The 41,187-nt window shown below is 35.8% G+C and carries 41 protein-coding genes; 5 read left to right on the forward strand and 36 right to left on the reverse strand.

Going from position 1 to position 41,187, the window contains the following annotated elements; translation table 11 throughout:
- The 6 genes from KJ849_04975 to mfd all read right to left on the reverse strand — a co-directional run.
- Positions 1 to 483 (reverse strand): hypothetical protein (locus KJ849_04975; GenBank protein MBU2599905.1); only part of this gene is annotated, 483 nt, incomplete at its 3' end.
- Positions 484 to 576: 93 nt separating this feature from the next.
- Complete coding sequence (locus tag KJ849_04980) at positions 577 to 894, reverse strand: hypothetical protein (GenBank protein ID MBU2599906.1); 318 nt, start codon at positions 892 to 894, stop codon at positions 577 to 579.
- Positions 895 to 946: 52 nt separating this feature from the next.
- Positions 947 to 2,617 (reverse strand): FapA family protein, encoded by a 1,671-nt coding sequence (locus KJ849_04985; protein ID MBU2599907.1) that lies wholly within the window; start codon positions 2,615 to 2,617, stop codon positions 947 to 949.
- 237 nt (positions 2,618 to 2,854) lie between these two features.
- The gene (gene whiG / locus KJ849_04990; GenBank protein MBU2599908.1) at positions 2,855 to 3,655 is read right to left on the reverse strand and encodes an RNA polymerase sigma factor WhiG; all 801 of its coding nucleotides are present in this window, start codon (positions 3,653 to 3,655) and stop codon (positions 2,855 to 2,857) included.
- A gap of 88 nt (positions 3,656 to 3,743) precedes the next feature.
- The gene (locus KJ849_04995; protein ID MBU2599909.1) at positions 3,744 to 4,841 is read right to left on the reverse strand and encodes a hypothetical protein; all 1,098 of its coding nucleotides are present in this window, start codon (positions 4,839 to 4,841) and stop codon (positions 3,744 to 3,746) included.
- A 66-nt stretch (positions 4,842 to 4,907) separates the two neighbouring features.
- Positions 4,908 to 8,084 carry a transcription-repair coupling factor gene (gene mfd, locus KJ849_05000; GenBank protein ID MBU2599910.1) on the reverse strand — a complete coding sequence of 1,059 codons (3,177 nt, stop codon included), beginning with the start codon at positions 8,082 to 8,084 and terminating at the stop codon, positions 4,908 to 4,910.
- A gap of 473 nt (positions 8,085 to 8,557) precedes the next feature.
- On the opposite strand from mfd, the gene mobB reads away from it, so the two are divergent.
- From mobB to greA, 5 genes are all read left to right on the forward strand, one after another.
- A complete protein-coding gene (gene mobB / locus KJ849_05005) occupies positions 8,558 to 9,250 on the forward strand; it encodes a molybdopterin-guanine dinucleotide biosynthesis protein B (protein MBU2599911.1) in 693 nt (230 codons plus the stop codon).
- 4 nt (positions 9,251 to 9,254) lie between these two features.
- Positions 9,255 to 10,484, forward strand: coding sequence for a molybdopterin molybdotransferase MoeA (locus KJ849_05010; protein MBU2599912.1), 1,230 nt, complete (start codon positions 9,255 to 9,257; stop codon positions 10,482 to 10,484).
- Between the two features lie 43 nt (positions 10,485 to 10,527).
- Positions 10,528 to 11,370, forward strand: coding sequence for an NAD(+) synthase (nadE, locus tag KJ849_05015; GenBank protein MBU2599913.1), 843 nt, complete (start codon positions 10,528 to 10,530; stop codon positions 11,368 to 11,370).
- A gap of 7 nt (positions 11,371 to 11,377) precedes the next feature.
- Positions 11,378 to 11,935, forward strand: coding sequence for a 16S rRNA (guanine(966)-N(2))-methyltransferase RsmD (gene rsmD / locus KJ849_05020; GenBank protein MBU2599914.1), 558 nt, complete (start codon positions 11,378 to 11,380; stop codon positions 11,933 to 11,935).
- A 242-nt stretch (positions 11,936 to 12,177) separates the two neighbouring features.
- Positions 12,178 to 12,648 carry a transcription elongation factor GreA gene (gene greA / locus KJ849_05025; protein ID MBU2599915.1) on the forward strand — a complete coding sequence of 157 codons (471 nt, stop codon included), beginning with the start codon at positions 12,178 to 12,180 and terminating at the stop codon, positions 12,646 to 12,648.
- Here greA and KJ849_05030 read toward each other — a convergent pair.
- The 30 genes from KJ849_05030 to rplI form a co-directional block, all read right to left on the reverse strand.
- Positions 12,631 to 13,887 (reverse strand): HD-GYP domain-containing protein, encoded by a 1,257-nt coding sequence (locus KJ849_05030; GenBank protein ID MBU2599916.1) that lies wholly within the window; start codon positions 13,885 to 13,887, stop codon positions 12,631 to 12,633. The two genes, greA and KJ849_05030, sit on opposite strands and share 18 nt — an antisense overlap.
- Before the next feature lie 52 nt (positions 13,888 to 13,939).
- Complete coding sequence (locus KJ849_05035) at positions 13,940 to 14,875, reverse strand: alpha/beta hydrolase (protein ID MBU2599917.1); 936 nt, start codon at positions 14,873 to 14,875, stop codon at positions 13,940 to 13,942.
- A gap of 75 nt (positions 14,876 to 14,950) precedes the next feature.
- Positions 14,951 to 15,667, reverse strand: coding sequence for an ABC transporter permease (locus KJ849_05040; protein MBU2599918.1), 717 nt, complete (start codon positions 15,665 to 15,667; stop codon positions 14,951 to 14,953).
- A gap of 29 nt (positions 15,668 to 15,696) precedes the next feature.
- Positions 15,697 to 16,689: an ATP-binding cassette domain-containing protein gene (locus tag KJ849_05045; GenBank protein ID MBU2599919.1), complete on the reverse strand. Its 993-nt coding sequence runs from the start codon at positions 16,687 to 16,689 to the stop codon at positions 15,697 to 15,699.
- An 89-nt stretch (positions 16,690 to 16,778) separates the two neighbouring features.
- Complete coding sequence (locus KJ849_05050) at positions 16,779 to 17,570, reverse strand: glucose-1-phosphate thymidylyltransferase (protein ID MBU2599920.1); 792 nt, start codon at positions 17,568 to 17,570, stop codon at positions 16,779 to 16,781.
- A 304-nt stretch (positions 17,571 to 17,874) separates the two neighbouring features.
- Complete coding sequence (locus KJ849_05055) at positions 17,875 to 18,372, reverse strand: YajQ family cyclic di-GMP-binding protein (GenBank protein MBU2599921.1); 498 nt, start codon at positions 18,370 to 18,372, stop codon at positions 17,875 to 17,877.
- A 398-nt stretch (positions 18,373 to 18,770) separates the two neighbouring features.
- Positions 18,771 to 20,216: a Ni/Fe hydrogenase subunit alpha gene (locus KJ849_05060; protein MBU2599922.1), complete on the reverse strand. Its 1,446-nt coding sequence runs from the start codon at positions 20,214 to 20,216 to the stop codon at positions 18,771 to 18,773.
- Between the two features lie 5 nt (positions 20,217 to 20,221).
- Positions 20,222 to 21,151 carry a methyl viologen-reducing hydrogenase gene (locus tag KJ849_05065; GenBank protein ID MBU2599923.1) on the reverse strand — a complete coding sequence of 310 codons (930 nt, stop codon included), beginning with the start codon at positions 21,149 to 21,151 and terminating at the stop codon, positions 20,222 to 20,224.
- A gap of 102 nt (positions 21,152 to 21,253) precedes the next feature.
- The gene (locus KJ849_05070) at positions 21,254 to 21,445 is read right to left on the reverse strand and encodes a hypothetical protein (GenBank protein MBU2599924.1); all 192 of its coding nucleotides are present in this window, start codon (positions 21,443 to 21,445) and stop codon (positions 21,254 to 21,256) included.
- Between the two features lie 14 nt (positions 21,446 to 21,459).
- A complete protein-coding gene (locus KJ849_05075; GenBank protein ID MBU2599925.1) occupies positions 21,460 to 21,876 on the reverse strand; it encodes a hydrogenase iron-sulfur subunit in 417 nt (138 codons plus the stop codon).
- An 18-nt stretch (positions 21,877 to 21,894) separates the two neighbouring features.
- On the reverse strand, positions 21,895 to 25,167 hold the full coding sequence (locus KJ849_05080) for an FAD-dependent oxidoreductase (GenBank protein MBU2599926.1): 3,273 nt from the start codon (positions 25,165 to 25,167) through the stop codon (positions 21,895 to 21,897).
- 132 nt (positions 25,168 to 25,299) lie between these two features.
- Positions 25,300 to 25,854 (reverse strand): ORF6N domain-containing protein, encoded by a 555-nt coding sequence (locus KJ849_05085; protein MBU2599927.1) that lies wholly within the window; start codon positions 25,852 to 25,854, stop codon positions 25,300 to 25,302.
- 35 nt (positions 25,855 to 25,889) lie between these two features.
- On the reverse strand, positions 25,890 to 27,683 hold the full coding sequence (gene nuoF, locus KJ849_05090) for an NADH-quinone oxidoreductase subunit NuoF (GenBank protein MBU2599928.1): 1,794 nt from the start codon (positions 27,681 to 27,683) through the stop codon (positions 25,890 to 25,892).
- The gene (locus KJ849_05095) at positions 27,684 to 28,067 is read right to left on the reverse strand and encodes a (2Fe-2S) ferredoxin domain-containing protein (protein MBU2599929.1); all 384 of its coding nucleotides are present in this window, start codon (positions 28,065 to 28,067) and stop codon (positions 27,684 to 27,686) included.
- Positions 28,068 to 28,078: 11 nt separating this feature from the next.
- Complete coding sequence (gene nuoE / locus KJ849_05100) at positions 28,079 to 28,945, reverse strand: NADH-quinone oxidoreductase subunit NuoE (protein MBU2599930.1); 867 nt, start codon at positions 28,943 to 28,945, stop codon at positions 28,079 to 28,081.
- Positions 28,938 to 29,369 (reverse strand): HEPN domain-containing protein, encoded by a 432-nt coding sequence (locus KJ849_05105; GenBank protein ID MBU2599931.1) that lies wholly within the window; start codon positions 29,367 to 29,369, stop codon positions 28,938 to 28,940. Before KJ849_05105 ends, nuoE begins: the two co-directional genes overlap by 8 nt.
- Positions 29,350 to 29,694 (reverse strand): nucleotidyltransferase domain-containing protein, encoded by a 345-nt coding sequence (locus KJ849_05110; protein MBU2599932.1) that lies wholly within the window; start codon positions 29,692 to 29,694, stop codon positions 29,350 to 29,352. Before KJ849_05110 ends, KJ849_05105 begins: the two co-directional genes overlap by 20 nt.
- A 110-nt stretch (positions 29,695 to 29,804) precedes the next feature.
- Entirely contained in the window at positions 29,805 to 30,704 is a 900-nt protein-coding gene (locus tag KJ849_05115; protein ID MBU2599933.1) for a CoB--CoM heterodisulfide reductase iron-sulfur subunit B family protein, read from the reverse strand.
- Entirely contained in the window at positions 30,701 to 31,279 is a 579-nt protein-coding gene (locus KJ849_05120) for a 4Fe-4S dicluster domain-containing protein (protein MBU2599934.1), read from the reverse strand. The genes KJ849_05115 and KJ849_05120 overlap by 4 nt, the downstream gene beginning before the upstream one ends.
- A 243-nt stretch (positions 31,280 to 31,522) precedes the next feature.
- Positions 31,523 to 31,708: a hypothetical protein gene (locus KJ849_05125; GenBank protein ID MBU2599935.1), complete on the reverse strand. Its 186-nt coding sequence runs from the start codon at positions 31,706 to 31,708 to the stop codon at positions 31,523 to 31,525.
- Between the two features lie 61 nt (positions 31,709 to 31,769).
- Entirely contained in the window at positions 31,770 to 32,336 is a 567-nt protein-coding gene (locus tag KJ849_05130) for a LemA family protein (protein MBU2599936.1), read from the reverse strand.
- Between the two features lie 42 nt (positions 32,337 to 32,378).
- Positions 32,379 to 33,170: a TPM domain-containing protein gene (locus tag KJ849_05135; protein ID MBU2599937.1), complete on the reverse strand. Its 792-nt coding sequence runs from the start codon at positions 33,168 to 33,170 to the stop codon at positions 32,379 to 32,381.
- A 15-nt stretch (positions 33,171 to 33,185) separates the two neighbouring features.
- Positions 33,186 to 33,932, reverse strand: coding sequence for a hypothetical protein (locus KJ849_05140; protein ID MBU2599938.1), 747 nt, complete (start codon positions 33,930 to 33,932; stop codon positions 33,186 to 33,188).
- A 96-nt stretch (positions 33,933 to 34,028) separates the two neighbouring features.
- Complete coding sequence (locus tag KJ849_05145; protein MBU2599939.1) at positions 34,029 to 34,754, reverse strand: UPF0280 family protein; 726 nt, start codon at positions 34,752 to 34,754, stop codon at positions 34,029 to 34,031.
- Between the two features lie 92 nt (positions 34,755 to 34,846).
- The gene (radA, locus tag KJ849_05150; protein MBU2599940.1) at positions 34,847 to 36,202 is read right to left on the reverse strand and encodes a DNA repair protein RadA; all 1,356 of its coding nucleotides are present in this window, start codon (positions 36,200 to 36,202) and stop codon (positions 34,847 to 34,849) included.
- A 9-nt stretch (positions 36,203 to 36,211) separates the two neighbouring features.
- Positions 36,212 to 37,417 carry an MCE family protein gene (locus tag KJ849_05155; protein MBU2599941.1) on the reverse strand — a complete coding sequence of 402 codons (1,206 nt, stop codon included), beginning with the start codon at positions 37,415 to 37,417 and terminating at the stop codon, positions 36,212 to 36,214.
- A 172-nt stretch (positions 37,418 to 37,589) separates the two neighbouring features.
- Positions 37,590 to 38,336 (reverse strand): ABC transporter ATP-binding protein, encoded by a 747-nt coding sequence (locus KJ849_05160; protein ID MBU2599942.1) that lies wholly within the window; start codon positions 38,334 to 38,336, stop codon positions 37,590 to 37,592.
- 110 nt (positions 38,337 to 38,446) lie between these two features.
- A complete protein-coding gene (locus KJ849_05165) occupies positions 38,447 to 39,202 on the reverse strand; it encodes an ABC transporter permease (protein MBU2599943.1) in 756 nt (251 codons plus the stop codon).
- Between the two features lie 20 nt (positions 39,203 to 39,222).
- Entirely contained in the window at positions 39,223 to 40,560 is a 1,338-nt protein-coding gene (gene dnaB, locus KJ849_05170) for a replicative DNA helicase (protein ID MBU2599944.1), read from the reverse strand.
- 17 nt (positions 40,561 to 40,577) lie between these two features.
- On the reverse strand, positions 40,578 to 41,021 hold the full coding sequence (rplI, locus tag KJ849_05175) for a 50S ribosomal protein L9 (GenBank protein MBU2599945.1): 444 nt from the start codon (positions 41,019 to 41,021) through the stop codon (positions 40,578 to 40,580).
- Between the last annotated feature and the right edge of the window lie 166 nt (positions 41,022 to 41,187).

Genomic DNA, 41,187 nt, shown 5'->3' on the forward strand with positions numbered 1-41,187 from the left:
AGTTAAGCCTTTATCAATTAGATTATTAATTAACTGATAACGATCGCTACCTGGTTCCGACAAACTTACTTTCTCTTTATTTTCAATAGTTAAGCCTTTATCAATTAGATTATTAATTAACTGATAACGATCGCTACCTGGCTCTGGCGAACTTACTTTCCCTTGGTCTTCTTTTTTTGTTTCTACCAATAAAGTTTTTACCAACAAAGATTTCTTCTTTTCTTTATTTATCACTTTAAGCTGGTTAATTTTTTCCGTGGCTACTTTTACCTCTTCTTTTAATTCTTTTACTTTATCTTCCAAGATATTAATATTAAGATTAGAGATTCGGTTAAATTCTCTCACTAATTCTAACATCTTCTCGTAAGAAGAATCTTTTTCATTATCTTGGTTGGTTTTTTTTGAATATAATTTAATTAAGCGCCAGTATAGTCCCACCACTATTATTAAGTTGATCATTAAAAGCAAAAGTAATAACTTCAAGAAAACATCCTAATTTTATTTGTAGCATACAGGTATCAGCCATCAACTTTCAGTTATTATCCTGACTACTGACACCTGACAACTAAACGTTGACTATTTTAAGACATCAATTAATCTGCCCTTGGTAGGATCTTTTGGCAAATCCTCTTTCTTTCCCTCTTCCTCTTCCTCTTTCTTTTTTCTTTCTCCTGGGGAATAACCACTACCTCTTTTTCCTTCAGGTTCTACTTTTTCACTTTCGGGTTGGTTAGCAGCTTCAACTTTTGTTTGCTGGATTCTGGCTTTCTCTACGGCTTTTTTATCAGCGTGATGCTGGCTATCAATAGGTGCTTGTTGGGCTGCTTGTTGTAAATTACTAACATTTGTTTGCTGAGCAATATTTACTTGAAAATCAAGAGGTTGAATAGCCATTTTTACTTTCCTTGATCTGTAAACGTTTAGCCTCTCCTTGGCCTTTACCTTCTTAATTGTCCTCTTCTTTTCCTTTAGTTATTTTAGGTTCTTCATAAGATAATACTTTAATCTGACCTACTTTTACTACAAAGGTAGAATATTTATATTCTTTTTTAAGAAATAAAGGCACAGTCCGAATGCACATCTTTACTCCTGGATAAATTATATTAAAAACACTAACCTTTCCCCCCGTTTCGGCAGAAAGTTCTTTTTGTAAAGAAATTAATCTTTCTGTAGTATCTCTTAATTTAGTCATTAATAAATTTTGAGCTCTTAAATGCTGAGCTAAAAGTTCTTCTTTTTCAGGAGAAAGTCGACTTCCAGAAAATTCTTTCTGTTTCACCAAGGTTTTTATTCCTAATTTTAATTCGTTAAAACTTTTCTTGTCAGTTTCAATCTCTTTTTCTAAATTAACAATACTTTCTCGACTATTAGGGGAAAGTCCTACTTCAACGCTAGTTTCTACTTCAGCCCAAGAACCAATAGTCCGAGCGTTTATTTCATCTTTAGCCCTTATCCTGCCTCCTAAAATTACTCCTTTTTTCCCGCCGTAAACAATAACTCGATTTTCAGCATCTACATTACTATGTATAATAGCTTCGCTTACTATCACATCTTTGCCTGCTACAACCACGGCATTCTCAATAAACTTAGCCACAACATTTCTCCCAGCTTTAATAAAACCTTCTCCTTTTCCAATTATTCCACTTTGGACTCTTATATCTCCTGCGGCCTCTATAGTAGCTTTTTCTACACACCCTTTTACTTCTACATCTCCTCCCGATTTAACATAAAAACCATCTCTAACGTTACCACCCACGATAACTGACCCTGCAAATTCAACATTTCCTACATCATAACCAACATCGCCCTTTATTTCATATGCCTGTTCTACATCAATTCTTGATTCACTCCAAATGATTCTGCCTGTCTTTCCAGCAAAAAGCGTTAGATTGTCATCCGAAGCATAGGTATTCCTTCCCATGGGAAGAGAAATATCTTTTCCTTCTTCTGCGGGAATCTCTTTTCCAGTAATAGTTTTACCATGCTTACCAGCGGTAGCTGGCATCTTTACTGCTATAATTTGACCTTCTTGAATATTTTCAATTAGATTTAGTTGTCGATAATCTATGCGACCGTTATCTTTTTCTGTAAAGTGAACCTTATCTCTAGTCGCATCAAATCTATAATCAATTATGGCATCATTTCCTTTAACAGGAGAAGTTCCTTTAGCTACTAAGATAGCTCGATGAAGTTCTCTTTTAGGATCTCTACAAATATCTTCAATTACTTCTTCCTCGTACCCATGTGTTACCCCTTGCTCTTTTAATAAGTTTTTAATCTCTTCAGGGATAACTTTAAATAATACTCCTTGAGGTGGAGGGGCAATGGTTAAGTAAGCACTCATTTCATCTTCCATGATTTCCACAATTAAGCATCCTTGCTTCTTTTCTTCTTGGATTTCTCCAACTTTAACAGGAAGACCAGCACTTTCTTCTACCGCCTGTTCGACTATATCTAGATCAATGTCTGTTAGTCCTCGTTCTTTGATGTGGAGCAAGATACTTTCTACGTTTACTTTCTCTCCTTCTCCTACCGGTGAATAGACTGTTAAAAATGCACCTTGAGAAGAAGTAGTGATTTTAAAATAACCATCTAAGTTCCAACTCTTCTTAGTCAATTTATTCCCTCTTTCTTGATACTAACTTTTAATTTTTAAGTTAACTTAGAATATTTCATGCAACCTTTACTCGAGCAGGGACAAGCCTCATCGCCTATATTTAGTTCCATGTATTCTATATATCATAAAATGTATCGTAAGCTAATATTTTTCAAATGTCTCATTATAACTAAGTTATAATTAAGCTATTTTCAAACACCGCTAAATTTTCGCCAACCAATTTTCATTGGGTATATCTTAACTAATTACCTCTTTAAATACCATTCTATGTTTACTAAGGTAACCACGTAATCTTAAAATTATCTTGGTATGCAATTGAGATACTCGAGATTCAGTAATTCCAAGCACTTCTCCAATTTCTTTTAAGGTAAGTTCTTCATAATAATAAAGGGCAATTACTTCTCTTTCTCGCTGAGGAAGTCTTTCCATAGCTTCTATTAATAACTTTTTTGCTTCTTCCTTTTCGGTAATAACTTCTGGGGTTTGACTTACGGGTCCTTCAATGGTCTCTATTACCGACACTTCGTTATCGTCGCTAATAGGGCAGATATCATCTAAAGACAAGAGGGTAGTTCCGCTAACTTCTGAGATCATTTTATTTAACTCTCCTATCGTAATACCTAATTCTTTAACTACCTCTTCATCAGTAGCCGGTCTTCCTAATTTATGTTCTAAATTAGCATAAATTATTTCTAATTCCTTACTTTTTTGACGAACAGAACGAGGAACCCAGTCAATTATTCGAAGTTCATCAAGAATAGCCCCTCTAATTCTTTGAATAGCATAGGTTTTAAACTTAATATTTTGATTAAGATCAAACTTTTCAATAGCATCAATTAAACCTATAATACCATAATGAACTAAGTCATTAAATTCTACGATAGGAGGGGTATTCATTGCAATTCTACCAGCAATATACTTTACCAAGGAAGCATACCTAAGAATAATTTCCTCTCTTAGTTCTTCTTTTAAGATTTCATCCTCAGTTTCTTTATAAACTCTCCATAATTCTTCTTCTTTTAGCTTTGTTTTCAACATGAACTTAGTCCTTGTCCAGATTATATTATAATTTGAAGATATATCCGCAGATTACGCAGATATAAACTTAGTCCTTGTCCAGATTATATTATAATTTGACCATAATAGCTACGATTAGTAAGACAATCATAATTAAAATAGCTAAGTCTACCGGTCTTAAGGGTAGAGGTGTAATTATCTTTTCTTTAATGGCTGTAGGAGTAAGCTTACTTAATAAGTTCTTTTTTTTATCTGGAAATCCTCCAAGAGAAGATTTAATCTTTACATTCTTAGAAACTACTGTGGTGCCTATAATCCCAGGACCAAACCTAACTTGCACTTTAATTTTATCAAATCCTACAGGAGTAAGGTCTTCTATATTGGCCACCGTAGAAATAATCTTATCTTTATCCCTTGCCCCCATTAACCCGGCTAAATATTGACCGATGGTAGTAGTATCGATTATTCTTACCGTTAAGCAATCACCAGGCTTTAATTCTGTAACTAATATACCACTGACTGGAGAGAGAATTAAGGCTATTTGTAAGGAAATTTCAGGAGCTAAGGAAGCTACTTCTGTTTTATTTAAAGTTTCTTCTTCTGAAGGTATTTTTTCTTTAGTCGCCTTTTTTTCAAGATAATCCCTCTCGAGCACCGTAAGTTGGTTAACATCCAAAACTAAATCTATGTTAGGGTCATCTAATAATCTTCCAATTTGAATACTTAAAATCCCTTTTAGTTCACTTATTTCAGAAGAGGCTAATGATTTAAAGATATTCTTTTTTTCCTCACTATTAACGTTATTGAATAAATCAATAAGATCATGATGAAGTTTAGCCATCTTTTTATTAGAGAGTTCACTCTTTCTAAGGCTAGCACTGTGAATATATTTTTCTAATTCGTCCCAATTACAGCCTATATCCCACTGGCAAAGTAAGGCATTTCTAGAGACTATTAAATCTAATTTTTTAATCTCTTGACCAATGTTATCAGCTTGAATTAAAAACAATCCGTATAACTTTTCAGTTTTACAAGCAAATCTTCCTTTAATAATAAAAGTATTTTTACTTGAAAGAGAAGTAATAATGGAAATAGCTTGCTCTAAATCTCTATTGTTAGATCTTAATATTGATTCAGCTTGTTCTTGGTTACAACCAGTTTTTTCTATTAATAAGGAAACCTGATCATTAAAATTATCTTTTTCCATATCTCAAAATTTATTTTTCATATATTTTATATAAAGATACAATACCTTATTATAAATAATACCATATCATCTTAATTCCTGCAATATTTTTTTCACTAAATCTAAATTGTTCTTAACATTTAACACTCTTAGAATATTCTTACCTTGAGGATCTAATCTTAAATTATTATTATTTTCCACTAATTTTACTAATTTAGAAACTAATTTATTATCTACTTCCATAAACCTTAGGCAAGCTTCATCTTCTATAATGGTTACAGATTCTACCTTTACCTTCTTGCTAATTATTTTCATTTCAATGATTTTAAATAAATTATCAATAACCTTAGGAATCTTACCAAATCTATCCTTTAATTCTTCTTTATATTCCCCTAACTCTTCTATCTTCTTGATAGAAGCCATTCTTTTATACATAGCTTGTTTAATCTTTGGAGCGGAGATAAAACTTTCTGGAATGTAAGCATCTATATTTAAGTCAATCTTTGGATTTATTTCTTGAGAAATGTTTTCGCCTTTAATTTTAGCTATTTCTTGGGATAAAAGGTTACAGTATAAACCAAAACCAACCGCCACTATATTCCCATGTTGACGATGTCCTAAAATATTTCCTGTCCCTCGAATTTCTAAGTCTCTCATAGCAATCTTAAACCCACAGCCTAATTCTGTACATTCCATAATAGTTTTTAACCTTTCCTGAGATGGCTTAGATAAACTTTTTTGGGATGGATATAATAAATAAGCATAGGCAAGATGATTTGTCCTTCCTACTCGTCCTCTTAATTGGTAAAGTTGAGATAGTCCAAATTCATGAGCATCATTAATAATTATAGTGTTTACAGAAGGAATATCTAATCCTGACTCAATAATAGAAGTAGAAAGCAAAAGATCATATTCTTTTTTAATAAATTTCATCATTATATTTTCTAAGTCTTTTCCAGGCATTTGTCCATGAGCTATAACTATTTTTACTTCTGGGATTAGAGAAGACAAATAATTATATATCTCTTTTATGGTTACTACTTTATTATGAACAAAGTAAATTTGCCCACCACGATCTATTTCTCTTAAAATTGCTTTTTTTATAATATCTTGGTCAAATTTTGTAACTAATGTTCTTATCGGAAAACGTTCTGGGGGTGGAGTATTAATTACGCTTATATCTCTAATTCCTACAAAAGACATATAAAGAGTTCGGGGAATGGGAGTCGCAGTTAAGGTTAATATGTCTACCTCTTTATGTAATCTTTTCATCTTTTCTTTATGAGTAACGCCAAATCTTTGTTCTTCATCAATAATTAGAAGTCCTAAATTTTTAAATACCACGTCTTTTTGTAATAACCTATGGGTTCCAATAATGATATCTATCTTTCCATCTTTAAGTTCTTCGACAATCTTCTTTTGTTCATTTTGGGTTTTAAATCGACTTAATATTTCTACACAAATAGGAAAATTTTTAAATCTTTCTCTAAGTGTTAAATAATGTTGTTGAGCTAAGATAGTGGTAGGAACTAAAATTCCCACTTGTTTATTATTCATTACTGCTTTAAACGCTGCTCTGATGGCTACTTCTGTCTTTCCATAGCCAACATCTCCACAAACCAATCTATCCATCGGAAAAGGACTTTCCATATCCTTTTTTACTTCAGCCAAACTTTTTAACTGATCTTCTGTTTCTTGGTATATAAAACTTTCTTCAAGCTCGCATTGCCATTTTGAATCTTTAGAAAATGAAAATCCTGACAAAACTTTGCGATAAGCATATAATTCTAAAAGTTCTTTAGCTACCTTTTGAACAGATTCTTTAACTCTTTTTTTTACTTGATTCCAAAGATTTCCACCTAAAGGATAGAGAGGAGGGTTTTCTCCTCCAGTATACTTCTCTACCAAGTGCATCTGATCTAAAGGGAGATATAGCTTATCATTATTGTCATATTCTAAAACTAAATAATCTCTTTTTATCCCTTGAGTCTCTATATTTTTAATGCCTAGATATCGACCAATGCCATAATTTACGTGGACCACATAATCGTGAATATCTAATTCTCTGTAATCTTTAACTACCCATTTTTCTGTAGATTTATATCTCCTTTTAGAGATCTTGATTTTTTCCCATATTTCTTGCTCGCTAATTACTACTAATTTAATCTCTTCTTCTAAAAAGCCATGAAGATAAACATTTTCTTCAAAGATAAAGATCTTAATTTTCTCCTTCAGGGCAACCTCTTCTTCTATTGAACTTAAAATTCTTTCTTCTTGGAGTTTTGATCTTACTAATACAACTACCTCATAATTTTTTGCTTGCCAATTTAACAAGTCTTCTACTAATAAACTAATTTTTCCATTATAACTTACCAGAAAAGGGATGTTAAAGAAGATTTCAGAAGATTTTATCTCGGTATTATTGATTAAAGAAGTATGAATTAGATAATATCTTGATAAAATATTTTTAATATCTTCTATCTTGATAAAGATTTCAGCAGGAGAGGGGATTTTTTTACTAATCAGTAATCTTTCTTGATAAAAATCATCTATCTCTTTTTGTAGATTCTTATATTCAAAGTAAAATCTTGACCACTCATCGATAACTAATAAAACTTCTTCGGGAACATATTCAAAGAAAGAAACTTTTTGTCCTTGGCAATCGCATAAAATGGATTCATTTCTAGCTAAGATTAGCACTTCTTCAAGATGTCGTAATGATCCTTGAGTAGAAATATTAAATTCTCTGATGGACTCTATGACATCTCCAAAAAATTCCACTCTAAGAGGTACCTCACTTGGTGGGTAAAGATCAACTATACCTCCCTGTGCTCTAAAATATCCTTCTTCCTCTACTTGCTCGCAGATTTCATATCCAAAACTAACTAAGATCTTAATCAATTCATCTCTATTGGTCTCTTCTCCTTTCTTGATAAGGATCTTTTTAGTCTGTAATTCCTTTGGAGGTATAAGTTTATAAGAGATTGATCTAGAAAAGGCTACAACTATCATTTGTTCTTTAGCCAGAAACTTAAATAATATTTTTATTCGTTCTCCCATTAATCCTTCAGCAGGCCTTTGTTCTTCATAAGGCAAAATTTCCCAAGAAGGAAATAAAAAGGTGTTTTTTGTGAAAAGAAGTAAATTTTGATGAAGTTCTTCGGCTTCATTCTGAGTAGGGGTGATAATCAAGATGGTCTTTTTTTCTTTTTCAAATAAAGCTGATAACAAGTAAGCTTTAGTTAAGATACTTAAACCTATCACCTTTTGCTCTTTTTGTTTTTTTGATAAGTTTTTTAATATTTCTTTGAAATTTTTATGAATATATAATTTTGAGAGTAAATAATTTAAAAACATAATTATAAGTCGTAGAAAAAAGGAATTTTAGAAAATTATAAACAATTTAACATTAAGGTGTCAATAAGATATCTATCAATTCCAGAGCACTTATTAATGAAAATTTGACCTAGAGCAAGTTAATTTGAGGGCAAACAAGCTTATCTTTTGTTACTCGGTATTATTTCCTATGTCCGGTTTTCGTTGATAACTACTATAATGATAGACTTGATGGAGTTAAATGCAAGGATATGACTTGTCCTGTCCGGAACAGCATCTTTTCATGACAGTTTTTTCATAATTAGAATTGCTGATTCTGCATTTGACAGATAAAGAATGTTATGGTAAAATTTTATTAAGTAAATAATCTCATTTGTGGCTAAAAACAAGGAAAGACAATTATGACCCCAGTAGTTTCTATAGTAGGCCAAAAAAATAGTGGCAAGACTACCTTAATAGAAAAAGTGATTCCTGAATTAAAAAAGCGTGGCTATCGGATTGGAACAATTAAGCATACAATCCATGAAATTAAAGCCAAAGATATTGATCGTCAAGACAAGGATACTTATCGACATCAGATGGTTGGTGCAGAAATCGTAATTTTATCGGGACCAAATAAATTAATGCTTCTCAATGAAGTAAAAACTCCTCTTTGTCTTGACAAGATTAGAAAAAAATACTTAGATGAAATGGATCTTATTTTAACCGAAGGTTATAAATCTGAAGATAAACCAAAGATCGAAGTCTTTCGTCAGGAAGCAGCCGAAAAAGAAGAACTATTGTCCTCAGTAGAGAAAGATAATTTGGTAGCAGTGGTAAGTAATCTTAAATTTGAGCTTAACATCCCCTTTTTTGGATTAGATGATTACTTAAAAGTAGCTGACTTTCTCGAAAAAAGATTCATTAAAAAGGAAAGGTCATTAGAGATAAAGCTAACTGTTAATCAGAAAGAAATTTTTCTTAAAAGTTTTATAAGTAAGTTTCTTAAAAATTCTATTGTCGGTATGATTAGTTCCTTGCATAGCATTCCTGAAAACCTCCAAGAGATAGAAGTAAAGATAAAATTACTAAAAGATATCCCCAAGGAGAAATGAAAAGATGATTTCGCCAGATGAAGCTTTGAAAATTATCCTTCAATCAGTCAAGGCAAGTGAAGAAACAGAAGAAGTCTCTATCATAGAAGCTTTTGGCCGAACATTGGGAAAAGAGATTTATGCCAAGATAGATCTACCCTTATTTGATAATTCAGCTATGGATGGATATGCTTTAAAGGCCATTGATACTCAAGGAGCATCACCAGAGGTATCAGTAATTTTAGAAGTAATTGAAGAGGTGCCCGCTGGATATTTCCCGACTCAAAAGATTAGTCCAGGCCAAGCCACTAAGATTATGACTGGCGCCCCTATTCCAGAAGGAGCAGATACGGTCTTAATGAAAGAGTTCACCGAGATTAAAGGCAATCAGATCAAGGTATTCAAAGAGGCAAAAGTTGGGGAAAATATTCGCCATCGAGGCGAAGATGTCCGGATTGGTCAGTTAGTTCTTGAAAAAGGTAAGTTAATTAACCCATCGGTGGTGGGGATGTTAGCTACATTAGGTAAAGACAAAGTCAGAGTAGTAAAAAGACCCACCATTGCTGTATTAGCTACCGGTGATGAGTTAACAAAAATTGACGAAATACTCCTCCCGGGCAAGATTCACGATAGCAATTCTTATGCCTTGTTATCTTTGATCCAAAAACATGGTGGAGTAGCTAAACTTCTTGGCATTGCAAAAGATAACTTAGATCAAATTAAGGAAAAGATAAAAGAAGGCTTTAATTACGATTTCCTGGTAATCTCTGGTGGGGTCTCCGTAGGTGATTATGATTTAGTTCATCAAGCTCTGGAGGACTTAGGGGTAGAGATAAAGTTTTCTCAAGTAGCGATAAAGCCCGGCAAGCCTTTGACCTTTGGCTTATTAAAAGATAAATTAGTCTTTGGTTTGCCTGGTAATGTGGTTTCGGTAATCGTTTGTTTTGAAAAGTTTATTCGGCCAGTAATTTTAAAGATGCTAAACCAGAAAGATTTAAAATTGCCAATGGTCACTGCTGAATTAAAGACAGCTATTGAAAAAAAAGGTAATCGACGTTATTTTTTTATGGCCAAAGTAACCTGGGAAAACGGAAAGTACTGGGCATTACCAACCAGATCTCAAAGTTCAGGTTCTCTAAGGTCAATGATTATGGCTAATGGACTTATTATTGTTCCAGAATCGGTAAAAAAGATTCCCGCCCAAGATATGGTTCTGGTAGAAATGTTGGAATTTCCATCCTTCTTGCCAGCCTGAGTTAGGATATTTCTCTATTATAAAAAAAATATAAGAGGAACAAATGTCTCTGGCAGATGAAATAAGCCAATGGATTAAGACTAAAGTAGAAGAAGCCAAGGCAAAAGGTGTTGTCGTTGGACTTAGTGGTGGCCTCGATTCTTCCGTAGTAGCTGCTTTAGTCAAAAAAGCGCTGGGAGATAATGTCTTAGGGCTAATCATGCCTTGTCAAAGCAACCCCATAGATGAAGAAGATGCTTTACTGGTAGTCTCAAGATTAAATCTTAAGATAGAAAAAGTATCATTAGATGTTACCTACAGTAAGTTATTAGAAACGCTCCCTTTTGGTAATAAGTTAGCCTTGGCTAATTTAAAACCCAAGTTATTAGAAACGCTCCCTTTTGGTAATAAGTTAGCCTTGGCTAATTTAAAGCCCAAGTTATTAGAAACGCTCCCTTTTGGTAATAAGTTAGCCTTGGCTAATTTAAAACCAAGATTAAGAATGCTCATTTTATACTATTTTGCCAATAGTTTAAACTACTTAGTAGCCGGCACCGGCAATAAATCAGAGATTATGGCTGGTTATTTTACTAAGTATGGAGATGGAGGGGTGGACATCTTACCTATTGGAGGATTATTGAAGACAGAGGTAAGAGCCTTAGCCAAGGAATTCAATCTTCCAAAAAAAGTCTTAGAAAAAGCACCTACCGCTGGATTATGGCCAGAACAAACAGATGAAGATGAGTTAGGCCTCACTTATCATGACTTGGATGAAATCTTAAAGAGATTAGAGTCTAATGAAATCACCAATTTACCTCAAAAATTGGTGATTAAAGTTAAAAAATTAGTAGAAATTTCGCAGCATAAGAGAATGTTACCCTTGGTATTTAAACAAGATCTAAGTTAAGGTAAATATGTTACGAGTAATTTCTGGAATTGCCAGAGGAAGTAAGCTTAAGAACGTAAATCTTTCTTCTACTCGACCTATTCAGGATCGAGTAAAAGAGTCGTTATTTAATATCTTAAAAGATAACCTTGAAGATTCTCTCTTTTTAGATTTATTTGCTGGCACTGGAAGTGTAGGAGTTGAAGCTTTAAGTCAAGGTTGCCAAAAAGCCATCTTTGTAGAAAATAATTACCAAGCGATAGAAGTAATAAAATTTAACCTAAAAAAAACAAATTTTATCCTTAAGTCTCAAGTCATAGACCAAGATGTTTTTAAGGCGATAAAGATGCTTCACCAGCAAAAACAAGTATTTGACTTTATCTTTGTAGGACCTCCTCAATTTAAGGATCTTTTAAGTAAAACCTTACTAAGTTTAAAAGAATATCCTTTGTATATTCCCTCTACGACCATAATTATTGGCCAAGCTCACCCTAAAGAAGAGCTTAAAGAGATTCCTTCCTTTAGATTACAAGAAAAAAGAAGATATGGAAATACAGTCCTCTTATTTTATAAAGTTGATCCTTAAAGAGAAAGATTGAGGCTGGTTGAATTAGCCAGTAATTTGCTATAATCTAAAATAAGACCAAAGGCGAGGTGAAGAAATGGACGAATTATATTTAACTACCGATAGATTATAAGAAAAAAGAAGATATGGAAATACAGTCCTCTTGTTTTATAAAGTTGATCCTTAAAGAGAAAGATTGAGGCTGGTTGAATTAGCCAGTAATTTGCTATAATTTAAAATAAGACCAAAGGCGAGGTGAAAAAATGGACGAATTATATTTAACTACCGAAGGACTAAATAAACTAAAAGAAGAATTAAATTATTTAAAGAATGTCAGAAGAGGAGAGCTTTCTAAAGCCATCGGTGAAGCCCGAGACTTAGGGGACCTTCGTGAAAATGCAGAATATCAATCAGCCAAGGAAGAACAAGGACGAACAGAAGCCAAAATTAGATTCCTTGAAGAAAAGATAAGCCGGGCAAAACTTGTAGAAAATGAAAAGTTTCCCACTGATACCATTTGTATTGGTTCTAAAGTAAAATTAGAAGACTTAGATAAAAATTTAGAGCAAATTTATACTTTGGTTAGTCCCTTAGAAACAGATTTTAATTCTGGAAAAATATCAATTAAATCTCCTGTCGCTAAAGGACTATTAGGAAAAAAAGTAAGTGAGGTAGTAGAAATTAATATTCCCGCTGGTCAATTACACTACAAAATATTAGATATCTCTAGATGAGAAAAAAGAGTTATGCAAGTCCTCTACTTCCAAAGCAAAATTAGTAAAGACCTTAGCGATTGTAGGATCAAACTGTTTTCCGGAGCAAACCTCTACCTGAGAGAAGGCCTCTTTTAGACTCATCTTTTTCCGATAAGGACGATCACTGACCATCGCATCAAAAGCATCAGCCAGGCAAAGGACTCTCGCCATTAAAGGAATATCTTCACCACTTAAACCTTGAGGATAACCTCCTCCGCTAAAACGTTCATGATGAAACATAATGGCTGGAATAATATTAGCTAATTTTTTTATTGATCTTAGTATATTAGCGCTCTTGACCGGATGTTCTTTTACTTTGTCAAATTCTTCAGCAGTTAAGTTTCCTGGCTTGTGAAGAATTTCCAAGGATATACCTATCTTGCCAATATCATGAAAAAGTCCAGCTAAATATATTTTGTCTCTTTTTTCCTTAGAAAAATTTAGTTTCTCAGCTATAAAGACAGCATATTGAGCAACCCGAGATGAATGACCGAAAGTATATTGGTCTGCAGTGTCTATGGCTGAAGATAAAGCACTAGTAACTTCTAGAAATAGCTCTTGGAGTTCTTGATAATGAGCAACTTTATCAATAGAGATTGAACATAAACAAGAAACAGTAGATACACTCTTTAGATCATAAGCACTAAATACTTGGTCAATCTTGTCAAATAAACAAAGGACGTTTATTTCTCTATCGTTTATTCTAAAAGGAACAATAAGGACACTTTCTTCTGCTAATCCGAAATATCTATCTTTATGTCTATAAACCTGATTATCTAAAACCGTTCTTTTCTCTAATATTTTAGGTAGGATAAAGTCATTAAAATATGAGTTGTTCTTGATATTAATAGCTGTCCCTAATTGGTCATTATTAAGACCTTCACTGCTCTTTATGTCAATAGTTTTACTTCCTTCCTTGATCGTCCCAATTAAGCCTTTTTTAACATTAATTTGGTTAACTAAGTATAAAATTACTATCTTATACATCTTACTTAAATCATATAAGTGAGTCAGATGCTTGCTTACATTAAAAAGTAATGATAATTCTTCTTCTATCCTTGCCTTCTCTTCTCTTTTTTTAAGCAGTTCTAAAATATAAAGATGATCTTTTTCTTCAAGAAAATGGTGCTCTAATTTATTCTTTAAGTCTTCCTTTAAAGTCAAATCCAGATCTTGACGGGTTTTTTCATCTTTATCTGCTAACAAGAATCTGTTCATTTTGCACCTATTGATTTAATTAAAGGAAAAAACTTGTGGAAAAATTTGCCCCTTAATCTTTGATAAACTCTAAAATAGCTTTACTTACTTCTCCTGGTTTTTCTATTTGAGAGACATGACCACAATTTTCAATCATTAAAAGCTTAGAGCCTTTAATATCTTCATTTAATTGATAAGCAAAAGAAGGAGGAATAATGCTATCTTGATCTCCCCAAATAATTAAAGTAGGGACACGGATCTTTTTAATTATCTTTTCTTTAAAAAATTGGTCATCAGTCTTTAGTTTTAAGATTTGTCGAGCTGTCCAAATTAGAGCATCTGTAGCTTTTGGAATCTTTATATATTGAGCATAAATTTTAATATCTTCATCGGTAATAAGTTTTTTATTATACACCATTTGCCTGACTGTATATTTTACTAAAAAATACTTAGGCAAGATGGCAAAAGCTATCTTAGGAATAACTGAAAAAGCAGCAAATCTAAGATAAAAAGGTGGTTTTTGGTTATAACATAAAGAATTAATTAAAATTAGTTTTTCCACCATTTGGGAATGCTCTTTGGCAAAGATCATGGCTAATCCACCACCATATGAGTTTCCAACAATAGTAGCTTTATCTAAATTAATACTCTTCATAAATCCGTGAAATAGATCAGCTATCTTATAAATGGAATAATCTTCTTCCTTTTCCGGCTTATCTGACTGGCCCACTCCCCTCATATTCCAAAAAATAACTCTATATCCCTGAGAAGCTAACTTATTTACTAAATGTCTCCAATCATAATCATTGCCTCCTAATCCATGAAGCAAGACGATAGTTTCTTTCCCCGTCCCTTCAACAAAGTATTGTATTCTTTCCTTACCTACATAAGCAAATTTCTCTTCACCTAATTTAAAAATTTCTTTAGCTAGTAAAGAATCTCTAATCAGTAAAAAAAAAGTTATTAAAGCTACTGACAAGAAAAATAAAGTGGTCTTTAATTTACTCATATCTTTTTATCCTATATGGCCTCTCAAAATATTGCAAAATTCACGAAAGTCCAATTAGCTATCCTCTTTCTTCTTTTAATAAGAATTTTTTCTAAATAAATAACTAGCTATTAAAAATATCACTGCGGAAAATATTATCAAGACCGTTAAATCTTTGATCACCGAAAATTGAGTAACTTCAATTAAAGCAGCCCTAAGCCCATCCACTCCATAAGAAAGAGGGTTTAAGTAAAAAGCATATTTTAACCAATTAGGAAGCTTATCTAAAGGAAAGAAAGCTCCGGACAATAAAAACATAGGCATAATTAAGAAATTTACCATTAACTGATAACCATGGGGATCGTTCATTTTAGAAGCAAAGGCAATACCTAATGTAACTAAAGGAAAAGAGGTTAAAAACATAAAAATTAAAGAAAGTAAAATTCCTGAAAAAGAAGGTAACTTTATTCCAATTACCAAAGAAAGAAGTAACATTAAGATAGCTTGAATTAAGGCCGTGGTACTTCCTCCTAAGGCTTTACCTAAAACAACGCCACTACTTGATACCGGAGCAACCATAATCTCTTTTAAAAACCCAAACTGCTTATCCCAAATTACAGAAAATCCTGTAAACATTGAAGAAAAAAGAAGAATCATTCCTATTACTCCAGGCATCATAAAATCTATATATCTATTTCTCCCCATAGAGATATTAAAGGCAGAACTAAAACCTGTTCCTAAGATCACTAAAAAGAAAAAAGGCATGCCTAAAGAACCAATAATTCTACTTTTTGCTCTAAAAAAACGTATCATTTCCCTTAACCAAATAGTATAAATAGTATTCAAATTTTTCTCCGCCTTAATTTGAGACGTTCTCTCAGGTGTATTTTGTTATCTGGATAATCTTCTTTAATCTCTTTTCCCGTGTAATAAAGATAAACATCATCTAAAGTTGGTCTATTTATCCTTAAAGAATTTACCTTAATCTGATGTTGATACATCTTTTCTAAAATTTGAGAAACCTTACTTTCGCCTTCATTTAAAAATATTCTTACTGTTTTATTATCTTCTATCTTAATCTCGTGAATATAAGGAAGATTAAGGACTAATCTTAGATCTTCTTTTGTCTCTGACACTTCTAAGATAATCATATCTTTATTAATATTATTTTTTAAGTTAAAAGGAGTATCTAAGGCAATAATTTCCCCTTTATTCATGATGGCAATTTGATCGCATAAATTGTCTGCTTCATCCATGCAATGCGTAGTTAAAATAATAGTCATCCCTTCTTCTTTTAATCTTTTAATATAGTCCCAAATATGCTTCTTGGTCTGAGGATCAAGCCCTAAAGTAGGCTCATCTAAAAATAATACCTTAGGAAAGTGCAATAAACCTCGGGCAATTTCTAATCTTCTTCGCATTCCCCCTGAAAATGTCTTGACTACTTTATCTCTCTTATCATCTAAGCCCACTAATCTTAACAATTCTTCTATCTTTTTCTTTCTTAAATTAAGAGGAATTTTATACAACCTGCCGTGAAAATCAATATTTTCAAAAGCAGTCAATTCTTCATCTAAACTAGAATCTTGAAAAACAATGCCAATAGAACTACGGACTTTATCTTGTTGCTTAACAACATCATAATTCCAAACATAAGCAGTTCCAGAAGAAGGTTTAATTAAAGTACAAAGTATGGAAATTATCGTCGTCTTACCTGCTCCGTTAGGTCCTAATAAACCCAAGAGTTCGCCTTCTTTAACCTGCAAATTTATCTTATTGACAGCTATATTCCCATTAAATACTTTAGTTAAATCTGTTGTCTCTACCGCTAACATCTTAACCTTAAACTAAATTAGCCGAGGATAACTCCCGGCTAATTATTTAAATCTAATAGGACTCAACTTATAGTAGTTATTAGCCGGGACTATTTTATCACCGTTTGAGGAGGATAATATCCTTTCCTAACCGTAGTATTTGGATAAACTATACATCCCTTGCTTAACATTGTCCCGGGGTTAGTGACTGAATTACAACCTGTTTCTACGCGATCACCTAAGATGGCTCCAAATTTCTTTAAATCAGTAGTAATCTTTTTTCCCTCTATCTTTAATTGAATAGGCATGCTTCCTATATTAAGATTAGCTAACTTTGTTCCTGCTCCTAAATTCACCTGGTTTCCTAAAATACTATCACCCACATAAGCAAAGTGCCCGGCTTTAGCTTGATTTAAAAAACAAGCATTCTTTACTTCAGTCGTATGACCGATGACACACCTATTTCCAATAATAACATTTCCTCGAATATAAGCACCTTGTCTTATTTCACAATTATCTCCAATAATAGTTGGACCTTTAATATAAGCACCTGGTTCAATGACTGTCCCTTTTCCAATGGAGATATTCTCATCAGCTAAAGTTACTCCAGAATAAATTACCGAAGCTCCTTCTGATTTTTCATTTTCTATATAAACTTCAAAATTACCCTTAACTACATCTCCTATGACCAATCTAAAACCTTTCTCAATAAGAACACCTTTATAAATAACATAGGTTTTAAGTAAAAAATCTCCTCCATTTCTGAGATTGGTGATGTTAGGATTAAGATGTTCTTTAAGGTAACTTTTTATATTTCCTAAAGCTTGCCAAACATAATCAATATCTTTAAATATACCTTGATGAGCAAAGTCAGAAATATCAAAAAAATTTTCTAAATCCATTTATGACCACCTTAATGAACATTTTAATAAAAATTTCTTTACTTGTCAATTATTTAACTCTTTTTTCTATCTAAATGGCACAGCATTGACATTACCCCCACTCCCTGCGAGCATTAATCTTATCCATATCTACTTTTTTCTATCTAAATGGGTGCAGCATTCATATTACCTGAATTATCATCATTATTAATCCTAATTCTCTTTATTTTTCTCACTACCTCACCTGTAATTTATAAACTGAAATTAGTGAAGTCAGGGGAAGTGGATTACAAAACTTTATTTTCTTTTTATTTTTCTCACTACCTCACCTGTAATTTATAAACTCCACGTGGATGTCAAAGTCTTTCTCCTTGAGCATGGAGATAACTATCTGCAAGTCATCAATTTTCTTAGCCCTCACACGTACCTGATCTTTCTGAATCTCTGCCTGAACCTTCATCTTTAAGTTTTTGATGCTCTTCACAATCTCCCTTGCCTTATCCTGCGCAATTCCCTGTTGTAAAGTAACTACCTGCCTTACAGTGTTCCCTGATGCCCGTTCTATCGCCCCATATTGAAGTGATTTTAAAGATACTCCTCGCTTGACTAATTTAGACTGAAGGATATCTATAACATTTTTCATCTTTTGCTCATCGTCAGAGATAAGCGTTATCTCAGCCTTATCCTTATTGAACTCAATGCTGCTTTTACTTCCTTTGAAGTCAAATCTCTGACTTGTTTCCTTTGTTGCCTGCTGGACAGCATTTGTCACCTCTTGAAGGTCAACTAGACTCACTAAATCAAAAGAATGTTCATCTGCCATTTTTAACCTCCGAAAATTTTATAATATTTTATAATAATAATGTTGGCAGTACATGGAAGGAACTGACCGAGAACGTGAATTACATGGCTGGTAACTAAGGTGGTCGGGTTTGTCAAGACCAATTTTAAGAGGTTTGCCTCGTTATTGCAAATTTAGCATTTTAAATTTAAAATTTACAATTCGTAATGAATAATCCTTTTTTATACCTTTTTCAGATGCCTCGCTATAACTAAACTATAACAGGATACCACCTAATGGAGAGGGAGGATAGACCTTACCCTCTCCATAATTCGCCATCCCTTGTTTAATACTTTAGCCATCTGAAATAGAACTTTGGTAATCGGTAAGGGAAACAATTACCTGATCACCGATCACCCGATAACTGATAACCTTCCCTATTAAGTATTCTTAAGTGTCTCTATCAACTCGCCCTTGGCATTATAAATATCTGCCTTGACCGGGATTGTTCCGTTCAGATTGTGCGTGGCACATGAAAAACACGGATCATAGGCTCGAATAGCCATCTCTATCTTATTCATAATCCCCTGGTCATACTTACCATCCTTAATAAGGTTCATCGCTGCCCACTTGACCGACATATTGATGGGTGCATTGTTATGGGTAGTGCCAACGATGATATTTACGGCCGTAACCATCCCATTTTCATCAGTGGTGTAATCATGGATGAGTGTTCCCCGTGGTGCTTCAACTACACCCACACCTCTACCGGCTACCGGTTTTAAGGCAAGTCGTATATCAGGTGAGGTAATATCCGGATCATTCAAAAGCTCAACGGCATGTTCTGCGGCATACAACATCTCTATCAACCTTGCCCAGTGGTGTAACAGGGTAAGTTGAGCCGGTCGGCCAAAGTTTGCTCTCCATTCCTCAAACTCTACCTGAGCTAAAGGTGTTGCCAGTTTATCCGCAACATTCATTCTGGCTAAGGCATTTACCCGATATATCCCTACAGGGTTATCCATGTCCATAGAGAATCCGCCGGCCTTTTTGTCATAAGGGAACTTGAGGTATGTCCATGGCTCCACATGCTCGGCGATATAATCTAAGTAATCTTTTGGTTCAAAGTCTTCATAACTGCCATCCTTTTTCATCATCCGCAGTTTCCCATTATACAGGTTCATGGCTCCGTCATCATCAACCGTACCCAGAAAGCCGGTTTCAATAGGTGCATACGACTTTACCAAATCCAGGTATGGTGGAAAGATATTCTTTTTAGCAAAGTCCATGGCAAACTTAGCAAACTCAAGGCACTCATTTGCCATTTCCTTAAGTTTAACCACCTCATCCTTAGTAATTGGTTTGCTCCAACCACCAGGGCAAGCAGCATCTGGATGGATAGCCTTACCGGCCATTATTTGAGTCATCATCTGGGCTGTCCATCTTATTTTCACCACTGCTTTAGCAATATCCGGAACCTTGCCCACAATACCGATAACATTCCTTACGGTATAATCTGCCTCCGGTCCCATAACAAAATCCGGTCCGGAGAGGATAAAGAAGTGAAGCACATGAGAGTGGATGAAATGAGCCATATAGGCAAGTTCACGAATCTTTTTAGCAGCTGACGGTATATCAACCCCAAAGACAGCATCTGTTGCCTTAGCACTGGCTAAGTGATGTGCCCACGGGCAAACGCCGCATATTCTCGGTACAATTCTTGGTATTTCCTCTATTGGCCTGCCGGTACAGAACTTCTCAAAACCACGCAATTCGACTACATTTACATGAGTATTAGCCACATTGCCGGCATCATCGAGTTGAATAGTAATCTTAGCGTGGCCTTCAATCCTTGTTACTGGTGCTATAGTTATTGTTTTTGCCATTTTAATTACCTCCCACCCATTCCGGGTCTAAGTCTTCCTTGTGCCCCAATAAACCTATTGAATGTTGGTGCTCTATCCACAATCTCCCTTGGATTTAACCCGATAGATGATAATGCCCCCATCATATCGACCATAGGATTTGCCCCTTCACGAATTGGACCATAGCAACCACGACAGGACATATATGCCTTAATACATCTTGGCATTTTTTCACTACCACCGCAACCGGACATTGTTGCCGGCCCCTGACATAGAAAGCCTTGCTCCATAAAGCAACGCACTTCACTTAAAGGTTGGCCAGGGGTGAACTCAACCGATTCCAGTGGCCTCTTGATAGCAGTAACTGCCTTTTTCTCTCGCTTTGTCGGGCATTCATCACAGACCGAGCGTTCTGTTAGCTTAAATTCTTTCCCCTCTAACAGGCAGGTCAATGCCTCGGCTAATAACTCTGGTGTGGTTGGACATCCAGGAAGTTTTATGTCCACATTGACTACCTCGCTGACCGCATAAACCCGCTCTTCCATAGCAGGAATCTCTTGTGTTGGTGTTTGCCCTGCATCTGTACTTGGGGTATCCTGATACACAAGTTTAGTAATATCAGCTACGGTACAAAGATTGTTCAGCGCAGGAATTCCACCGTAGGTGGCGCATGCCCCAACCGTAATCAAGGTTTTGCATTTTCTACGCATCTCTTCCGCTATATGCCTGTTTTCTTTATTCCGAACACTACCGGAAATAAGCCCTACATCTGCCTCTGGAATCTCTAACTTTTCCCGCTCACCCATCTGTCCATAATACTTATGGTCCATAATAACCGGCATATGGACAAACTCTAATTTTGGTAACAAATCGAGCAACGGCTCTCCAATATCAAGTAATGTTACCTCACATCCGCCACAAGTAGCTAACCATTCTTCAGCAACCTTAACAGCCATTAGTTCCACCTCCTTAAAATTTGTAATAACCCGCTCTACCAGAGCAAGTCTGTTCAGCGGGGATATGTTTAACCGTCAGACTTGTCGGACTGGTCAGACTTGTCAGACTTGGTCAGACATTATTTCTCTCCGCGTATAGACTAAATACTTACCGTCCTCTTCAATCATTCTGGCTTCAAAATCTTGTGCCTTGTAACCAGGCAGTATTTTCTTTGCTTCAATATCAGTTTCGTAAATCTTGCCATCCCACATAAATTTCCGGTCATCAAATTTTCTTGCAATCTCTGGATTCATCATCTCACCTCAGATTAAAATGTCCTGAATGGACTTGGGCCCAACTGTTTTACCGTTTCGGTCATTTCCTGCATTACCTGAGCAAACTTTGGTCCTTCAGAGGCAGAGATCCACTCAAGTCTAAATCGCTCCGGTTCTATACCAAAGTCTTCAAGCATCAGACCAATAGCGTCTGCCCTGGATTCTGCTTTTTTGTTTCCTTCAAGATAGTGGCAATCCCCAATATGACAGCCACAGATCAGGACACCATCTGCGCCTTTAGTTAAGGCATCTACGACTAAATTTGGATGGACCATACCGGAACACATTACCCGGATAATCCGAATATTGGTGGGGTATTGCAACCTGGACACACCGGCAAGATCAGCGCCTGTATAACTACACCAATTACAGCAAAAGGCGATTATTAATGGTTCAAACTCATTTGACATGCTGGTAGCTTCCTCCTCTTAAGATACTGGTTGCAATGCCGCCTCAACCATAGCCGAAAGCATTTCCGGCTTAAAGTGCTGCACATAAATTCCCTTCTTCGGACATGTTGCCATGCACACACCACAACCCTTACATTTAGCCTCATTTACCTCTACTGTCTTTTTGATGGCCCCCTCCTTCATATATTCTATCAGGGTTATGGCTTTATAAGGACAGGGGTCAATACAATAGGCACAACCATCGCAGTTGGCATCAACGACAAAGGATAAAGCCGCCTCAAGTTCAAGTTCATTTTTGGAAAGTATGGTAGCGGCACGACCGGCAGCACCACTTGCCTGTGAGATTGATTCCGACACATCCTTTGGGCAATGGGCAAGTCCTGCCATATAGATACCATCCGTAGCAAAATCAATCGGCCTTAGCTTTATATGTGCCTCTAAGAAAAATCCATTTTGATTAAGTGGCACCTTAAGCATTTGAGCCAGCTCTTTATTTCCGGGCTCGGCAACTATTGCCGAAGATAATACAACCTGGTTAGTATCGATTAAAAGCCATTGGTCAAGCAACAAATCCCGGACCTTGACCCTTAACCCATCTCCTTCTGAATAAACCTCTGGCTTCTCATCATCATTATAGCGGATAAAGATTACCCCTGCTTCCCGTGCCTGGGAATAATAGTCCTCGCGTAAACCATAAGTTCGTATATCCCGATACAGGATGTAGACCTCTGTTTGGGGGTCTTTCTCCTTTAACTTCAGTGCATTCTTTATGGCCTGACTACAGCAGACACGACTGCAATATGATCTGTCCTTCTCCCGCGAGCCAACACACTGAATCATAACTATGGATTTCGAATTTCGAATTTCGAATTTCGAATTTGACAAATTTTCTTCCAATTCCCGCTGAGTAATTACCCGTTTATCCTGTCCATGCAGGTATTCTGTTGGTTTATATTCTGTTGCACCGGTAGCCACAATTATTATTCCATGCTCAATTTCAATCTCCTTACCATTAGAATTAAGCGTAGATTTAAAGTTGCCCAGGAAACCATCTACTTTTGAGACAGAGGTATTCAGATAAAGCTTAATCTTATCTGATTGAGTAACACAAGCAATCATACCTTCGAGTAATTGTTTTGGATTACTGTCATCAAGCAGATATTGAATCCTTCTCAGATTGCCGCCCAGCTCTTTTTCTTTTTCCACCAAATGGACTAAAAATCCTTGAGCGGCTAAGTCAATAGCTGATTGCATTCCCGCCAGTCCACCACCTATAACCAATGCCGCCTGATTTACCTTTATTGTATTTCCATAAAGTGGTTCTAAAAGCCGTGCCTTGGCAATGGCCATGCGGACAAGGTCTTTTGCCTTTCTTGTGGCTTTCTCAGGTTCATTTGCATGGACCCAACTGCATTGGTCACGGACATTTGCCATTTCAAATAGATATGGGTTAAGCCCTGCCTGACGAATGGTATTACGAAATAGCGGCTCATGGGTTCTTGGGGTGCAAGCGGCTACCACTACCCGATTGAGATTATGTTCCTTTATCTTCTCTATAATCGCTTGCTGGGTATCGGAAGAGCAGGTATAAAGTTTATTCTCGGCATGGATAACATCAGGTAATGTTCTGGCATATTCAATTACCCGTGGGACATCAACTACACCGGCTATATTTATCCCGCAGTGGCAGATAAAGACACCAATCCTCGGAGATTGTCCCGATATATCAACCTCAGGTGGATATTCTTTATCCGTAATTAAACTACCCCTTGATTCGGCTAATAGCCCGCCTGCCTTTCCCGCTGAGGCTGAGGCTTGCATGACTGTTTCCGGTATATCCTTGGGAGACTCAAACACACCTGCCGTATAAACCCCGGGTATGTTTGTTTCCATGGGGGAAAAGCTATGTGTCCGGCAGAAACCATATTCATCTAAATTAATTCCAAGTCGGCTTGCCAGTTCCTTTGTTCCTTTCTTTGGTACCATTCCTACAGAAAGGACAACCATATCAAACTCCTCTTCGGCAACCTTATTTCCATTCTCATCCTCATATCGCAGAATCAGATTTTTTGTTTCTTCAATTTCTTTTATCTCTGCTACCCTTGAGCGAACAAACCGAACACCGTATTCATCCTTTGCCCGATTATAATATTCCTCAAACCCTTTACCAAAGGTGCGCATATCCATATAAAATATAGTTGCATCCAGCCCTTCATGAGAATGTTCTTTAGCAATAATAGCCTCTTTGACCGCATAAGTACAACAGACAGATGAGCAATAGGGGTTACCTTTATTTATATCCCGGGAGCCAACGCATTGTATCCAGGCAACCTTTTTAGGTGCATTGTCGTCTGATAGTCGGTGCAAGTGTCCGCCAAATGGTCCTGAGGCGGATAATATCCGCTCGAATTGGAGTGAGGTAACCACATTTTGGTATTTGCCATAGCCATATTCACCCCTTATTTTCGGCTCAAATTTATCATATCCAGGGGTTAAAATAACCGCACCAACATCAATATCGAGCTTTTCTTCTTTCTGTTCGTAATCAATGGCACCGGCCTGACAAACGACTTCGCATATCCCACATTTATCTTTGAGCATGTGGACACAGGAATCATGGTCAATTACCGGCCAATTAGGAACACCTTGAGGATAGAAGATGTGAATAGGAGAACGGCTACTTAGTTCTTCATCAAATTTAGAGAGGATGGGAACGGGTTTTCTCTTTGCCCCTGAAACATCCTCGATGGTAATCCTTTTGGTGGGACAGATAGAAACACATGCCCCACAGAGATGGCATATATCGGATTGCTTACCAAACGGTGAACTTACTCTTCGCTTTGACCCACGATTAATAAAGCCCATCGCTCCTATGCCCATTCGTTCATTACACATCCGCACGCATAACCCACATAAGATACAACTCATATCTTTTTTTGGTTTAAGTCTCAGTTTAGTTACCCCAATTTCTTTAGCTAATTTCTGAATTTCTGTCGAATCAGGGCATCGGGTCAACAGGAGTTCTGCCATTATCCGCCGGGTCTTTATGACCCGCTCAGAGTGGGTCTGGATAACCAGTCCTTCCTGAACCGGATACAAACAAGAGGCAACAATATCACTGTAATTGCCATCTTTAATCTCCACAATACAAAGCCGGCAAGCACCATAAGATGAAAGTGCTTTATGATGGCAGAGAGTAGGAATCTTTATACCTGACCTCTGAGCGGCTTCAAGTATCTTCGTTCCTTCCTCTATCTGTATCTTTTGGTCGTTAATAGTTAAAGTAATCATTTTTCTACCTCTATTTTTTAGGTGTCACTCATCAGGTCTGCACCGCAGGCTATCCTTACCTCTGCTTGAGAATTTTCACTTTTCTCAATAACCTTAGCCTCTAAAATCTCTATGATTTTTTTAATATTCATCCTACTTTTTTCCATTTTTTGTTGTTTTTTTTATGCTGTGCTTGAATTTCAACACAGCAAAATTCAGCTCAATAGTTGTTTCGCTCTCATTTGATACCAGATTGTCATCAAGAATTTCAGCAATGATTTCACCGCTCTTTTGAAGCAAGTTTTGTTTTTGGCTATCGTCCTGTACATTTGACAGTGCTTTAATATTTCGTGAAAGGTTTCTAATTTTTGCAAAAGTTTCAATAATGGCTATTGTTGTTTGGGTTGCTTGCGGGCTTTTGAGAATCGTCGCTAACATATACAAGCCTTTTTCGGTAAAGGCACTTGGAATCTTAACTTTCCCTCCTTTGATTGAAGTCGAAAATTTCGACTTCAATGCAGCCCATTCATTTTTATCAAGTTCCAATGTATAACCACCCGGAAACTTATCTGGATTGTTCTTGGTAGCTTCATTAATTCTTTTTGTCTCAACTGCATATAATTCTGCTACATCACTATCAAGAATAACTTTTTGACCCCTTAAATTTATGATTTTGTTTTCAATTTCTTCAAGTTTTACGATATCCATGTTTTTCCTCTCTTCAATACAAAAGTTTGAACTCCCTATGTTATAATTACCGCCTCAAATTTACATATCTCACGACATGCCCCGCATTTAATACATTTATCTCTGTCTATAATCTGAGGCTGTTTCTTCTCGCCGGAAATAGCCGAAGACGGGCATACCTTGACACATAGCAAACAAGCCTTGCACCGCTCAGAGTCGATTGAATATTTAATCAATGTCTTACAGACACCTGCAGGACACCTCTTTTCTTTGATGTGGGCAATATATTCATTACGAAAATATCGCAGGGTAGAAAGCACGGAATTTGGAGCTGACTGTCCCAATCCACACAGAGAGGCATCTTTGACCATAGAGCCTAACTCTTCTAAAAACTCAATATCTTCCTCTATTGCCTTACCTTCACATATCTTGGTTACAACCTCAAGCATGGCGTTTATTCCCTCCCGGCAGGAGGTACATTTTCCACAGGACTCCCCATTAAGGAAGGTAAGGAAGTATTTAGTTATATCCACCATACAGGTGTTTTCATCCATAACAATCATGCCTCCAGAGCCCATTATCGCCCCAACTTTGGTTAGCTCCTCATAGTCTATCGGCATATCAAGGAGGCTTTCCGGAATACATCCACCAGAGGGACCACCAATCTGAACGGCTTTAAACTTCTTATTATTCTGAATGCCGCCACCAATTTCATAGACCATCTTGCGGAGGGTAATGCCCATAGGCACCTCAACCAATCCGGCATTGTTTATCTTCCCGGCTAAGGAAAAGACCTTTGTCCCTTTACTCCCTTGCGTACCAATCTCCGCAAACCATTTTGCCCCTCGATTGATAATAGCCGGGACATTTGCCCATGTTTCTACATTATTGATATTAGTAGGTTTGCCCCATAAACCTGATTGGGCCGGAAATGGTGGACGTTGTTTTGGAGCAACATCTCCTCCCTCAATAGAGGCAATCAGGGATGTCTCCTCACCAGAGACAAAAGCCCCTGCTCCCCTGAATATTTTCACCTCGAAATTAAAGCCAGCCCCTAAAATATCTTCACCCAACAGCCCATAATCCCTGGCTTGTTCAATAGCTCGCTCCATCCTCTTTATGGCCAGGGGATACTCAATTCTTATGTAGATATAGCCATGGGAGGCACCCATGGCATAAGCACCAATGACCATTCCTTCAAGAATCGAGTGTGGGTCTGCCTCCATAATTGACCTATCCATATAAGCCCCTGGGTCTCCCTCATCTGCGTTACAAATAATATACTTTGGTTCACCTTCAGCATTTCGACAAAACTCCCATTTTCTCCCGGTTGGAAATCCTGCACCTCCTCTGCCACGAAGTCCGGATGCCTTTATCTCTTCTATCACCTGCTCAGGAGTCATTGAAGTTAGAACTTTCGCCAATGCCTTATATCCATCCCGAGCAATATACTCCTCAATCTTTTCCGGGTCTATGAGCCCTCGATTACGAAGGGTAATCAACCTCTGGTCACGGAAAAAGACAATATCCTTCATCCGGGCAATGGGTTGTTCCTCTTTTTTGGGAACATACATCAATGACTTTACCGGTCTTCCCTTCAGGAAATGCTCCTCAACAAGATGAGGAATATGTTCAACCTTGACCTGCTGATAGAATATGCCATCCGGCTGAACAATCATAATTGGACCGGCATTACAGAAACCATCACAGCCGGTAGGAATAACCGCTACTTTGTCTTCTAAACCCCTTTTTTTGACCTCTTCCTCTAATGCTTTCATTATTTCTAATGAGCCTTTGGCCACACACTCTGTTCCTGTGCAAAGCATAATATTAGTTCTATATTCTTTCATTTAACCTACCCTTTCACTGCCGACTGATAGGGCGTATTCACTCACTATCTTACCACCCAGGACATGTTCCTCAAATACCCTTTTAATCTTTTCCGGAGTTATATCCACATACTTAACAGGAGGTTCATCTTTTAATTCTACGGTTATCATAGGTTCCCGACTACAAAGCCCTGCACAACTTGAGGTCATAAGCAGGACATCCTTAATCCCTTTCTGGTCTATCTCTTCCATTAATGCTTTCATGATTCTCCTTGCCCCGGCGGCTATACCGCAGGTACTCATATGAACAATGACTCTGGCTCGACCAGCCCCTTCACGAAGAAGGATAGTTCTTTTTGTCTCTTCACGAATTTTATCTAAATCCGCAGGTTTTATTTTTGGCATCTTGCAACTCCTTAGTGATATTCCTTAAGTATTTCTTCCACCTTGGCCTGGGTAACATGTCCATATACTTCTTCATTGACCATCAACGCCGGTGCCTTACTACAACAGCCAAGACAAGCAATCGTTTCCAGACTGTATTTCAAATCTTTGGTTGTCTCACCTGCTTTAATGCCTAACTCCCTTTCAAAGGCAGACAGGATAGACGGTCCCCCCTTAATGTAGCAGGCTGTTCCCATGCAAACACTGATGGTATAAAGTCCCCGTGGAGTAAACTTAAAGGCATTATAAAATGTAGCAATTTGATAGACCATACTCAACGGAAGGTCTAACTCCTCAGAGACATACCTTAAGATATGTTCGGGCAGATACCGATACTCAATATTGACATCATGAAGAACAGGCAACAGGTTTCCTTTTTCGTCTTTATAGGCATCTATTATCTTCTTCATCCTTTCAAGATCTTCCGGTGAAAGCTCTACCTGAACCTTTTCCTCATGTTCCATGTAAATTTTATACTTGACCGGGCAATTTTCGACACATACGCCACAACCGGTACACTTTGACGAATCTATATATCTTGGCTTCTTACTTATGGAGACGGTGAATTTGCCCGCTTCTCCCTTAAGTCCTTCTACTTCACCATAAGTTATTAATTCGATATTGGGATGTCCGGCGACATCAACCAATCTTGGTGCCAGGGTACACATAGCACAGTCATTAGTAGGGAAGGTTTTATCAAGTTGAGCCATTCTGCCGCCAATGGCAGGTTCTTTCTCAAGTAGATAGACCTTAAATCCCGTTTCTGCCAGGTCAAGTGATGCCGCAATACCGGCAATACCACCACCAACGACTAATACCGCACCGGTTTTCTTAGCCATCTATATTCTCCTTTGAAAATAAATATGCCTCTAATTTATCCACAATCCCTTTAGTATCTTCTAATGCTTCTTCCATATCCTCTTTGGTATAAGAATCTAAAGACCACGATGAATCTATTCCTAAATATAAAGCCTTATCCCTTTCTGGTGAAAGTGACTCTACAACTGTATTCAATTCATCTGAAAATGGGAAGGATGGATAAAGGCTCTTAAACCTGGGAATCTTTAAATAATGTTTTTTGGGTATTTTCTCACCTTTTAAGATAATTCCAGCTACACAAGAAGATTCAAGTGCATGATATATATGAAAGATAGCTCCCTCAAAATATTCCTTTTCTAAAAGAAAATTTGCCATTTCAAGATGACGATTTGCTGTCTTAAAACAACTTTTTGCTTGTTCTTCTTTACAAAAAATTCTTTCCATAAATCAACCTTCCTTCTCGGCGAATATTCTCAAACAGTAATGAGTTATCTTTTAAATTCTTAAAGGTTTCATAATCATAGATGATTGGAGAAAAAAGAATATTATATTTGCCAAATAGATTACCGAATACCTGTTTGGCAAATAATTTAGTCACCTTATAAGAAGAGCCTAACCTTCTTTTGGTTATTATTAAAAGGTCAATATCCCCTATCTTTTTTGCACCTCTTGCCAAGGAGCCAAATAAGACAATGGAGAGTATCTCACCCTTAAAATCTTCCTCCAATTTGTTTTTAGCCTCTTCTAAAATATCATTAATCTCCTTCATTTAAAATATCACCGCCTTTGTAGGGACAGGGTTTATCCCTGTCCGAAGCGTAATTGGTTACTCAAGCGATGGACAACCACAAGGGTTGTCCCTACAGAATGGTTACTCTTTCAATTCACCTGTGACAGAGCATTAGATTCACCTCGTTGAACGGCTGAAACCAATTTATCAGCACAGACTAAGTTTTTATGCAGTCCCAACTTTTTGGGTTCAAATCCAAATGCCAGCCCCAGCAATTGGGTAAAATAGACCACTGGTATATCAAGCTTCACATTGGACACAGATTCCACCTTGGCATACAATGTTTCTAACGCCATCTGGCACATAGAACAAGCGGTGACTATGCACTGGGCTCCTATATCCTTGGCTGAAATCAGGATATTTTTAGTCATCTGGATGGTTAAGTCTTCGTTAGTCATCAGCAGGGAGCCGCCACAGCATTTTGTTTTGTAAGGAAAATTAAGGTTTTCTGCCCCTAAAGCCGTAACTATCTCACCCAAAGATTTTGGGTCTTCCGGATTATCAAACTGTGTCCTTCGTGAAGGTCGCACTAACAAACACCCATAATAAGCCGCTACCTTCAAACCAGCTAAGGGCTTTTTTATCCGTTCCTTTATTTTGTCCAGTCCAATGTCATTTATGATGATGTCCAATGGATGCTTTATTTTCAACTTATTTTCCGGAATCTCCTGTCCAATAATATCCTCTAATTTTGGTTTAATCTCCGGGTGAGCCATTAGCTCATCCTCTACCTTCAACAAATTTGATAAACAAGCAGGGCAGGGGACAACTATCTTTGTCCAATCTTTTGCCGCAATAGCCACATTTCGTGCAGATAAGGAAAGAGCCAGAAGGGGATTTACCGAAGATGCCTCTACCGCCCCACAGCAATTCCAGTCCTTTAATTCTTCCAACTCAGCATCAAGGTTTGCAAATACTGCCTTTGTAGATAATTCATATTCCTTAGCGGTTGAATGAAGAGTGCAACCCGGATAATATCCTATGGTCATTTTTCTACCTTCCTAAAGATTTCTCGGATCTTTTTTATCCCTTTAATTCGATGAGGCAAAAATGGCAACTTACCATGTTTTATCATTTCTATGCCTAATGGCATATAGCCTATCATTCCGGCAATGTCCCTCTTACCTAAGAAGAATTTACCCATCAGTTCCGGCTCCCAGACCCGGCCATATGCCTTAATTGAATTGACAAACACCTTAGCAAATAAGGCACCTGGAGATTTTATCTTAATTTTACCCTTTTTAGCTTCCTCCAAGGCAATGTTTCGTATGGCATGAATGACCTCAACAAACCTGACATCCTGTGGACAACGTTCATAGCAGAGTGAACAACCGGCACATAACCAGATAAAATCAGACTCCAAGACCTCTTTTTTCATACCAAGTATGGCCATACGGATAATTCGTCTGGGATTATACTGCTCATCAATCTCTCGGACAGAACACGAAGCAGAACATGTCCCACAACCATAGCAACGCATTATTTTCTCTCCACCAGACACAGCCGCAATCTCATATTTAAAGTTTGGCTCTAAGTTACTTACCTCAATTGCTTTTAATCCCATTTTTAATTATCTCCATATTAATTCTACTTATGTCCTTATTAATTTTAATAATACCAAAAATATCTTAAAAAGGTCAAGAAAATTTTTTATTTGAGATCATAATATTAATAATTAGAGTTAATAGCATAAATCCGAAGCCTATCTATTAAAAAAATATCTTTTTAGAAACAGTATTTGCTCCAGCGGCTATAACTTAGTGCTCTCTCCACATTTTCCTTCTCTGTCAGGATTTGTTTAGATAGATTACCCATAAATTTTTACTCCAGTTTCTTCCACCAGGTCATTAAATAATGATTTCTTAGAAAGATCTACAAGATCAACAGGCTTTGGTAAGTGTTTAAATAACTCAGCATAAAACTTAAAGAATAACCGAGGTTCAATTCCTTTTACACCAATATCTATATCATTAGATTCCTTGCCCTTTTCAATTGATGAACCAAATAGAAAGACAGAGGAAACACTGTTGCTAAAAGACTCTAAATTTTACCCTTTAAAATTCTACCCTTGGAGCTTTTTTAGCTGCTTCTTCTACTTCAAAATAAGTAGCCTCTTTAAACCCAAAAATAGTAGCAAATACTCTCCCTGGAAATCTTTTAACATTCACATTAAATTCTTTAACAGCATTATTATACCTCATTCTTTCTACTGAGATTCTATTCTCTGTTCCTGATAATTCATGCATCAATTGGCTAAAATTTTGATTAGCCTTCAAGTCTGGGTATCTTTCTATTATTAACAATAATCGAGATAAGAACCCTCCTAATTCATTAGAAGCTTTTATCTTTTCAGGAACAGTATTTGCTCCAGCTAATTTAGCTCGAGCTTCAGCTATGCCGATAAATATCTCTTTTTCATGCTTAGCATAGCCTTTTACCGTATTAACTAAATTTGGAATTAAATCACCTCTTCTTTTTAACTGATTTTCTACTTGAGCCCATGTAACTTCAACATCTTCTCTTAAAGTAACAAGTTTGTTATAATGATTAGTAACGAAGCTAAAAATCATCCACGTTATTATAGCCACAACTATTAAAGCAATACCTAATTTTCTTTTCATTTTTTACTCCTTTCCTTTAATATAACTTTACCAATAACCTTTCTACCAACTTCCAGAAGCACCTCCGCCACCACTACTACCACCCCCAAAACCACCAAAACCATCACTAAATCCGCCACTTCCGCCATTATAACCACCACCTCGCCAATAGCCACCTCTACTACCTAAAAGCCCCAAAAGCAGAAATCCTAAAAGGCCCCTTCTTGAGCCTAAACATAGGATCAATAATAATAAAGTAAATAAGCTCCCTAAGATAGAACGACCAGAAATTTTGGTAGGTTTTTTTACTTGAAAAGAATCCATTTCGTGACTATCAAGATCTATTTTTACCTGATATTCCTTTTCTATAATCTTAGTAATATATATCATTCCGGCTAATAACCCCTTGCCGTAATCTCCTTCCTTGAAATAAGGAATCATTATCTTATCTGTTATCTGCCCACATAAGCCATCTGGCAAGATTCCTTCTAACTCATAACCAACTTCTATTCTAACTTTTCTCTCCTTGGGAACTACTAATATTAACAAACCATCGTCTTTGCCCTTCCTTCCAATCTTCCAAGCCTCAAATAAAGTTACACTGTAGCCTTCAATACTTTCTCCTTCTAAAGAACTAATGGTGGCTATCGCTACTTGAACCTTAGTTTCCTTTTCTATCTTCCAGGCTAATCTTTCTAAATAGCTTTTATAATTAGCGTCTATAATTGCCGCCAAGTCATTGACATATCCTTTAGGTGTTGGATATTTTTGCTCTTCTTTGCCGTATAAGGTAGAAATATAGCCTAAACTCACTAAGAGTAAACATAAGATTAATTTCTTCAGGTATCTTTTCATTTTACTACTTTTACTTTAAGCAACCTTCACTTCGTCTGCCATAATGGCCATCTTAAGTATTTCTTCCATATATTTATTATATACTTCCTCAAGTTCTGCTCTTTTGGAAATTTTAGATCCTTTCTTTAAATTTAATATTTTCTTAAATAAATCTAGATCAATCTTAAGATGCTCCGCTGCTTTATTTAAGAGATCTTCTTTATGGTAAGAAATAATTCCTTCCTTAAGGCGAAGTAAGTTTCTAATCACGGGTATAAGCGCAGAAAAAGATTCTAAAATAAGCTGGGTAATTGCCTTTTTACTCCTTCCTATCTCTAAATAAGCCTGTCTTAATCTTATTAACTTTCCTTTTAACTGTTGTTCACATTGAAGCTTTAAATATTCTCTACCTATCTCTAACTTTTCTAAAAAATCTTCTCCATAAATAAGAAGATAATTTTCTTTTATCTCTAAGAATTCTATAGGAAAGACATCGGTCGAGGTCTTGATATATTCATTCGTCAAGAATAAAGGAACAATAATCCTTTTTTTCTGTCCCTTACTGACTAATTTTAAACTTTTATTTAAATCATCTATTTTAAGATGATCAAATATTATCGCTAAATTTATATTTGACTTTTTAGAGATATAGTCATCTCCAACCGCACTTCCATAAACTATTATCGAAAGAAGATTATCTTGATGTATTTTTAGCATTTCCGAACCATACCATTCCACTACCCTTCTCATTTCTTCAGGTAATTTGCTTAGGTTCTTTAACATCTTTTCACCTCATTTTTAAATTAAATTTTGTTATTAAATTAAAACTATCTTTAAAGTCTAAATCTAAAAATTTGGTTTCCATTTTTCTTGGCACCTTTAAATCTTAATTAATCTTATATCTCCAAAGACACCTAATTTAGATTTCTTGATGACTAAGATTCCTTTAATCTCTTTAATATTTTCTACTACTTTTCTTATTTCATTAAGATCGATCTCTTTAGAAACCATATTACCAATTCTTGTGGCCATAGCATCAGCTAAAGCCGTAGATTTAGAAATAACTACCGCGGCATCAGCTTCACCAAAGCTTAAAGAAGGACCTACTGTGGCTGAAGAAGTACAAATGCCTAAAGGTGTTTCCTCTGGATATATTTCTAAAGCTAATTTATTTGAAAAGACTGAAGCCCCCGCAAATATTCCCACTTTTCGCCTTTTTCGACAACTAATAAAGATATCTCCTCCATTTTCTATTATAACTTCCGTAGAATAATTAAGGAGATCTTTGCCTGTATATTCTGCTATTACTCCTGCTACTGCCGCCATAGGTCCTACCTGGGCTTTTATTCCTGCCCAAGCCATTTCTTTTACAATTAAAGGAGCATCTTCGCTAACTAGACGAGGCTGGAGAGTCTTTTGAAATAAAGGATCCTTTAAGACTATATATTCTTCAATTAACTTTCGGTATTTTTTAATAGACTCTGTAGCTTCTTTGATCAGCTCTTTGTCTGCGCTTATAAATAAGTCGGTTTCCTTAACAGCTACGGTAAATTTAATTAACCCCTCACTTCTTGAGCTATTTCGGTAACTTCTTATTTCATACATAATTTAAACCTAAGTTAGTATAGCAAAATTATCTAAAAAGTCAAAGATAAGAGATTTTTCCTGTCATATAGCAGTTAGCTGTTAGCTAACAACTACTTAAATAAGATAGCTATAGCCTCATCAATAGTCCTTACTTTTATCAAGTCAAGAGGAAGAGAAGGTAAGTTATTCATATTAGAGAGAGGAAGAAGGCAACTCTTAAAACCTAACTTAGCAGCTTCTTTAATCTTTTTTTCTGCTTGGCTAATTCTTCTAATTTCTCCAGTCAGGCCTACTTCTCCTAAGATAACCATCCTTGAATCAATAGGTGTATTTTTAAAACTTGAAAAGATAGCACAAGCAATACTTAAATCAGCTGATGGCTCGTTAATTTTAAGTCCACCAGTTAAGTTTACAAAGATATCAAAAGAAAATAAATTTATCCCTATCTTCTTCTCTAAAACCGCAATTAAGAGATGAAGTCGATTATAGTCAAATCCTAAGACATCTCGACGAGGTAAGTTGTAACTACTATGAGTAACCAAAGATTGCAATTCTACCAAGAGACAACGACTGCCTTCTATCACAGAGGTAATAGCCGAACCAGGTGTGTTTTCACGATGCTCATTTAAAAATATCTGGGAAGGATTAAGGACTTCTTTTAAACCAAGCTCTTGCATTTCAAAGATACCAATTTCATGAGTAGAACCAAAGCGATTTTTAATTGCCCGTAAAATTCGGTAAGAGTAATGTTCTTCTCCTTCTAAATACAGGACTGCATCTACCATATGCTCTAAAACTCGTGGTCCGGCAATAGCTCCTTCTTTAGTCACATGTCCAATTAAGAAGATAGGAATATTCTTACTCTTAGCCAAGAGTAAGAGTTGAGAAGCAGATTCTCTGACTTGACTAATACTACCTGAAGAGCTAGATAACTCAGGAATGTGGACGGTTTGAATAGAGTCAATAATGGCTAATTGAGGACTGATATTATTGATTTGATCTAAAATAAGGTTAAGATTATTCTCGCAATAAATATATAAATTTTTAGGAGAAATACTTAAACGATCGGCCCGTATTTTTATTTGACCGGCGGATTCTTCACCAGAAATATAAAGCACCTCTCCATATTGATTGGCTATAGCTTGACTAACTTGGAGAAGCAAAGTTGACTTTCCAATCCCTGGATCTCCTCCAATCAGGACTATAGAACCGCTAACTATTCCTCCACCTAAAGTGCGGTCAAATTCTAAAATATTAGTCTTTAAACGGGGACAAGAAGAAGATTTAATATTCTCTAAATATTGAGGTGTAGACTCAGAAGAAGACTTCACTGGGGGGATAGAAAAACTCTTAATCTCTTCTATTAATGTATTCCAGTTCTGACAGCCAGGGCATTTACCTAACCATTTAAGGCTTTCATAACCACATTCTTGACAGAGATAAATTACTTGATTTTTTGGGGGCAAATAAATCCTCTATTTTCGTAGTAGTTTCCAAGGGTTTTCTTTTACATCTTCAGAAAGTTTGTTTAAGTTTTGAATAATTTGATCTAAATCTTTAGCTGTTTTTTCATTAGTAGTCAATTTACCCAAAAGACCTTCGCCTTTTTCAATCTTACTCATAATGTTCTTCAAGGCATCGGCTGCTTTAGTAAGCTCTTGAGAGGATCTCTGATAATTATCTAAAATAATATCTAATTTGTCTTTATTTTTAATAATAGCCTGGTCTATATTCTTAATAGGTTGGCTTATGTCCTTAGTAATCTGATCTATGTTTTCCTCTGTATTTTTAGTAATCTGATCTATGTTTTCTTTTATATTTTTAATAGTCTGGTCTATTTTTTTTCCTATATTCTTGAGCGTTTCTTCTAAATCACTTGAGATTTTCGTACTCTTCTTCTTTAACAAGATGGAAGTATTCTTAAATTCCTCGCAAGCGATCTTAATATCTTCCTTATTTTCTTTAATTAAAGAAGTTATATTTTTTTCAATCTCCCCAATGGTGGATGAAGCTACTTTAGCTGCTTCTAAAATAGCTTTAGAAGAATTACCTAAGCTTATAAAAACTTCCTTAATATTTCCTCTGTTTTCAGTAATAATAGTGTTAAAATTATTCATTACCTTGTCGATATTGTTTAATACATCTATAGTAGTCTTTACTATCTTACCAAGGTCAGCTTTTTTTATCGAACCATGTAATGCTTCCTCGATTCTCCCGGTAGTTCTTTCTAAATTTAAGATAATCTTTTCTGTCTTATAAAAAAGATCTCCAAGGCTAACAGGATCTACACCTACAATAGTATCCCCATCTCTTAATATTCTTGCCCTTGATAAACTTTTGACAATCTCTATATATTTTTCTCCAACAATTCCTAATGAGTTAATGGTAACTTGAGAATCTCTTTTAATAGATGCGCTTTCTCTGATCCAAGCAACTACTTTTATTTTTTCACCTTCCACTCTCATTTCTTTTACTTCTCCTACTTCCATTCCTGAAAAGCGGATAGGTGAAGCAACCTCTAATCCTTCTACTCGATTAAATAAGATGTTAATTTTATACCCTTTTTGGTAAAGATGAAAGTCACCTACGCTAATGACAATAAAGGTTAATATTAAAAGACCGATCAGGACAAAAAGACCTACTTTTACTTCTGTCAATGATTTTTTAGTTTGATTGTTCATAAATTTTCTACTTTATTAAATAACAGTAAAGATAACTACACTTACGAAAAAATATTACTTTAAACCTCAAGGTATGTCAATAATTTACTTTACAATGTCCGAGCATTCCTGAGCGCCATAGGGGCAAAGCCTTTATGGAAGATAGCTCCGAGTATTAGCCAGAGCCAACTTGTTAGTTATTAGTAATAGGGCCGTTGGCATTACCGCTAATAAATTGTTTGACTATTTTATTTTTAGTGTTTTTAATTTCTTCAGGTGTACCTACTTCAATAATTCTTCCTTGATAAAGCATGGCGATACGATCAGCAATAGTATAAGCACTGACCATATCGTGAGTTACCGCAATAGAAGTTAAATGCAACTCCTTTTTAAGTTTAATAATTAAGTCATTTATAATTGCTCCCATAATAGGGTCAATTCCAGTTGTAGGCTCATCATAAAGAATAATTTCTGGATTCGTAGAGATGGCGCGAGCTAAAGCTACTCTTTTTTTCATCCCTCCACTCAAAGAAGCAGGATACAAGTCTTCAATATTATGCAATCCGACCAGACTTAAATTCTTAGTAACTATTTCTCTAATCTCTTCTTTCTTCATCTCGGTATGTTCAGACAAGTAAAAACCAACATTTTCAGCGACCGTTAAAGAATCAAACAAAGCTGAATTTTGAAAGACCATGCCAAATTTTTTAATTATTTGATTTAACTTATCTTTAGGTAATTTAGTCACATCCTCGTTAAAGATTTTTATACTTCCTTGATCAGGCTTTAATAAGCCTATAATATGTTTCAATAAAACACTTTTACCACCTCCACTTTGGCCAATGATAACCATAGTTTCACCTTTATTGATAAAAAGATTAACTTCCTTTAATACTTGGTTGCAATCAAATTTTTTCCAAAGATTACTTACTTCTATCATCAAGATCCTATTGCACTTAGACACTTAAAATTTTGGACAATATTCATTGGGCAGTTAATCTAATTTAATCATTAAAAAAACGGTCAAAAGACACTATTAGTCTAACTAAATCATGGTAAAACTAAAGTTAAAAAGTAGTCTGTGACTAAAACAAGGATGATCGATGTCACTACTGAACCGGTGGTAGCTTTGCCTACTCCTTGAGCTCCTTCTTCTGAATTTAATCCTTTATAACAACTAACAATGGCAATGATTAACCCAAAAAAGATAGCTTTGATCAAACCACTTAATATATCAACCGGATCAACGAAGTACTTAGTTTTATCAATATATAAACTAGAGCGGATCCCAAACTTAGTCACGCTAATAAGATATCCTCCTAAAATACCAATAAAATCAGTATAAATAGTAAGAATAGGCACCATCGTTAACAAAGCCAAAAACTTAGGAACTATCAAGTATTTTATAGGATTTACCGCTAATGTCCGCAAAGCATCTATTTGTTCAGTAACCTTCATACTTCCTAGTTCAGCTGCGATAGAAGATCCAACTCTTCCTGCCACTATCACTGCCGTGAGGACCGGACCTAATTCTCGGGCCATAGAAAGACCCACGACCACCCCGATGTACGCTTCTAATTCAAATTGTCTAAATTGATAGTAAGATTGAACTGCTAAAACCATGCCTGTAAAAATAGCCATAATGGAAGCAATAGGTAAAGTTTTTAGGCCCACCAGCTTCATTTGCTCGACAATAGGTTTAAAGCGAAAAGGCGGAGTAAATATTTGGACTAAGATATCTTTAGCTAAAATAGCCAGGCTACCCAACTCATAAAGAAAAGTATATCTCTTAATAATAGCCTCCATTAGGTATAACTACTTTAAATTTAATAAGAAGAACTCTCGGAAGATAAATTTTCAAATCTTGTATATTCTTTAACAAAAGCTAATTTAAAGTTTTCTATTGGTCCGTGCCGATGTTTGCCAATGATTATTTCTGCAATTCCCTTGTTTTCGGGAAGAGGTTGATAATATTCTGGTCGGTAAATAAAGACCACCAGATCTGCATCTTGTTCAATAGCTCCAGATTCTCTTAAATCAAAAAGCTGAGGTCGGCGATCACTTCTTCCTTCTACAGCTCGACTTAATTGAGATAAAGCTATAACAGGAATAGAAATTTCTCTGGCTAATGCCTTAAGAGAACGAGAGATTTCAGAGATTTCTTGTTGACGATTTTCTGTTCCTTTCTTACCCTGCATTAATTGAAGATAGTCAATAATGATTAAGCCCACATCATACTTAGCTTTTAGGCGCCTAGCTTTTGCTCTTAATTCTAAAACAGAGATATTAGGAGTATCATCAATATAAATTTTTGATTCCGCTAAGATACCGGCAGAAGTAGTAAGCTTAGGCCAGTCTGATTCCCCAAGAAAGCCAGATCGTAAACTAGTTGAGTTTACTCTTGCTTCTGTGCACAATAAACGTTGAACTACTTGTTCTTTGCTCATCTCTAAGCTAAAAATACCAATAGGTGTCTTAGCTCTTGTTCCTGCATGTAAAGCAATATTTAAACAAAAGCTTGATTTTCCCATAGAAGGTCGTCCGGCAATAATTATTAAGTCGGAAGGCTGAAAACCACAAGTAACTTTATCGAAATCTACAAAACCACTTGGAACACCAGTAATGTTATGACGATCCGCATATAGTTTTTCAATAGCCTCAAAACTATCATGAAGCATATCAGCTACCAAAACAAAATCATAAGAAGTCTTACGGGAAACTACATTGAAGATGAGCTGTTCAGCTCTATCCAGCATTTGAGTTACTTCTCCAGCTTCGGTATAAGCACTATCTATAATTTCCGTTGAAGCAGAGATTAATTTTCGTAATAAAGCTTTTTCTTGAATAATTTGAAGATAATTTTCTATATGGGCAGATGTAGGAACAGCATTTAAAATAGTAGCTAAATAAGAAACTCCTCCAATTTTTTCTAAGTCTCCATTCTTTTTTAAACTATTCGTTAAAGTTACTAGATCGACCGGTTCGCCTTTATCGAATAAATCTACGATAGAATTATAAATTTTTCCGTGAGCTGTCTTATAAAAAAAATCTTCTTTTAAAGTTTCAACAGCTTTAATAATCGCATTCTTATCTAAGAGCATAGCTCCCAAGACTGATACTTCAGCTTCAATTGATTGAGGAGGAACTTTGTGAATACCATTCATGATTATTTATTTCTTAATTATTCCTTGACTACCCAAACCTTTATTTGAGCTTTTATATCTGAAGCTAAACTAATAGAAGTATCAAAAACACCTAATGTCTTAATAGGTTCTTTTAATAAGACCGCTTTTTTATTAATTGGTATGTTTTCACCCTGTAAGGCTTCGGCAATATCGATATTAGTCACTGAACCAAAAAGTTTTTCGTTTTCTCCTGTCTGTCGTTTGATAGTAATAGAAGTATGGTTTAGTTTTTCAGCTAACAAGAGCAGGTCCTTCTTTTTTTTTTCTTCGTCATGCCGTATTTTACTCTTTTTTATTTCAGCATTCTTGATATTAGCTGAGGTAGCTAAGATAGCCATTTTTTGGGGAATAAGAAAATTACGAGCATAACCCTCGGAAACTTCTTTTGTATCCCCTGCTTGACCGAGACTTTTTACATCTTGAATTAAGAGTACTTTCATTATATCCTCCTATCTTGAAAAATATCTCAACTTTGGCAAAAACTTTGCTAAAATATTCCCTTATGTAAAATTAAAAATCAAATAGCAAATGTCAAAATTACATATCAAAATGTAAAATTACTTTTTCCCTTTCAGTGTTAAAATACTTGAGGCAAAGATATTTGCA

This window comes from bacterium, assembly GCA_018830565.1.
Lineage (GTDB): Bacteria > UBA9089 > JAHJRX01 > JAHJRX01 > JAHJRX01 > JAHJRX01.

What these genes read in the sequence shown, in the direction of transcription:
- KJ849_04980 (MBU2599906.1), bottom strand. Translation starts at nt 894, where the DNA reads ATGGCTATTCAACCTCTTGATTTTCAAGTAAATATTGCTCAGCAAACA.
- whiG (MBU2599908.1), bottom strand. Translation starts at nt 3,655, where the DNA reads ATGTTGAAAACAAAGCTAAAAGAAGAAGAATTATGGAGAGTTTATAAA.
- KJ849_04995 (MBU2599909.1), bottom strand. Translation starts at nt 4,841, where the DNA reads ATGGAAAAAGATAATTTTAATGATCAGGTTTCCTTATTAATAGAAAAA.
- mobB (MBU2599911.1), top strand. Translation starts at nt 8,558, where the DNA reads ATGACCCCAGTAGTTTCTATAGTAGGCCAAAAAAATAGTGGCAAGACT.
- KJ849_05010 (MBU2599912.1), top strand. Translation starts at nt 9,255, where the DNA reads ATGATTTCGCCAGATGAAGCTTTGAAAATTATCCTTCAATCAGTCAAG.
- nadE (MBU2599913.1), top strand. Translation starts at nt 10,528, where the DNA reads ATGTCTCTGGCAGATGAAATAAGCCAATGGATTAAGACTAAAGTAGAA.
- rsmD (MBU2599914.1), top strand. Translation starts at nt 11,378, where the DNA reads ATGTTACGAGTAATTTCTGGAATTGCCAGAGGAAGTAAGCTTAAGAAC.
- greA (MBU2599915.1), top strand. Translation starts at nt 12,178, where the DNA reads ATGGACGAATTATATTTAACTACCGAAGGACTAAATAAACTAAAAGAA.
- KJ849_05030 (MBU2599916.1), bottom strand. Translation starts at nt 13,887, where the DNA reads ATGAACAGATTCTTGTTAGCAGATAAAGATGAAAAAACCCGTCAAGAT.
- KJ849_05035 (MBU2599917.1), bottom strand. Translation starts at nt 14,875, where the DNA reads ATGAGTAAATTAAAGACCACTTTATTTTTCTTGTCAGTAGCTTTAATA.
- KJ849_05040 (MBU2599918.1), bottom strand. Translation starts at nt 15,667, where the DNA reads ATGATACGTTTTTTTAGAGCAAAAAGTAGAATTATTGGTTCTTTAGGC.
- KJ849_05045 (MBU2599919.1), bottom strand. Translation starts at nt 16,689, where the DNA reads ATGTTAGCGGTAGAGACAACAGATTTAACTAAAGTATTTAATGGGAAT.
- KJ849_05050 (MBU2599920.1), bottom strand. Translation starts at nt 17,570, where the DNA reads ATGGATTTAGAAAATTTTTTTGATATTTCTGACTTTGCTCATCAAGGT.
- KJ849_05055 (MBU2599921.1), bottom strand. Translation starts at nt 18,372, where the DNA reads ATGGCAGATGAACATTCTTTTGATTTAGTGAGTCTAGTTGACCTTCAA.
- KJ849_05060 (MBU2599922.1), bottom strand. Translation starts at nt 20,216, where the DNA reads ATGGCAAAAACAATAACTATAGCACCAGTAACAAGGATTGAAGGCCAC.
- KJ849_05065 (MBU2599923.1), bottom strand. Translation starts at nt 21,151, where the DNA reads ATGGCTGTTAAGGTTGCTGAAGAATGGTTAGCTACTTGTGGCGGATGT.
- KJ849_05070 (MBU2599924.1), bottom strand. Translation starts at nt 21,445, where the DNA reads ATGAATCCAGAGATTGCAAGAAAATTTGATGACCGGAAATTTATGTGG.
- KJ849_05075 (MBU2599925.1), bottom strand. Translation starts at nt 21,876, where the DNA reads ATGTCAAATGAGTTTGAACCATTAATAATCGCCTTTTGCTGTAATTGG.
- KJ849_05080 (MBU2599926.1), bottom strand. Translation starts at nt 25,167, where the DNA reads ATGATTACTTTAACTATTAACGACCAAAAGATACAGATAGAGGAAGGA.
- KJ849_05085 (MBU2599927.1), bottom strand. Translation starts at nt 25,854, where the DNA reads ATGGATATCGTAAAACTTGAAGAAATTGAAAACAAAATCATAAATTTA.
- nuoF (MBU2599928.1), bottom strand. Translation starts at nt 27,683, where the DNA reads ATGAAAGAATATAGAACTAATATTATGCTTTGCACAGGAACAGAGTGT.
- KJ849_05095 (MBU2599929.1), bottom strand. Translation starts at nt 28,067, where the DNA reads ATGCCAAAAATAAAACCTGCGGATTTAGATAAAATTCGTGAAGAGACA.
- nuoE (MBU2599930.1), bottom strand. Translation starts at nt 28,945, where the DNA reads ATGGCTAAGAAAACCGGTGCGGTATTAGTCGTTGGTGGTGGTATTGCC.
- KJ849_05105 (MBU2599931.1), bottom strand. Translation starts at nt 29,369, where the DNA reads ATGGAAAGAATTTTTTGTAAAGAAGAACAAGCAAAAAGTTGTTTTAAG.
- KJ849_05110 (MBU2599932.1), bottom strand. Translation starts at nt 29,694, where the DNA reads ATGAAGGAGATTAATGATATTTTAGAAGAGGCTAAAAACAAATTGGAG.
- KJ849_05115 (MBU2599933.1), bottom strand. Translation starts at nt 30,704, where the DNA reads ATGACCATAGGATATTATCCGGGTTGCACTCTTCATTCAACCGCTAAG.
- KJ849_05120 (MBU2599934.1), bottom strand. Translation starts at nt 31,279, where the DNA reads ATGGGATTAAAAGCAATTGAGGTAAGTAACTTAGAGCCAAACTTTAAA.
- KJ849_05130 (MBU2599936.1), bottom strand. Translation starts at nt 32,336, where the DNA reads ATGAAAAGAAAATTAGGTATTGCTTTAATAGTTGTGGCTATAATAACG.
- KJ849_05135 (MBU2599937.1), bottom strand. Translation starts at nt 33,170, where the DNA reads ATGAAAAGATACCTGAAGAAATTAATCTTATGTTTACTCTTAGTGAGT.
- KJ849_05140 (MBU2599938.1), bottom strand. Translation starts at nt 33,932, where the DNA reads ATGTTAAAGAACCTAAGCAAATTACCTGAAGAAATGAGAAGGGTAGTG.
- KJ849_05145 (MBU2599939.1), bottom strand. Translation starts at nt 34,754, where the DNA reads ATGTATGAAATAAGAAGTTACCGAAATAGCTCAAGAAGTGAGGGGTTA.
- KJ849_05155 (MBU2599941.1), bottom strand. Translation starts at nt 37,417, where the DNA reads ATGAACAATCAAACTAAAAAATCATTGACAGAAGTAAAAGTAGGTCTT.
- KJ849_05160 (MBU2599942.1), bottom strand. Translation starts at nt 38,336, where the DNA reads ATGATAGAAGTAAGTAATCTTTGGAAAAAATTTGATTGCAACCAAGTA.
- KJ849_05165 (MBU2599943.1), bottom strand. Translation starts at nt 39,202, where the DNA reads ATGGAGGCTATTATTAAGAGATATACTTTTCTTTATGAGTTGGGTAGC.
- dnaB (MBU2599944.1), bottom strand. Translation starts at nt 40,560, where the DNA reads ATGAATGGTATTCACAAAGTTCCTCCTCAATCAATTGAAGCTGAAGTA.
- rplI (MBU2599945.1), bottom strand. Translation starts at nt 41,021, where the DNA reads ATGAAAGTACTCTTAATTCAAGATGTAAAAAGTCTCGGTCAAGCAGGG.